Source organism: Acidovorax sp. SRI_002 (genome assembly GCF_057586455.1).
The window spans coordinates 55051-111163 of record NZ_JBYCZW010000002.1 but is presented as its reverse complement, the minus strand read 5'-3'; the positions used below and the strand labels follow the sequence as shown (position 1 = coordinate 111163).

General features: G+C 64.6%; 52 protein-coding genes and 1 riboswitch (1 of these 53 cut by a window edge). Of the genes, 19 read left to right on the top strand and 33 right to left on the bottom strand.

Annotated elements, in window-relative coordinates; genetic code table 11:
- The first annotated feature begins 1153 nt into the window (after positions 1-1153).
- Complete coding sequence (locus AC2YJX_RS05345; protein WP_487255486.1) at positions 1154-1651, top strand: type II secretion system protein GspG; 498 nt, start codon at positions 1154-1156, stop codon at positions 1649-1651.
- 242 nt (positions 1652-1893) lie between these two features.
- Here the strand turns inward: AC2YJX_RS05345 and AC2YJX_RS05340 are convergent, their stop codons facing one another.
- Positions 1894-2355 (bottom strand): helix-turn-helix domain-containing protein, encoded by a 462-nt coding sequence (locus AC2YJX_RS05340; protein ID WP_182121147.1) that lies wholly within the window; start codon positions 2353-2355, stop codon positions 1894-1896.
- 73 nt (positions 2356-2428) lie between these two features.
- Here AC2YJX_RS05340 and AC2YJX_RS05335 point away from each other — a divergent pair, with 73 nt between their 5' ends.
- Positions 2429-2695 (top strand): hypothetical protein, encoded by a 267-nt coding sequence (locus AC2YJX_RS05335; RefSeq protein WP_182121148.1) that lies wholly within the window; start codon positions 2429-2431, stop codon positions 2693-2695.
- A 116-nt stretch (positions 2696-2811) separates the two neighbouring features.
- Here the strand turns inward: AC2YJX_RS05335 and AC2YJX_RS05330 are convergent, their stop codons facing one another.
- Both AC2YJX_RS05330 and AC2YJX_RS05325 read right to left on the bottom strand, forming a co-directional pair.
- The gene (locus AC2YJX_RS05330; protein WP_182121149.1) at positions 2812-3123 is read right to left on the bottom strand and encodes an HU family DNA-binding protein; all 312 of its coding nucleotides are present in this window, start codon (positions 3121-3123) and stop codon (positions 2812-2814) included.
- A 70-nt stretch (positions 3124-3193) separates the two neighbouring features.
- Positions 3194-3997, bottom strand: coding sequence for a DNA/RNA non-specific endonuclease (locus AC2YJX_RS05325; protein ID WP_487255751.1), 804 nt, complete (start codon positions 3995-3997; stop codon positions 3194-3196).
- 649 nt (positions 3998-4646) lie between these two features.
- Here AC2YJX_RS05325 and AC2YJX_RS05320 point away from each other — a divergent pair.
- Together AC2YJX_RS05320 and AC2YJX_RS05315 are read left to right on the top strand one after the other, a co-directional pair.
- On the top strand, positions 4647-5018 hold the full coding sequence (locus AC2YJX_RS05320; protein WP_246331170.1) for a hypothetical protein: 372 nt from the start codon (positions 4647-4649) through the stop codon (positions 5016-5018).
- Between the two features lie 108 nt (positions 5019-5126).
- The gene (locus tag AC2YJX_RS05315; RefSeq protein WP_182121150.1) at positions 5127-5381 is read left to right on the top strand and encodes a helix-turn-helix domain-containing protein; all 255 of its coding nucleotides are present in this window, start codon (positions 5127-5129) and stop codon (positions 5379-5381) included.
- Positions 5382-6714: 1333 nt separating this feature from the next.
- On the opposite strand, the gene glmS is transcribed toward AC2YJX_RS05315, so the two are convergent.
- Positions 6715-8628, bottom strand: coding sequence for a glutamine--fructose-6-phosphate transaminase (isomerizing) (glmS, locus tag AC2YJX_RS05310; protein WP_055394673.1), 1914 nt, complete (start codon positions 8626-8628; stop codon positions 6715-6717).
- A gap of 140 nt (positions 8629-8768) precedes the next feature.
- Between glmS and AC2YJX_RS05305 the strand changes: the two genes are divergently transcribed.
- From AC2YJX_RS05305 to AC2YJX_RS05285, 5 genes are all read left to right on the top strand, one after another.
- Positions 8769-9278, top strand: coding sequence for an Lrp/AsnC family transcriptional regulator (locus AC2YJX_RS05305; protein WP_487255485.1), 510 nt, complete (start codon positions 8769-8771; stop codon positions 9276-9278).
- 104 nt (positions 9279-9382) lie between these two features.
- Entirely contained in the window at positions 9383-10369 is a 987-nt protein-coding gene (locus tag AC2YJX_RS05300; RefSeq protein ID WP_487255484.1) for a DnaJ C-terminal domain-containing protein, read from the top strand.
- Positions 10366-10692: a MerR family transcriptional regulator gene (locus AC2YJX_RS05295; RefSeq protein ID WP_008907221.1), complete on the top strand. Its 327-nt coding sequence runs from the start codon at positions 10366-10368 to the stop codon at positions 10690-10692. The genes AC2YJX_RS05300 and AC2YJX_RS05295 overlap by 4 nt, the downstream gene beginning before the upstream one ends.
- 155 nt (positions 10693-10847) lie before the next feature.
- Positions 10848-11900, top strand: coding sequence for a GGDEF domain-containing protein (locus tag AC2YJX_RS05290; RefSeq protein ID WP_436131771.1), 1053 nt, complete (start codon positions 10848-10850; stop codon positions 11898-11900).
- A gap of 48 nt (positions 11901-11948) precedes the next feature.
- Positions 11949-13079 (top strand): diguanylate cyclase, encoded by a 1131-nt coding sequence (locus tag AC2YJX_RS05285; protein WP_487255483.1) that lies wholly within the window; start codon positions 11949-11951, stop codon positions 13077-13079.
- A gap of 144 nt (positions 13080-13223) precedes the next feature.
- On the opposite strand, the gene AC2YJX_RS05280 is transcribed toward AC2YJX_RS05285, so the two are convergent.
- The 3 genes from AC2YJX_RS05280 to AC2YJX_RS05270 all read right to left on the bottom strand — a co-directional run bounded on the left by AC2YJX_RS05280 (position 13224) and on the right by AC2YJX_RS05270 (position 16368).
- Entirely contained in the window at positions 13224-14018 is a 795-nt protein-coding gene (locus tag AC2YJX_RS05280; protein ID WP_487255482.1) for a sensor histidine kinase, read from the bottom strand.
- The gene (glmU, locus tag AC2YJX_RS05275; protein ID WP_487255481.1) at positions 14015-15445 is read right to left on the bottom strand and encodes a bifunctional UDP-N-acetylglucosamine diphosphorylase/glucosamine-1-phosphate N-acetyltransferase GlmU; all 1431 of its coding nucleotides are present in this window, start codon (positions 15443-15445) and stop codon (positions 14015-14017) included. The genes AC2YJX_RS05280 and glmU overlap by 4 nt, the downstream gene beginning before the upstream one ends.
- Before the next feature lie 167 nt (positions 15446-15612).
- Entirely contained in the window at positions 15613-16368 is a 756-nt protein-coding gene (locus tag AC2YJX_RS05270; RefSeq protein ID WP_055394660.1) for a Crp/Fnr family transcriptional regulator, read from the bottom strand.
- A 126-nt stretch (positions 16369-16494) separates the two neighbouring features.
- Here AC2YJX_RS05270 and AC2YJX_RS05265 point away from each other — a divergent pair, with 126 nt between their 5' ends.
- On the top strand, positions 16495-16893 hold the full coding sequence (locus AC2YJX_RS05265) for a BLUF domain-containing protein (protein WP_055394662.1): 399 nt from the start codon (positions 16495-16497) through the stop codon (positions 16891-16893).
- Between the two features lie 40 nt (positions 16894-16933).
- Here AC2YJX_RS05265 and fabF read toward each other — a convergent pair whose 3' ends face one another.
- On the bottom strand, positions 16934-18208 hold the full coding sequence (gene fabF / locus AC2YJX_RS05260) for a beta-ketoacyl-ACP synthase II (RefSeq protein ID WP_487255480.1): 1275 nt from the start codon (positions 18206-18208) through the stop codon (positions 16934-16936).
- Positions 18209-18438: 230 nt separating this feature from the next.
- Between fabF and AC2YJX_RS05255 the strand changes: the two genes are divergently transcribed.
- Positions 18439-19047: a TetR/AcrR family transcriptional regulator gene (locus AC2YJX_RS05255; protein ID WP_487255479.1), complete on the top strand. Its 609-nt coding sequence runs from the start codon at positions 18439-18441 to the stop codon at positions 19045-19047.
- A gap of 123 nt (positions 19048-19170) precedes the next feature.
- Here the strand turns inward: AC2YJX_RS05255 and AC2YJX_RS05250 are convergent, their stop codons facing one another.
- Both AC2YJX_RS05250 and AC2YJX_RS05245 read right to left on the bottom strand, forming a co-directional pair.
- Positions 19171-19548 carry a DUF2917 domain-containing protein gene (locus AC2YJX_RS05250; RefSeq protein ID WP_121421219.1) on the bottom strand — a complete coding sequence of 126 codons (378 nt, stop codon included), beginning with the start codon at positions 19546-19548 and terminating at the stop codon, positions 19171-19173.
- A gap of 105 nt (positions 19549-19653) precedes the next feature.
- On the bottom strand, positions 19654-20193 hold the full coding sequence (locus tag AC2YJX_RS05245; protein WP_121508508.1) for a DUF2917 domain-containing protein: 540 nt from the start codon (positions 20191-20193) through the stop codon (positions 19654-19656).
- Between the two features lie 132 nt (positions 20194-20325).
- Between AC2YJX_RS05245 and AC2YJX_RS05240 the strand changes: the two genes are divergently transcribed.
- On the top strand, positions 20326-21327 hold the full coding sequence (locus AC2YJX_RS05240) for a LysR substrate-binding domain-containing protein (protein WP_121508507.1): 1002 nt from the start codon (positions 20326-20328) through the stop codon (positions 21325-21327).
- Between the two features lie 95 nt (positions 21328-21422).
- Here the strand turns inward: AC2YJX_RS05240 and tyrS are convergent, their stop codons facing one another.
- Positions 21423-22655 carry a tyrosine--tRNA ligase gene (gene tyrS / locus AC2YJX_RS05235; RefSeq protein ID WP_228896098.1) on the bottom strand — a complete coding sequence of 411 codons (1233 nt, stop codon included), beginning with the start codon at positions 22653-22655 and terminating at the stop codon, positions 21423-21425.
- A gap of 205 nt (positions 22656-22860) precedes the next feature.
- On the opposite strand from tyrS, the gene AC2YJX_RS05230 reads away from it, so the two are divergent.
- Both AC2YJX_RS05230 and AC2YJX_RS05225 read left to right on the top strand, forming a co-directional pair.
- Positions 22861-24222, top strand: a complete 1362-nt coding sequence (locus tag AC2YJX_RS05230) for a peptidoglycan DD-metalloendopeptidase family protein (protein ID WP_487255478.1) — start codon at positions 22861-22863, stop codon at positions 24220-24222.
- A 198-nt stretch (positions 24223-24420) separates the two neighbouring features.
- The gene (locus AC2YJX_RS05225; protein ID WP_487255477.1) at positions 24421-25536 is read left to right on the top strand and encodes an anhydro-N-acetylmuramic acid kinase; all 1116 of its coding nucleotides are present in this window, start codon (positions 24421-24423) and stop codon (positions 25534-25536) included.
- Between the two features lie 88 nt (positions 25537-25624).
- On the opposite strand, the gene erpA is transcribed toward AC2YJX_RS05225, so the two are convergent.
- The 6 genes from erpA to AC2YJX_RS05195 form a co-directional block, all read right to left on the bottom strand.
- Positions 25625-25990: an iron-sulfur cluster insertion protein ErpA gene (gene erpA, locus AC2YJX_RS05220; RefSeq protein WP_008907234.1), complete on the bottom strand. Its 366-nt coding sequence runs from the start codon at positions 25988-25990 to the stop codon at positions 25625-25627.
- Positions 25991-26050: 60 nt separating this feature from the next.
- Complete coding sequence (locus AC2YJX_RS05215; protein WP_055394679.1) at positions 26051-26449, bottom strand: bactofilin family protein; 399 nt, start codon at positions 26447-26449, stop codon at positions 26051-26053.
- 206 nt (positions 26450-26655) lie between these two features.
- Entirely contained in the window at positions 26656-27366 is a 711-nt protein-coding gene (locus tag AC2YJX_RS05210; RefSeq protein ID WP_487255476.1) for a DUF6776 family protein, read from the bottom strand.
- A 164-nt stretch (positions 27367-27530) separates the two neighbouring features.
- On the bottom strand, positions 27531-27923 hold the full coding sequence (gene rpsI, locus AC2YJX_RS05205; protein WP_005798582.1) for a 30S ribosomal protein S9: 393 nt from the start codon (positions 27921-27923) through the stop codon (positions 27531-27533).
- 11 nt (positions 27924-27934) lie between these two features.
- Entirely contained in the window at positions 27935-28366 is a 432-nt protein-coding gene (gene rplM / locus AC2YJX_RS05200) for a 50S ribosomal protein L13 (RefSeq protein ID WP_008907237.1), read from the bottom strand.
- A gap of 194 nt (positions 28367-28560) precedes the next feature.
- On the bottom strand, positions 28561-30510 hold the full coding sequence (locus AC2YJX_RS05195) for a serine/threonine protein kinase (RefSeq protein ID WP_487255475.1): 1950 nt from the start codon (positions 30508-30510) through the stop codon (positions 28561-28563).
- A gap of 311 nt (positions 30511-30821) precedes the next feature.
- On the opposite strand from AC2YJX_RS05195, the gene AC2YJX_RS05190 reads away from it, so the two are divergent.
- A complete protein-coding gene (locus AC2YJX_RS05190) occupies positions 30822-31709 on the top strand; it encodes a 23S rRNA (adenine(2030)-N(6))-methyltransferase RlmJ (protein ID WP_121508503.1) in 888 nt (295 codons plus the stop codon).
- A gap of 48 nt (positions 31710-31757) precedes the next feature.
- On the opposite strand, the gene AC2YJX_RS05185 is transcribed toward AC2YJX_RS05190, so the two are convergent.
- The 5 genes from AC2YJX_RS05185 to ahcY form a co-directional block, all read right to left on the bottom strand.
- Positions 31758-32333 (bottom strand): septal ring lytic transglycosylase RlpA family protein, encoded by a 576-nt coding sequence (locus tag AC2YJX_RS05185; protein WP_228896090.1) that lies wholly within the window; start codon positions 32331-32333, stop codon positions 31758-31760.
- A complete protein-coding gene (locus AC2YJX_RS05180; protein WP_487255474.1) occupies positions 32299-32862 on the bottom strand; it encodes a hypothetical protein in 564 nt (187 codons plus the stop codon). Before AC2YJX_RS05180 ends, AC2YJX_RS05185 begins: the two co-directional genes overlap by 35 nt.
- Positions 32863-32972: 110 nt before the next feature.
- Positions 32973-33824, bottom strand: a complete 852-nt coding sequence (gene metF / locus AC2YJX_RS05175) for a methylenetetrahydrofolate reductase [NAD(P)H] (protein ID WP_121421226.1) — start codon at positions 33822-33824, stop codon at positions 32973-32975.
- Complete coding sequence (locus AC2YJX_RS05170) at positions 33821-34819, bottom strand: TlyA family RNA methyltransferase (protein ID WP_436131459.1); 999 nt, start codon at positions 34817-34819, stop codon at positions 33821-33823. Before AC2YJX_RS05170 ends, metF begins: the two co-directional genes overlap by 4 nt.
- 148 nt (positions 34820-34967) lie before the next feature.
- Complete coding sequence (ahcY, locus tag AC2YJX_RS05165; protein WP_121422878.1) at positions 34968-36401, bottom strand: adenosylhomocysteinase; 1434 nt, start codon at positions 36399-36401, stop codon at positions 34968-34970.
- 70 nt (positions 36402-36471) lie between these two features.
- A riboswitch (S-adenosyl-L-homocysteine riboswitch) is annotated at positions 36472-36551 on the bottom strand.
- 667 nt (positions 36552-37218) lie between these two features.
- Here ahcY and AC2YJX_RS05160 point away from each other — a divergent pair.
- The 3 genes from AC2YJX_RS05160 (at position 37219) to AC2YJX_RS05150 (ending at position 41585) form a co-directional block, all read left to right on the top strand.
- Complete coding sequence (locus tag AC2YJX_RS05160; protein ID WP_055393087.1) at positions 37219-38844, top strand: peptide chain release factor 3; 1626 nt, start codon at positions 37219-37221, stop codon at positions 38842-38844.
- A gap of 366 nt (positions 38845-39210) precedes the next feature.
- Positions 39211-40674, top strand: coding sequence for a hypothetical protein (locus AC2YJX_RS05155; protein WP_487255473.1), 1464 nt, complete (start codon positions 39211-39213; stop codon positions 40672-40674).
- 107 nt (positions 40675-40781) lie between these two features.
- Positions 40782-41585, top strand: coding sequence for an HAD-IIB family hydrolase (locus AC2YJX_RS05150; RefSeq protein WP_487255750.1), 804 nt, complete (start codon positions 40782-40784; stop codon positions 41583-41585).
- 112 nt (positions 41586-41697) lie between these two features.
- Here the strand turns inward: AC2YJX_RS05150 and AC2YJX_RS05145 are convergent, their stop codons facing one another.
- The 5 genes from AC2YJX_RS05145 to AC2YJX_RS05125 all read right to left on the bottom strand — a co-directional run bounded on the left by AC2YJX_RS05145 (position 41698) and on the right by AC2YJX_RS05125 (position 46363).
- Positions 41698-42939, bottom strand: coding sequence for an ROK family transcriptional regulator (locus AC2YJX_RS05145; protein ID WP_487255472.1), 1242 nt, complete (start codon positions 42937-42939; stop codon positions 41698-41700).
- A 13-nt stretch (positions 42940-42952) separates the two neighbouring features.
- Positions 42953-43405, bottom strand: coding sequence for an RbsD/FucU family protein (locus AC2YJX_RS05140; protein ID WP_487255471.1), 453 nt, complete (start codon positions 43403-43405; stop codon positions 42953-42955).
- Positions 43406-43415: 10 nt separating this feature from the next.
- The gene (locus AC2YJX_RS05135; RefSeq protein ID WP_487255470.1) at positions 43416-44222 is read right to left on the bottom strand and encodes an ATP-binding cassette domain-containing protein; all 807 of its coding nucleotides are present in this window, start codon (positions 44220-44222) and stop codon (positions 43416-43418) included.
- Positions 44223-44224: 2 nt separating this feature from the next.
- Positions 44225-45184, bottom strand: coding sequence for an ABC transporter permease (locus tag AC2YJX_RS05130; protein WP_055393070.1), 960 nt, complete (start codon positions 45182-45184; stop codon positions 44225-44227).
- Between the two features lie 165 nt (positions 45185-45349).
- On the bottom strand, positions 45350-46363 hold the full coding sequence (locus AC2YJX_RS05125) for a substrate-binding domain-containing protein (RefSeq protein WP_487255469.1): 1014 nt from the start codon (positions 46361-46363) through the stop codon (positions 45350-45352).
- Between the two features lie 136 nt (positions 46364-46499).
- On the opposite strand from AC2YJX_RS05125, the gene AC2YJX_RS05120 reads away from it, so the two are divergent.
- Positions 46500-47537 carry a PfkB family carbohydrate kinase gene (locus AC2YJX_RS05120; RefSeq protein ID WP_487255468.1) on the top strand — a complete coding sequence of 346 codons (1038 nt, stop codon included), beginning with the start codon at positions 46500-46502 and terminating at the stop codon, positions 47535-47537.
- A 24-nt stretch (positions 47538-47561) separates the two neighbouring features.
- Here the strand turns inward: AC2YJX_RS05120 and AC2YJX_RS05115 are convergent, their stop codons facing one another.
- The 6 genes from AC2YJX_RS05115 to uvrA form a co-directional block, all read right to left on the bottom strand.
- A complete protein-coding gene (locus AC2YJX_RS05115; RefSeq protein ID WP_487255467.1) occupies positions 47562-49043 on the bottom strand; it encodes an NYN domain-containing protein in 1482 nt (493 codons plus the stop codon).
- A gap of 72 nt (positions 49044-49115) precedes the next feature.
- Positions 49116-50078: a Bug family tripartite tricarboxylate transporter substrate binding protein gene (locus AC2YJX_RS05110; RefSeq protein ID WP_487255466.1), complete on the bottom strand. Its 963-nt coding sequence runs from the start codon at positions 50076-50078 to the stop codon at positions 49116-49118.
- Positions 50079-50243: 165 nt separating this feature from the next.
- Positions 50244-50675: an Lrp/AsnC family transcriptional regulator gene (locus tag AC2YJX_RS05105; protein ID WP_055393104.1), complete on the bottom strand. Its 432-nt coding sequence runs from the start codon at positions 50673-50675 to the stop codon at positions 50244-50246.
- A 178-nt stretch (positions 50676-50853) separates the two neighbouring features.
- The gene (locus tag AC2YJX_RS05100) at positions 50854-51210 is read right to left on the bottom strand and encodes a hypothetical protein (protein ID WP_487255465.1); all 357 of its coding nucleotides are present in this window, start codon (positions 51208-51210) and stop codon (positions 50854-50856) included.
- Positions 51211-51411: 201 nt separating this feature from the next.
- On the bottom strand, positions 51412-51918 hold the full coding sequence (locus AC2YJX_RS05095; RefSeq protein ID WP_055393055.1) for a hypothetical protein: 507 nt from the start codon (positions 51916-51918) through the stop codon (positions 51412-51414).
- A gap of 194 nt (positions 51919-52112) precedes the next feature.
- Positions 52113-56113, bottom strand: the 3' portion of a protein-coding gene (gene uvrA, locus AC2YJX_RS05090) for an excinuclease ABC subunit UvrA (protein ID WP_487255464.1). It continues 1873 nt past the right edge of the window; the window shows 4001 of its 5874 coding nt (coding positions 1874-5874); the start codon falls outside the window, past its right edge; its stop codon occupies positions 52113-52115.

The window sequence follows — 56113 nt, the reverse complement described above, 5'->3', positions numbered from 1 at the left end:
TCCCCCTTGGACCCGCGTCACGATCTCGTGCGTATGGCCGCACCCAGCGCAAAAACTGAGTTTGGCGCATTCTCACGCGGAAGTTGCCGTTTAGGCGGAGCAAGCCGTTTTGGTGTTGGCGCCGCCCCAGGTGGTTCCTCCACGGCACATCCAGTAGCGAGATGACGCTCCACCAAGTCAGCCAGAGTAACGGACCGCAAATAGTCTTCCACCGTTTGATGGAATGCTCTCCACAACTCATGTGTCATGGCCCCTGTTGGGCGCTCATGGCGTCGTGGCCACGAGGGAAGCGTTCCGATTTTCCCTGCTCAGTGGCCCGAGATAAGTCCGCGACGGGAATTCCTGGGCCAGTATTCGGACTGTGCTCGGTCAGCGTCTGCTCTTGAGACAGCGTGAATGTCTGATTCAGGCTGGTTGCAGTCATACGCTGGCCGCAAACGAATGAGTACTATCGGCCAGGAGCAGCCGGTCGCAGCATATGAAAGCGGACGTTCAATATTGATATTCAGCGGATCAATCAGCGTAGCTGGCGCAGGTCCGCAGCAATAATGGGTCGGACCTCAAGAGCGCCCCCGCAACTCCGCAGGCTCTACCCAGAGTGATTGATATTTCTCTGGGGAAGTGCGAAGACCTTTGGTAGCTATGCGCGTTACTTCCAAAGACCCGACTAGGCAAGAGCCCTCCAATACTTGCAATGTCCGGCCTTCCCAGAGGGAATGTGGATAAACCTCGGGCGAAATCAGATGCACTTCGACCATCGCTGTCTCCCCAGGGCGAACGAGGCCGTGCGCTGGATACATGTGCATCCCGCTAGTCTGATAGTTTTCGTAAAGGGCGTGCTGAGGTCGATAGCCCGAGGTCACTGGCCGGTGCGACGCGAAGAGAGTAAACAAACCTTCAAAGTCGAATGGTCGATTCATGTGAATGATGCTGCCGATCAATTCGTCTTGAGTCAATGACCGCTTCGGGGAACAAGGCCAATCGGCTGCTCAGGGCCCTGAGCCGACGTTGGGTATCCCTTCCCAAAAGCAGCCGTTGATTCAGATTGATCGGCTCCAAACTGCACAGAAGGCAGGCTAGGGTCAGCCTAGTGGCACGCTATAGTTTGCAGACTCAGCGTTTGTCCGCTCACTTTCTCGTTAGATTGCACGCCATGCTTCGAGTCGCCCACTGCACCTTGGCATTACTAGTCGCTTTAGGCGCGTTCGTTGCGGCCGAGATTGCGGAGCCTCTTCGTTTCAAGCATCCCAAGATCAACTACGCGCTGATCCAGCTTGATGAAGCTCGAATGGCGATCACTCTGTACCAGAAAGAAGTCGGCTCGTTACCCGCTTCCTTAGAAGCCCTTTCCGCTGCCGGTTACATCCGAAATTTTGGTCGCGACCCCTGGGACCAAGCCTACGTCTATCGAGTACGAGGCAGCGAATTCTCCGTCTACTCTGTTGGCGTCGATGGAAAAGACGATCTGGGAGCCCGAGATGATGTCACGTTTAGGGAGAAGCACTACTCCTGCGAGGAGTACGCCGTCCACTGTCCCCCTTCAGCTGCCGAGGCTACAAAACTGGCGTCCCTGCTGTTGGCATTGTTGAGCTTGGCATGCCTTGCAGTCGTCGTCACCAGAGGCTTGCGGAGGCCGAGAGGGGCAATCTAATAACACCGACGCCTTTCGGCGTCCGCTCGCAAGGCGCCGGTCATACGCACGTGGAACGTCCACTTACTTACGCGGTGACTGGCCGCTCTTGGCCGATAGCACCTATTCGCGACCGAGATGCGAATGGCAGCAACCGCTGCGTAGCGGTCGCCCAGCGTGCATTGTTTAAATCGTTGCCACGACGGCTCCCCTGCCAAACAGCAAAGCCAAGCCCTCATACGCAGGCCCAGCTCTACGGTTGCTCAGGCCTTCGCGGCCCGGCGAATTTTCTCCCCGGCTTTTACCAACCCCATCCTGGCGATTTCTTCAATCTTCGCGAGCTGCTTGGTACGAGGTTGGGTCTGGCCCTTCTCCCACCGCGAGTACGACAGAGGAGACACCGTCAGCAGCGATGCCATTTCGATTTGGGTCGCTCCAAGTGCCTTTCGCATCTGGCCCAGAATCTCCGGCGCAAATACGAACTCCTCTTGCGCGGTGCGCTTCGAAACTTTGGGTTGGTCTGAGGACCGCGCCGCCCCCACTGTCTTCGATTGGCGTTGGGCCGCCTTCAGCTGCGAGGTGAGACCCTTAACTTCACGCTTCAGAGCGGCGATTTCAGACCGGTGGCTAATGATCGCTTTGCGCATGCCCTGCAACTCAGGCTTGAGCTCCTTGCGCGCCATGCGAACGACTTCAGCGCGAAAGGCATTAGAAAATGTATTCATAGTCTGGATGGTACGAGATGCTCTTCCGGACCGAAGGATCAAACGACATTCAGCCCGGTAAGATTCTCGCGCCATGGCAATCAAACCCACCTTGGCACGGGAAGCCTTGGAACAAACCCCCTGGGCGCAAGCGTTCAAGAAAGAAGCGCCGGTCAGCTATGCCACAGCCATCCGCTACGCCCTGGAGGACAAGCTGGAGGTCTTTTTCGCGCACACAACAGAGACCGGTGAGCCGCAATGGGTGATCTGCGTGCTGGAGGATCCCTCATTCTGGATGGACGCCGTTCCCCCAAGGCTGTGGCTGTGCAGCTCAGCAGAGAGATGGGTTGGAAGGTCGTGAGATAACCTGCCCAGGGATCGGCTGACATCCATCGCAGGGGCCTGAACCATCGTTCAGAAAGTCAAACCGCCAGAGGTCAGTACTTGCGGTTTGTTCAGCTCTCCTCAGCGTTGGGCTTACTTCCCTGCCTTCTCCGCCTTGCGCTTGGCAGCCTTGGGGTCGACCACGGCCTTGAACTTGGCACCCGCCACAAACTTCGGCACCGTGGTCGCGGGAATCTTCAAGGCTGCACCGGTCGACGGGTTCTTGCCTGTACGGGCTGCACGCTTGGCAGATTTAAAGGTACCAAAGCCCACCAGCTGTACGGCATCACCTTTCTTTACAGCCGTCTGGATGGTGTCGATCAGCGTTTCCAAAACAGCATTGGCTGTCGTCTTGGACAGATCATTCTTGGAAGCCAGAATTTCAACGAGTTCTGCGCGGTTCATAGATGCTCAATGTGTAAAAAATGGAGAGGCCGATTTATACCGCCGCCGCTGACACGGCCCTTGCTGCTACTCAATGCTGCGGTGCAATTTTTGGCAAAAACTCCACTCCCGTGCGTTTGATTAACTCCTGATAGCTGATCGGCCGGCTCACCGTCTCTCCCTCGCGGTTCTCCTGCCAATGCGCCCAGGCTCTTTGCGTGGAAGCGTCATAGACCAGCTTGTACAGATAGGTCGGCACCTTTACCCCATTGGAACCAATGCGCGGCCCGTTGTCAGTGAAGACTGGTCCCGTGATCACAAACACATCCCCCTTGGCTCGGCGTGCGTAGTGCCGTGTGTCCTGCTCGATCTTGTTCCATGCGCCCCCGTTGTGCTGTGCATTCTGCGGAACCATGTTGGCCAAGCTGAAGCTCTGGGCCATGGCCGTCGGGGTGGGCATATCTCCCGCAGGCGCCATGTGACCTCTGCTGTAACCAGAGTTCTTGTAGTCCTCCAGTTCTGCCCGCTCACGGCTTGGAAGTCGCGCGTCCGAAAAGAAACGCTTGGCACGCTTCTCATCGGCATCTTCGATGAGCTGCCGGTTCAAGCGCTGGGCCACATATACAGGGGTCTTGGTGGTACTCGAGTGCAGCACCGCAAACGCCTCATAGCAAAGCTCCCGCAACGGCGGCCGGGGTGTGACGGCCGGGGGCGTGCCGTTCGCAAAGAACTGCGGGCACTGCGCGAAGCTGGTGGGCTCGGGCGTGAGCAGGGCCGCACTATCGAATTGCGGAAATCTTGCCCAGGAAGAATTTGGGAGAGCTGTGCCAGCAAGGGTCAGCGCCAGCACGGCAGCCAGGCGAAACCCACCCGATCGAAAGAACAAACGATTCACAAAAAGAGCTTCCAGCGAACAGAAATTGAATAAGCCCAATTGGAGCATCCTTCACCGCCGAACCTCTCCCCGAATGCCCGCACGCCACAGGCGTTTACGCTGCTCTGAGATCGCCATCTACGCACAAAACTGTGCTCTCATGCGAGCCTTGTTGTCCTAGACCGGCCTGCAGATTGATCGCAGAGAGCTTCCGCAGTCCCGGACAATAGGCCTAAATCTGGTCGGACAAGATCTCTGGACTAGACGGGCGCATTGCGTTGACGGGAGTTCAGACAGCCACACCATCATCCAGGGATGCGGGGAGGGGGTCGTACGCTCAACGGCGACATCCTCATGTACTGTGGACCAGGTCCTGTCCGAGTCGAGAGGGAATTCTGAGTATGAACACACCTTTCAGCTGCCTAACTTTGAGGCGCACTCCACCGTGCTGCATTGAAGAGGTGTTTCCTAGAGAGACCCTATTGCCTGTGTAGCCGGCTGCCCGTGCCGTTACGCAGCAGTTGAGGTTAGGGGAGTGACTGGCAAGCCTTCGGGCGAGGTACTCTAGACGGGCGTAGCCCTGTAGAGGTGTTGGCGTGCCCGCGGCATTTAAGGCGGTTGAGAGTGCACGATACACGTTGTATGGTGAAGCTGATTTCCTGGAGCCGACATGTCGATTGACCGCGCGAACTATCCCGGTGTGCCTGAAGACTTTCCAGTATCTTCGGTTCTTTCTGCCATTGGAGGTGCCAGGCCCAAGTTGAACCTGGTGGAGGAGGACGGGAAGTACTACTCCCCGGGCACTTCGCCATCGGAGGTCACCGCTGCCTTCGAGATGTGTGACGATCTCGTCACGCAGATGATCGCGTATTGCCGGCGCAAACTTGCGACCTATGAAGGCAACGCGGAAACAACAGTGAAGGCCGCGTTGAGAGGTCTGCTGAGCAAAGGATGGTGCACGGATGCGCAATGCGTTTGGATCATGCGCAGAGTTGTAGACGAGTTGCAGTGGGCTGTGAGCGAGAGCGTTTGGAGCGTCTGACGTATTCGACACTTCGCGCAGGCAAGCCTTGACGGGAGTTCATGGTGCGCCAACACAACGTGTTGCTGGACCTGTGCTTTGGGTTATGCAGACACTAAGGATTTAGAGATGGCAGACGCTATTGAAGTTGGAAGCACCAATGTCTATGCCGACCTTGGGTACTCAGACGCTGAAGAGATGAAGCGAAAGGCTTCATTGGCGGAACATATTGTCCGAACGATTAGGGCTCGACATCTGACCCAAGAGGCAGTTGCAGAGTTGCTTGGGATGGATCAAGCAGACATCGCGAAGATTACTCGTGGACAGTTCCGCGGCACGAGCGAAGCCACGATACTTGAATGGATTGCGAAGCTCGGCCACTAAGTGACGGGACAGGCCGTTGGCTTCGCCGAAGGTGCGAGATTCTGCAACTATCGTTGAGCCCAGCCGGACCACGCGTCGCCGCGTTTCTGGCTTTTCCGACTTGTTGTCCGACCAATGCTGTGCAGTTTCGATTCGGACGTACGAGACAGTCATTGTGGCTGCTAAGCCGAGCGTTGCCAAGGACGGCTCTGCAGCGATTGCTGGCTTTCGCTCGTGCGTGTCAGCTGACGGCTCAATAGCCGATTCCTGCCCTTGGGCCCAGCTCAAACGATGAGTGATGTATTTCTTTCAATGATCGGTTTGGTGAGTGGAGAAGTCACGTAGCAGTTTCACTGCGGCAACCTAATAAGATCTCATCGCAATGACGTCGCGCCCCGACCCAATGATCACAACGCAAATGCCCGTGACTGCCGGAAAACTTGCGCGCCAACTACAGACAGCCGGTCGCGGAGAACTCGAAATCGAGATCCCCTCCGGAGCACAGCTCGATCTCTCCACCACTCCCGGTGCGTCGGTCGATGGCGGCAAGTTGCGTTTCGCTCGCATTGAGTACCGGAACTCGGCAGCAGCTTGGGATGTTTTGGCTGAGTTGGGCGATCCTCCTTTAACGAGCAGGTGGTGTGGGCCGCAGCCTATGACCAGTGGCGCCGCGAGATTGGCAACACCGACATGGCTAGCGGAAGGCTTCTAGTGGCCATCCACCCATGGGTCAGCGTCCTGCGCCTGGCGACGACACTATCGAGTACCGGTTGAGCCTTGGACTTGTGACAGAAAGCAGTCCAATTTTTTATCCGCTCCCCACCATTCCATCGAAACAATCGATGATCGGTGACAGGTAGATCTTGCCAGCCGGGATCTGGAACTACATCGAAAGGAGGCGTCTATATTCCGCGTCTAGATATGCATCCACGGCCTCATCATCTAGCGTGCCCTCTCCGTACCAAGCTTTCAGTTCCTTCAAAGCCAATGTGCCGAATCGAGCCCACGCCAGAAGATTGCTACGCAGCATGAATTGAATGATCTCGCCTCCAGACCGCAGTGCCGCATCAGCCCCGTCTACAAGACACAAGCTGTTGATTTCCACGCAGAAGTGACCCACTAACCCCCGGGTCAGCTTTGCGTGGAAATCAACAATCAACCCATCAGTACTGGTGCGCGGCACCCTTGGGGCTTTATCTACAGGCTGCAGAGCTATCTTTACGACCCACAGTGCATGAGTCAAATTTGTAGAAAATTCCCACAATCGAAAAATAATTGTTGAAATCTAATTTTTATACATGAAAAAGTCCATAACTTTAGTCAATTAAGGATAAAAATCCCCTTACCCTGCGCGTCACTCCACCGTGACACTCTTCGCCAGATTTCTGGGCTTGTCCACATCCGTCCCCCGCGCACACGCGGTGTGGTACGCCAGCAGCTGCAGCGGCACCACGTGCAGCAGCGGGCTCAAGGGGCCGTAGTGCTCGGGCATGCGGATGACATGGATGCCGTCGCTGCTTTCAATGCGGGTGTCGGCGTCGGCCAGCACGTAGAGCACGCCAGCGCGCGCGCGCACCTCCTGCATGTTGCTCTTGAGTTTTTCGAGCAAGGTGTCATTCGGCGCCACGGTGACTACGGGCATGGCACTGGTCACCAGGGCCAGGGGACCGTGCTTGAGTTCACCGGCCGGGTAGGCCTCGGCGTGGATGTAGCTGATTTCCTTGAGCTTCAAGGCGCCTTCCAGCGCAATGGGGTAGTGCAGGCCTCGGCCCAAAAAGAGAGCGTTTTCCATCCGGGCAAAGTCTTCGGCCCAACTGATGATTTGTGGCTCCAGCGCCAGCACAGCCTGCAAGGCCACGGGCAGGTGGCGCATGGTTTTGAGGTGGGCGGCTTCTTGCTCGTCGCTCAAACGGCCTTTGGATTGGGCCAGCGCCAGCGTCAGTAAAAACAAGCCTGCCAGCTGGGTGGTGAAGGCCTTGGTGCTGGCCACACCGATCTCGACACCGGCGCGCGTGATGTACGCCAGCTTGCATTCGCGCACCATGGCGCTGGTGGCCACGTTGCAGATGGTCAGCGTGTGCTGCATGCCCAGGCTCTGCGCGTGGCGCAACGCGGCCAGGGTGTCAGCGGTCTCGCCAGACTGGCTGATGGTGACAACCAGGGTACGTGGGTTGGGCACGCTGGTGCGGTAGCGGTATTCGCTGGCCACTTCGACTTGCGTGGGGATGCCCGCGATGTCTTCGAGCCAGTATTTGGCGGTGCAGCCGCTGTAGTAGCTGGTGCCGCAGGCCAGGATCAACACGCTGTCGATTTCCTTGAACACGCGCCAGGCGGCGGCGCCAGGTTCGCCATGCTGGCCCGCGCCGTCGAACAGCTCGGGCACGATGCCAGCCAGACCTTCGAGCGTGTCGGCGATGGCACGCGGTTGCTCGAAGATTTCCTTTTGCATGTAGTGGCGGTAGGGGCCCAGCTCGGCCGCGCCGCTGTGGGCCAGCACGGTGCGCACGGGGCGCTGTTCGGACGTGAGTGCGGCACCGTCCTTGCGCACGATCCAGTAGCGGCCCAGCTGCAGGTCCACCAGGTCACCCTCTTCCAGATAAACGATCTGGTCAGTGACGCCCGCCAGGGCCATGGCATCGCTGGCCAGAAAGTGCTCTGCGCCCCCGTTTCCAACCCCCAGGATCAGCGGCGAACCGGCGCGTGCACCCACCACGCGGTGCGGTTCGTCCTTGTGCATCACGGCGATGGCGTAGGCGCCATGCAGCTCGGCCACGGTGGCCTGCACGGCGTCGAACAGGTCGCCGCTGTAGTGGCTGTCCACCAGGTGGGCGATGACTTCGGTGTCGGTCTGGCTCACAAACACATAGCCGCGTGCCTGCAGCGCCTTGCGCAGTTCTTCGTGGTTTTCAATGATGCCGTTGTGCACCAAGGCTACTCGGCCTGCGCTTTGGGCCTGCGCGTCTGCGCCAGTGCCGTGGCTGAAGTGCGGGTGGGCGTTGTGCACGGCGGGCGCGCCATGGGTGGCCCAGCGGGTGTGGGCAATGCCGGTGGCACCGTCGATGTGTTCGGTGGTCACCTGCTCCAGCAACTCAGCCACGCGGGCGGTGCTGCGGGCGCGCTGCAGGCCCGCCGGGCGCGCTGCATCGAGGCTGGAGGCATGTACCGCCACGCCGCAGGAGTCATAGCCCCGGTATTCAAGCCGCTGCAGGCCCTGGACGAGGATGGGAACGATGTTGCGCGTAGAGACCGCGCCGACGATGCCGCACATGGTGTTTGCCCTTGGGTTGGATTCGATGGGGCGGATCGTAAGCAGCATTGAGAAAAATTATCGATTGATATTTCAATGAAATTGAACTTAAATTTCACAAAACACAATTCATGAAATTTTTATTCAATTTGTAGAAGATCATGGAATCCATATCACTCGACAGCACAGACTTGCAGCTGCTCAACCTGCTGCAAACCGACGCGGCGCAGAGCAACCAATCCCTGGCCGAACAGGTGCATGTCTCCCCGCCCACCTGTCTGCGCCGCGTCAAGCGCCTGCACGATGCCGGTCTGATCGAGCGCCAGGTAGCCATCCTGCAGCCCGACCGGCTTGCGGCCATTCAGGGCCACGGGCTGGCCTGCATCGTCGAGGTGTCGCTGGACCGCCAAGGCGCCGAACAGCTTGACGCGTTCGAAGCCCGCGCCGTGGCCGACGACGCCGTGCAGCAATGCTGGCGCGTATCGCCCGGGCCGGACTTTGTGCTGGTGGTGCACACACGGGACATGCCGGGATACCTGGCGCTGTCGCAGCGCCTGTTCACGGGCGATGCCAATGTGCGCAACGTGAAGGCCTTCTTTGCAACCCGCAGGGCGAAATTTGGCACAAAAGTGCCTCTAGCGCTTGATCAGAAAGCGCAAGTAGCTATTTAATTCATAGCAAATGGTTGACAGCCCCTTTGCATGCCGTTGTCCCAGTCCTCTTGCCTTCCCGCCGCATCGGCATAGAGTGGTTGGACACACAGGAGCCACGCCGCATGGAGTTCAAGGACTACTACCAGACGCTGGGGGTCAGCCCCACCGCCACGGCCGACGAGATCAAGAAGGCCTACCGCAAGCTGGCGCGCAAATACCACCCCGACGTGAGCAAGGAGCCCGACGCCGTGGCGCGCATGACGGCGGTGAACGAGGCCAACGCCGTGCTCTCCGACCCGGAAAAACGCGCCGCCTACGACCGCCTTGCGCAAGAACCGCGCATGCAGCCGAGGCAGGACTTCCGCCCGCCCCCGCACTGGGATGCGGGGTTCGAGTTTTCGGACGGCGCGGGTGGTCCGGGTGGCGCTCCGGGCGACTACAGCGACTTCTTTGAACAGCTGTTTGGCCGTGCCGCCCGGGCGCGTGGCGCCGGGCGCAGCGAACACACCAGCGGAAGACCACCCCCCACCCAGCGCGGCGCAGACCACCACGCCCGCATCGAGCTGGACCTGGCCGACGCCTACCAGGGCGCCGAACGCACCCTCACGCTGCAAAGCGCGCACCAGGCCGATGACGGATCGCTGGTGCGCGACGAGCGCCATCTGGCCGTCAAGATCCCGCAGGGCGTGCGCGAAGGCCAGCTCATTCGCCTGGCTGGCCAGGGCAGCCCGGGCTGGGGTGGCGCACCGGCGGGCGATTTGTTTCTGGAGGTGCTGTTCAAGCCCGACCCGCGCTGGCGCGCGGAGGGCCGCGATGTCTACCAGCCGCTGGTGGTGGCCCCCTGGGAGGCAGCCCTGGGCGCCTCGGTCGAGGTGGGCACGCCGGGCGGCTCGGTCATCGAGGTGGCGGTGCCCGCAGGCTGGAAGGCGGGGCGCAAGCTGCGCCTCAAGGGCCGGGGCATCCCGGGCACACCACCGGGTGACCTCTATCTGGAACTGCATATGGCCCTGCCGCCGGCCACCACCGATGCCGAACGCGCTGCGTACGCCGCGCTGGCCCAGGCGTTTCCCCACTACAACCCGCGCGCTGCGCAAGGAGCCCAGCCATGAGCGCTCACTCCCCCACGCCCCCCGCAGAACTGCTCGACGATGGCAGCGCCGCCCTCACGCTGGACGCCCTGGCCCGCGCCTGCCGCATGGATGCCGACTGGGTGGCCGCGCGGCTGCAGGAGGGGCTGCTGCAGGCTGGCACCGAAGGCGAAGGCGACCGCTCGGCCTGGCGCTTCAGCGGGGCCACCGTAGTGCGCGCCCGGCGCATTGCCCACCTGGAACTCACCTTCGACGCCGACCCGCACCTGGCCGCGCTCACGGCCGACCTGATTGAGGAAGTCACCGCCCTGCGCCAGCAACTGCGGCACCTGAAAGGCCGTTGAACGCAGCAGAGCACGACGGAACACTGGGGGGCCACGCCGCAGCACCTGGTCATTTCATGCTGGCATCGCCCCACAGGGGCATGTAAGCTCCCCCCAGCCCCTTCGCGAGCCCGCCCCCCCAGAGCGCAGCACGAGCGGCATCACCCTATCCATCCATGCCCACACCCCGCCGCCAGATGCCCCGCCGCATCTACCCCCTGCGCATTCTGGGCATGGGGCTCGGTGGCATGGTGGTGGGCGTGGTGCTGTGGGAGCGCCACGCCAGCGTCTCCGCCTGGCTGGTCATGGTGCTGCCTGCTTTTGTGTGGCCCCATGTGGCCTACCTGATCACACGGCACAGCGCCGACCCCTACCGCGCTGAAACCCGCAACCTGCTCATTGACTCCGCCCTGGCCGCCAGCTTTGTGCCGTTGATGCACTTCAACCTGCTGCCCAGCGTGTTGCTGCTGACACTGACCATGGTGGACAAGATCACCACCGGCATCCGGGGGCTGTGGGCGCGTGCGCTGCCAGCCATGCTGGTCGGGGGGCTGGCGGGCGCGGCGCTGGCCGGCCTGCACTGGGCGCCGGAAACCTCCATGCGGGTCATGGTTGCCTGCCTGCCGGTGATGGCGCTGCACACGCTGTCGGTCAGCATGGTCAGCTACCAGCTCATCCGCCAGTCGGCACGGCACAACCAGATGCTGGACGAACTGCGGCGCGTGGATGCGCTCACGGGTCTGTTCGGGCGCGGCCACTGGCAAGAGCAGGCCGAGGCGGCGCTGCGCCGCCACCACGCCAGCAACGAACCCGCCTGCATGCTGATGCTGGACATTGACCATTTCAAGGAAATCAACGACGCCCATGGCCACACCGTGGGTGACGAGGTGATCCGCGCGCTGGCCCATGTGGTGCGCGGCAACGTGCGCGCGGGCGACTGCGCGGGGCGCTACGGCGGCGATGAATTTGCCATCGTGCTGCCGGGCATGCTCGCCAAGGACGCGCTGGCCATTGCCCACCGCATCCGCGAGCAAACCGAAGGCGTGCGCCTGCGCAGCCTGCCCGGCGTGCGCATCACCAGCAGCATTGGCGTAGCCCCCGCCGACCACCGCCACAGCAACCTGCGCGCCTGGATCGACGCCGCCGACGCCGCGTTGTATGCCGCCAAAAACGGGGGGCGCAACCGCGTGGCGGGGTGCATGGAGCCAGCGCTGGCGCCTGCGGTGTAGCAGCCCAGAACCGGTTCCAGCACACCACATTCGCCGCCCCGTGCCAGCATGACCCCCGCGAACGATCCACAGCCTGCTTCTTACCGCCGCCACGGCGGCATAGGCCCCGCGTCGGAGCGGCTGACCTACCGCCGCATCTACCCGTTGCGCATGCTGGGCATGGGCCTGGGTGCCGTGTTGCTGGGCAGTGTTCTGCATGACAACCAGTCTCCGGCGTGGATGTGGTGGTTGCTGGGGGTCACCGCGCTGGTCTGGCCCCAGCTGGCCTACCTGCTGGCCCGGCACAGCGCCGATCCCTACCGGGCCGAAGTGCGCAATCTGCTGATCGACTCGGCCATCGCTGGCATGTGGGTGCCGCTGCTGCACTTCAACCTGCTGCCCTGCGTGGTGATGGCCCTCATCACCACCTACGACAAGTTCAGCACCGGCATCAAACGCCTGTGGCTGCACTCCCTGCCCGGCATGGCGGGCATGTGCCTGCTGATGACCTTGCTGCTGCGGCCCGAGCCGCGCCTGGAAAGCTCACTGCTGGTGGTGGTGTGCACCCTGCCCCTGCTCATCGTGCATGGGTTGGCGGTCAGCACGTCCAGCTACCGGCTGATCCGCACGGTGGCGCGGCAAAACCGCGAGCTGGAGAGCCTGCGCCGCACCGACGCCCAGACCGGCCTGGTGGCCCGCAGCCACTGGCAGGACCAGGCCAAGCTCAGCCTGGAGCGGTTTCACGCCAGCGGCAGCCCCGCCTGCCTGCTGATGATCGACATCGACCACTTCAAGTCCATCAACGACCTGCACGGCCACACCGTGGGGGACGAAGTGATCCACGCCGTGGGCCAGGTGATCCTGGACTGCGTGCGCGCACACGACCACGCAGGCCGCTACGGCGGGGACGAATTTGCAGTGGTGCTCAGCGGCACCCGCGCAGCCGATGCGCTGGCCATCGCCGAGCGCATTCGCAGCCGCATCGCGGCCCTGCACCTGCGCGACCAGCCTGATTTGCACCTCACCAGCAGCATCGGCCTGGCACAAGCCGCGCCCCACCAGGCGGGCCTGCGCGAGTGGATCAACGACGCCGACGCCGCCCTGTACCGCGCCAAAAACGCCGGGCGCAACCAGGTGGCAGACCATGAAGCGCAGACATCCCACGCGGCACCACCGGCGCCGGTGGTGCAGACCCATTGAACCCGGAGGGGGTTTGCTGCACCTGCTGAGCCCGGGGCGCTGACAACGCCGCGGGACCCAGGAATCAGCATAAAAATTGCCGCCAGCGCTTATCCATCAAGCGCAAAAAGCTATATTTTTAATAGCAAATTGTCAAATCCTTACTCACCCCGGCCAGCACACGCGCACCGTGCAGCCACCCCCCGGCACCGCCGTGGCACTGATCTGCGCGCCATGGCGCTGCGCCACCGCGCGGCACAGCGCCAGCCCCGCGCCCACGCCGTCAAACTCTGTCTCGCGGTGCAGGCGCTGGAACACGCCGAACAAGCTGCCCGCGCGCGCGGGGTCGAAGCCCACGCCGTTGTCTTGCACCGTAAAAGCCACCTGGCCTGCGGGTGCAGCATCCGCCGACACCGTGATGCACGCGTGCGCCACGGCGCGGGTGAACTTCAGGGCATTGCCCAACACTTGCACCAGCAGCTCCTGCAGCAGCGTGGGGTCGGCCTGCAGAGTGGGCAAATCCGACGCAATGCGCCACTCCACCGCCCGCCCGGCCTCGGCAGCGGCCAGCGCGGCGCGCGCCTGGGCGATGGCACCGCCCAGCGGCACCGGCTGCAGGCGCAGCGGCGCGCGGCTGGCGCGCACCAGGGTTTGCAGGCCGTCGATCATCAGCCCCATGCGCCGGGCAGACTGGTCCATCGTGGCCAGAAAACCCAGCGCCTCCTGCACCTCGGCACCCTGCGCCACCTCGGGCGACAGGTCGCCCAGCACCTCGCGCACCAGCGTGCCGTACGACGTCACGTGCCGCAGCGGCGCGCGCAGGTCGTGCGACACGGCGCGCAAGAACTCCTCTTGCGCAGCGGCCATGTCGGCCACCTGCTGCTGGCTGCGGGCCAGTTCGGCGCGCAATCCCTGCAATTGCTGCAGCTCGTCCCCGGCGCTGGCGTCTGGTGCGTTCATGGCTTGGGTTGTTTGGCGGGCCTCGCCCAGTTGGCAATGCTCACCTGCTTGCCCCGCGCCACGCTCAGCGCCCCCGGCGCCGTGCTCTTGGTGATGGTGCTGCCACCACCCACCGTGCCGCCCGCACCAATGGTCACGGGCGCCACCAGCACGCAGTTGCTGCCCACATGCACATCGGCCTCGATCACCGTGCGGTGCTTGTTGGCGCCGTCGTAATTGGCGGTGATGCTGCCCGCACCGTAGTTCACGCGTTCACCCACCGTGGCGTCGCCCAGGTAGGCCAGGTGGTTGGCCTTGGCGCCGTCGGCCAGGGTGCTGTTCTTCACCTCTACAAAGTTGCCGATGTGCACCTCGCGGCCCAGTTGTGCGCCGGGGCGCAGGCGTGCAAAGGGGCCGATCAAGGCGCCCTCGCCCACAGTGGCTCCGGCCTTTTCGCCGTCGATGTGGGTGTAGGGGTGGATCACCGCGCCTGCTGCGATGCGTGCGTTGGCAATGCAGCAGTTCGCGCCAATGCTCACGCCCTCGCCCAGCTCCACACGGCCGGTGAAGACGCAGTTCACGTCGATCTCCACGTCCTGCCCGCAGACCAGCTCGCCACGCACGTCGGTGCGGGTGTCGTCGCGCAGGTCAAAGCGGGCGGGGTCGGCCAGGCGCACGCCTTGCTCCATCAAGGCTCGGGCCTGGCGCAGCTGGTGGGCACGCTCCAGCTCGGCCAGTTGCAGCGGGCTGTTGACGCCCGCCACCTGCAGCGCATCGGTGATGCGGTGGGCCACCACGGGCACACCATCGGCCACGGCCATGGCAACGATGTCGGTGAGGTAGTACTCGCCCTGGGCATTGTCATTGGTGAGCCGCGCCAGCCAGGGCGTGAGCAGCCGCGCGGGCACGGCCATGATGCCGCTGTAGATCTCGGTGATGGCGCGCTGGGCGTCGCTCGCGTCCTTGTGTTCGACGATGCCTTGCACGGCATCGGACGCATTGCGCACGATGCGGCCATAACCGGTGGGGTCGGGCAGGGTCACCGTCAGCAGGGCCAGCTTGCCGCCTTCGCTGGCAGCCACCAGGGCGCGCAGGGTGTCGGCGTGTGTCAGGGGCACATCGCCCGAGAGCACCACCACCGTGCCGTCATCGCGCAGGTGCGGCACGGCCTGCAACACGGCGTGGCCGGTGCCCAGCTGGGGTTCCTGCCGCACGAATTTGAGGTCAAAAGAGGCGCCAGCGCCTGCTGCACCTGCGGTAGATGCTTCTACTTCTGTAGCGCCGTGGCCGGTGATGACGATGGCGCTGCGGGCCTGCAGGTGCGCGGCCTGGTCCAGCACATGGTGCAACAAGGGGCGGCCAGCAAGGCGCTGCAGCACTTTGGGCAGGCGGCTTTTCATGCGCGTGCCTTTGCCGGCCGCCATGATGAGGATGTCGAGTGAGGTCATGAAAGGGGAGATGGGTGGGCGCTGCAAAAGCCCGGCGCGCGGGCATGGCGTGGATTATCGGCTGCAGCCAGCTGGGCGCAAAAAGCTATTAAAGCAATAGCTATTCGCGCTTATCTATCAAGCGCTAGAGGCCATTTCTCTCAGATTTCTGCCGCAGCGGACAGCGTTTACAGCAGCGGCATCAGCCGGGGCGGCGTGTCGTAGTACTCGGCGATGCGCGCAAGAGCCCGGGTGTTGAGCAGGCGCAGGCGGCCGTTCTTCAGCTCGTGCAGGCCCAGCAGCGACAGGCGCCGCAGCGTCTTGTTGGTGTGCACCAGCGACAGCCCCAGGGCGTCGGCAATGTGCTGCTGGTTGAGCGGGAACGCCACTGTGCCGTCCTCCACCAGCCCGATGCGGTCAAGCCGTCGGTACAGGTGCATGAGCAGCATGGCCACGCGCTCGGTGGCGTTGCGGCGGCCGGCGGTAAGCAGGTTGTCGTCCACATGGCCTTCTTCGTGAGCCGACAGCCAGGTGATGTCGTAGCCCAGGCGCGGGTGCTCGCGAAACAGCGCCCACAGGCTGTCGTTCTGGAACACACACAGCGAACAATCGGTCAGCGCCTCGATGCCATGGGTGGAGACATCGCCAAACTCCTGCTGCAGGCCCACCAGGTCGCCAGGCAGCAAAAAATTGAGGATCTGGCGGCGCCCGTCGCTCATGGTCTTGTAGCGAAAGGCCCAGCCCGAATACAGCGTGAACAGCTTGGCGTTGGTCTGGTTTTCGCGCACCAGCGCGCCGCCTGCTTCCACGGCCAGGCTGTCGGTGCGAAAGCCTTCAATGAAGTCCAGCACCTCGGGCTTCACGGCGGTGAAGGCGCCGGTCTTGCGCAATCTGCAATTGTGGCACGTTGGAGGGCAGACATGGGCGGGCAGGGTGGCGTTCATGGTGGCGCAATTCTCATCGATTCACATTTGGCGACAGCACCACAACGCGCCGGGTGGCGCAGCAGTTACATCTATGTCTTTTGACATTGTGCAACCGCCGTGTGCCCCCTACATTGGGCCTCACTTATGAACGTATCCCCCGCCCTTTACGAGGTCCTCTACGTGAGCACCCTCGCCCCCGAGCAACCGCTGAGCGTGGTGGCCGAGATTGCCGGGCGAGCGCGCCAGGTCAACGCGGAGCTGGACGTGACGGGATTGCTGATTTTTGACGGCCAGCGTTTTTGCCAGCAGCTCGAAGGTCCGCAGAAGGCGGTGCTCAAACTCATCGAACGCATCCGCAACGACCCCCGCCATGTCAACGTCGAGGTGCTGCACCACGGCCCGCTGGCGGGCCGGCGTTTTCAACACTTCAGTCTGGCATTCAGCACCGTGGAAGACGAGGATGCACTCGCCCGCATGGAGAAATTGGATGGGGATGCAGCCCTGGCCGCCTTCGAAGCCGTGCGGGGCGAACTCGTCCACTGAGACCGCCCCCCCCCCCACAGCACGGGGCAGACACCAGACGTCAAGCGGCTACCGGCCAGCGCCGCAGGACCAGCGTGGCGTTCACGCCGCCAAAACCAAACCCGTTGAGCATGGCGTGGGAGAGCGCCATGGGCCGGGGCCGCAGCGCCACCAAGTCCAGCCCCTCGGCCAACGCATCGGGCGTGTGCAGGTTCAGCGTGCCCGGCACCACCTGGTCGCGCAGCGCCAGCGTCGTGAAGATGGCGGCCACCGCGCCCGCCGCCCCCAGCAGATGGCCCGTGGCCGACTTGGTGGAGCTGATGGCCACCTGTGACCCCGCGCCAAACACACGGCGAATGGCGGCCAGCTCGCCCCGGTCGCCCACCCCGGTGGACGTGGCGTGGGCGTTCAGATGCTGCACGTCCTGCGCCGTGAGGCCTGCCTGCGCCAGCGCTGCCAGCATGCTGCGCGCTGCGCCGTCACCGTCTTCGGGGCCGGAGGTGATGTGGTACGCGTCGGCCGACGTGCCGTAGCCCACCAGCTCGGCCAGCGGCGTGGCTCCGCGCGCGAGGGCATGGTCCAGCGCCTCGATCACCAGCATGCCCGCGCCCTCGCCCATCACAAAGCCGTCGCGCTGCGCATCGAAGGGGCGCGATGCCTGCTCGGGGGTGTCATTGAACGCCGTGCCGAGCGCCTTGGCCGCTGCAAAGCCGCCCAGGCTCACGCGGTCAATGGCCGCCTCGCTACCGCCGCACAGGGCCACATCGGCCTCGCCGCTGCGGATCAGGCGCGCGGCATCGCCAATCGCCTGCACGCTGGCGGCGCAGGCGGTGACCGGCGCCCCCAGCGGCCCCTTGAGGCCATGGCGAATCGACACCTGCCCTGCGGCCAGATTGACGAGGAAGGAGGGCACCGTGAACGGCGACAGGCGCTGCGGGCCGCGCGTGTCGGTGGTGCGCACCGCCTCGGCAATCGCGCCAAAGCCGCCAATGCCCGAAGCGATCACCGTGGCCGTGCGCTCGCGCGCACGCTCATCGGCAGGCGGCCAGCAGGCCTGCGCCAGCGCCTGCTGCGCCGCGCCCAGCGCAAAGGGAATGAAGCGGTCCATCTTGCGCTGGTCCTTGGACGAGACGACAGCGTCCACATCCCAGCCGCCTTCGGGGTCTTGCGCCACATCCGGCACCTGCCCCGCCACCTTGGCGGCAATGCCGTCCGCGACCGCTTCCGGCAGGCGTGACAGGCCCGAGCGCCCGGCCAGCAGGCGCTGCCAGACCAGTTCCACGCCGCAGCCCAGCGGCGACACCAGGCCCATGCCCGTGACCACAACGCGCCGCATCAGGCCACCGCCTTGTCGCAGCACAAACCACTCCACACCTGGGCACCACGGCCGCCAGGGATCATTTTTTTCATGCATTCACCTCGTCAGACAAATTGGGCGCAGCACCAAGAACCGGTTCTGGGACGCTGCATCGACGCGCGGAAAGGGCCCGCGCCTTTATGATTGCAGCCATCATCATAAAGGCACAACCGCTTTTTGCGTACGCTCGCAATCAATAAGAGGCTCCCATGAAGGTTTCCAAAGCACAGGCCGCAGAGAACCGGCAGGGCATCCTGGACGCAGCCTCCCGCCTGTACCGCGAGCGGGGGCTGACCGGCGTGGGCGTGGCCGACATCACGCGCAACGCCGGGCTCACCCATGGCGGGCTGTACCGGCATTTCGCCTCCAAGGACGCGCTGGTGCAGGAGGCGTGTGCGCGGGCGTTTGACTGGTCGATGACCCCGCTGGAAGGCGCCACACCCCACACCACCGTGGGCGAGCGCATCCAGCGCTACCTCTCGCCCCAGCACCGCGACGCGCCGGGCACCGGCTGCCCCGTCGCCGCGCTGGCGGTGGACGCCGCGCGGGCGGGCGGTGGGCTGTCGGAAGTGTTTGCCGAGGGCATCGAGCGCAACATCCAGCGGTTTGCCCAGTTGTTGGTCGACAGCAGGGCCGAGGCAGGCAGCGCAACCGTGCGGTCACAAGACCGGGAGCGCGCGATACAAGTGCTGGCCACCATGGTCGGCGGGCTGGTGCTGGCCCGAGCCACCGCTGCGGCGCAGCCCGCGTTGTCGGATGAACTGCTGACAACGCTGCAGACCCAGCTGATCGGGCTGTTGGGCGAAGAGCCGCGCTGACGGCCTGGTGCTTGCCCCGTTCGCTATTAAAAAAGAGCTACTACCGCTTGATGGACAAGCGCTAGCAGCTCTTTTGACTCTAACCCCACACCCAACCGAGGCGACCGAGCGCCTCAGATCAGGTCAGGCGCAGCAGGCATCGCCCCAGGCGGGAGCACCGTTGCCAACGGACGCACGGCGCCACCAGGATGCGGGGCGGGCGCTGGCGGCATCGCCATCCACCCAGCGGTACTGCAGACGGCGGCCGTTCAGCGGCTCGACCACCACAGACTGGCCTGCGGCCACGGGCAGCGACTGCCCAGCGCACAGGAACACGTCGCTGCTGTCGCCCAGGCCCTTGCCCAGCGTGACCCAGGCCTGGCCTTCGGCAATGCGCAAAGTCATTGCAACCTTGGGTGCCAGCGTGACAGCAGCGCCCGCTGCCACGTTGCCAGTGCTACCAGCGACCGCGCCCAGCGCGCGGGAAGATGCAAACAGATGAAGAGCGTGAGAGGTTGTCATGGTGTTCTCCGGGTAAACCCTAATAAGACCGTATGGTGCGCGGCTTGCAGAACAACGTCCAATGAAAAGCACGGCACCTATTGATGCTTTTCCTGCATATACGCTTCAAGCGGGCTTGCGCTGTAGCGGTGCTGCTATGCGATGCAGAGCAAACCGGGCCAGACCGGCGGCGAACCGGCCGCCTGCACCCGTCACATCGGCCAGCGCCGCACCCAGGGCGCGCCCGCCTTGCCCCAGTGCCTGCACCAGGTCGCGCAGCGGCTGCACCACGCCACATTCCCAGTCGCGGGCGGCCAGGCTTGTGGGCTGCGCCGTGGCGGGTGCCACCACGCTGTCCCAACGGAAAGCCACGGCCTCAGCGTTGCCCCGGGGGTTCCAGGCTTCCATCACTACATGCTGGCCCGGCGCAATGGTCAATTGCTCCCCGGCCCGCAGCACATGATCGGCCGCCGCACCCGGCAAATCCGCCAAAGACCCGCTCAGGGTGAGCCAGACCTGCCCCTGCGCAATCTGCAATACACCATGGGTGTGCGGCCGCAGCGACAAGGCCCGGCCTGTGGCCAGTTTCCAGCAACCGGCCGCACGACGGCCAGCCAGGGCGGCGTGGACGGATTGTTGCGATTCCAGAACGTTGCGGGGGGACATGACAGGCTCCTTGGCTTCAGTAAAACGTGTTGAGGAGCCTGAATGGTGCGCCTTCCACCGTACACAGTCCAATGAAAACGCGGTACGCTATTCATTCCGTCAACGCATGAATCGCCCTCCAGGACACCTGCCATGGTCTCTGCCGAATATTCCCCCGCCGTCCTTCGCACCCGCCCCGTGGCCACCGGGCACTGGCGCGCCTTTCTGGCCGTGGCCAAACACCTCAACTTCCGCGCCGCCGCCGACGAACTGGCGCTCACCCAGTCGGCCGTAAGCCGCCAGATCCAGGCGCTGGAGGAAGAAGTGGGCGTGCCCCTGTTTCTGCGCCACACCCGCGCGGTAGAGCTGACCAGCGCGGGCGCGCAGCTGCAGCGTGCCGTGGGCCCGGCGCTGGAGCGCATGGACGCCGCCGTGCGCCTGGTGCGTCAGACGGCCGGGCGACGCAGTGTGGCCATCACCACCTGGGCCAGCTTTGCATCGATGTGGCTGATCCCGCGCATGGAGGAGTTTCAGCGCGACAACCCGGGCATCGACATCCGCATTGATGCGAGCGACGTGCAGGTCGATCTGGAAACTTCGGACGTGGACCTGGCCCTGCGCTACGCCATGCCCGCCGGCGCCACGCAAGGCGGCATCCGCCTGTTTGGCGAGCAACTGGCCGTGGTGGCCAGCCCGTGGCTGCTCAAGAGCGGCAAACCGCTGCGCACACCGGCCGACGTGGCGCAGTTCACCCTGATCGAGGCAGGCGACGCCCACCGCACGCACTACCTGGAGTACCTGAGCTGGCGCCGCTGGTTCGACACGCGCGACCTGACCAAGCTGCAACCCCAGCGTTGGCTGTACTTCAACTACGCCCACCAGATCGTGCAGGCCGCGCTGGCCGGCCAGGGCCTGGCACTGGCGCGCATGCCGCTGATTGCCGATGCCCTGGCCGCTGGCGACCTGGTGGAGGTGCTGCCCGGCCACCGCATCGACTCGCCGCTGGCCTATTGGCTCATGGTGGGGCCACGCAGCGCGCAGCGGCCGGAGATCAAGGCCTTCTGCGCCTGGCTGCAGGTGCAGGCCGAGGCCACCCGCCAGGCAATTGGCGATGTGCCCGACCCGGATTTGAACGACAACCTGGACGGGGCCTGATGAAGAAAGCGCTGGGCCTTGCGGCTTCAGCGCTTTTATTTTGATAGCTGCCAGCGCTTATTCAACAAGCGCTTGCAGCCCATTTGACCTAAAAATCAGGACAAAGTCACTCTTGCGAACTTGCGCTTGCCCACCTGCACCACGTAGGTGCCCGCAGCCAGCTTCAAGCCCTTGTCGCTGACCACGCTGCCATCCACACGCACGCCGCCGCCGTCGATCAGGCGGTTGGCCTCGCTGCCCGAGGGCGCCAGGTTGGCCTGCTTGAGCAGCGCTCCAATGCCCAGCGGTGCGCCGGACAGGCTAAGTTCGGGGATGTCATCCGGCACGCCGCCCTTGCTGCGGTTGATGAAATCCTGCTCGGCCGCATCGGCCGCTGCCGCGCTGTGGAAGCGCGTGGTGATCTCCTTGGCGAGCATCACCTTGGCGTCCTTGGGGTTGCGCCCGCCCTCCACCTCAGCCTTGAGCGCGGCGATCTCGGCCAGGCTCTTGAACGACAGCAGCGTGTACCAGTCCCACATCAGGGTGTCGCTGATGGACAGCACCTTGGCGAACATGGTGTTCGCCTCTTCGGTGATGCCGATGTAGTTGTTTTTGGACTTGGACATCTTGTCCACGCCATCGAGCCCCACCAGCAGCGGCATGGTGAGCACACACTGCGGCTCCTGGCCATATTCCTGCTGCAGGTGGCGACCCATGAGCAGGTTGAACTTCTGGTCCGTGCCGCCCAGCTCCAGGTCGCTCTTGAGCGCCACCGAGTCGTAGCCCTGCATCAGCGGGTACAGGAACTCGTGCACCGCAATGGACTGGCCGGTGGTGAAGCGCTTGTGGAAGTCGTCGCGCTCCATCATGCGCGCCACGGTGTAGCGCGAGGCGAGCTGGATCATGCCGCTCGCGCCCAGGGGTTCGCTCCACTCGCTGTTGTAGCGAATCTCGGTCTTGGCCGGATCCAGCACCATGCTGGCCTGCTTGTAATAGGTCTCGGCGTTCACCTTGATCTGCTCGGGCGTGAGCGGCGGGCGCGTGCTGTTGCGGCCCGAGGGGTCGCCAATCAGGCTGGTGAAGTCCCCGATCAGGAAAATCACCTGGTGGCCCAGATCTTGCAATTGCCGCATCTTGTTCAGCACCACCGTGTGGCCGATGTGGATGTCGGGAGCCGTGGGATCGAGCCCGAGTTTGATGCGCAGCGGCTGGCCTGTGGCCTCCGAGCGCGCCAGCTTCTTGACCCATTCGTCCTGCGGCAGCAGCTCTTGCACGCCACGCAGGGAGATTTCGAGGGCCTGTCTTACACCATCAGAGACCGGGGTTGTTGTAACAGCAGATTGATTCATAAGGGTTTTTTGGGATGTCTAGACAGCATGCACCGCTATACTTCAGCCCACATTGCTTGAGGCGGATTCTAGTGGGACCGCTGTTTCGACCTGTTTTTGACCATTCTGTCGAACGGCTGCAGCCTGACAGTCTGTGCTCCATGCCTTGCCCCGCGCCAGCGTCGGGGAAGTGTCACGGATTCACTCTCACCCTGGGGATAGACCATTGATTCACGGCTTGACCACCGCCAGCTCGGCTTTGCTTGACCGGCTGTCCCGCACGATCCAACAACATCCCAAACGCATCACCGCCGCCGTCGCAGCCATCCTGCTGACGGGTGGTGGCGGCGCATTCGCTGTGGCGTCCTTTGCGCCGGACCCGGCCGAGCTGCCGGTGCGCATGGTGAGCTACCCCGTTGAATCGCTGGCAGAAAACCTCGTGCTGGGCGAGCTGGAAGCTCCGGGCTTTTCGCTGTTCCGCTCCGAACAGGTGCGCAGCAGCGACACCCCCGAGTCGCTGCTGCAGCGCATGGGCGTGGCCGACCCGGCAGCCGCTGCATTCATGCGTGGTGACACTCCTGTGCGACAAAATGTGCTGGGCCGCACAGGCCGGATCGTGTCGGCAGAAACCACGGACGACCACCGCCTGATTCGCCTGACGGTGCGCTGGGTGCCGGACGACAGTGGCAACTTCCGCCGCCTGATCGTCGAGCGCACGGGCGACAACAAGTTTGCGACGCGCATCGAAACCGCCAAGTTGACGACCAACAGTCGGCTGGCGGGCGGCATCATCCACAGCTCGCTGTTTGCCGCCACCGATGCGTCCAACATCCCCGACGCCGTGGCCGTGCAGATGGCCGAGCTGTTCTCGGGCAACATCGACTTTCGCCGTTCGCTTCGCAAGGGCGACCGCTTCTCTGTGGTGTACGAAACGCTGGAAGCCGATGGCGAGCCCCTGTCCAGTGGCCGCGTTCTGAGCGCCGAGTTCGTGAATAACGGCAAGACCCATGAGGCCGTCTGGTTCCAGGAACCCGGTGCCGCCAAGGGCGCCTACTACACGCTGGACGGCGAAAGCATGCGCCGCGCGTACCTCACATCCCCGGTGGAGTTCTCGCGCGTGACCAGCGGCTTCAAGATGCGCCTGCACCCCATCCTGAAGACCTGGCGCGCCCACCTGGGCACCGACTTCGCCGCGCCCACCGGCACCGCAGTGCGCACCGTGGGCGATGGCGTGGTGGAGTTTGCAGGCGTGCAGAACGGTTTTGGCAATGTGGTCTTCGTCAAGCACCGTAACCAGCACGTCACCGTGTATGCCCACCTGAGCCGCATCGACGTGCGCCAGGGACAGTCGGTCGAACAAGGCCAGACCCTGGGCGCCGTGGGCGCCACAGGCTGGGCCACCGGCCCGCACCTGCACTTTGAGTTCCGCGTCAACGGCGTACACCAGGATCCGCAGACCATCGTGGCCCAGAGCGAGGCCGCAGCGCCAGTCTCAGCGGCTTCGCGCCCTGCGTTTGACCGCCTGGCTGCCAACATGCGCATCCAGCTGTCGGCCGCTGCACGGATCGAACAAGCCAGCGCAGAGTGAAGTGAAGCCCCCCCTGAGTCGCTTCACGCCTTCCCCCCACGGGGGGACGCCGCCAGCGCACGCAAGCGAAGCGCCGCCTACGCGGCGCGGCGGCCCTTGCGCGGCAGCCACAGGCCTTGGCCACGCCGCTTGCCTGGGCTTTGAGGCCCCTGGACCTGAGGCTCTTCCGTCCACGCCTTCACAGTCCACACGGCTCCTGTGAGCGCATCCGAGCTGTACATCGGCCTGATGTCGGGCACCTCGCTCGATGGCATCGACGGGGTGCTGGCCCATTTTTCCGGCTCGCACTGCGTGGTCACCCACCATGCCAGCGCGCCCTTCGCGCCCGAACTGCGGGCCGAACTGATGGCCCTCAACACCTCGGGCATTGACGAACTGCACCGCGCCGCGCTGGCGGGCAACGCCTTGTCACAGGCGTATGCGCAGGTGGTGCAGACGCTGCTCGAACAGAGCGGCCTGGCTGGCTCTTCCATCCGCGCCATCGGCGCCCACGGGCAGACGGTGCGCCACCGCCCCCAGGAATTTGATGGCAAGGGCTACACCCTGCAGCTGGGCAACCCAGCCCTGCTGGCGGAGCGCACCGGCATCACCGTGGTGGCCGATTTCCGCAGCCGTGACGTGGCGGCAGGTGGACAGGGTGCACCCCTGGTGCCAGCGTTTCACCAGGGGGTTTTTGGCCGCGCGGGTGAAACCGTGCTGGTGCTCAACATCGGCGGCATCTCCAACCTCAGCGTGCTGGGCGCCGACGGCAGTGTGCTGGGCTTTGACTGCGGCCCCGGCAACGCGCTGATGGACTTCTGGTGCCAACGGCACACCGGCCAGGCTTTCGACGCAGGAGGCGCGTGGGCCGCCAGCGGAAAGGTGCTGCCGGAGTTGCTGGCATCGTTGCTGGACGAACCCTTTTTGCACAAGCCCCCCCCCAAGAGCACGGGACGCGATCTGTTCAACCCCGCATGGCTCGCCCACCACCTGGCGCCGTTCGCACAGGCAAACCCTGCCGACGTACAAGCGACCCTGACCGAATACACCGCCCGCGCATGTGCAATAAGCGCAAACAGCTACAAAAGAAATAGCCAAACGATGGCAGTTTGCGGCGGCGGCGCACTCAATGCCCATTTGATGGCACGGCTGCAGGCAGCCTGCCCTGGCGTGCAGGTCACCGCCACCGATACCCTGGGCCTGCCCGCATTGCAGGTGGAGGCTGCGGCCTTTGCCTGGCTGGCACGGCAGGCGCTGCACGGACGGCCCGGGAACCTGGCCAGTGTGACCGGCGCTGCGGGAGCCCGTGTGCTGGGCGCTGTTTACCCAGCGTGAAAAAACAAAAGCCGCCCATGCGGGCGGCTACGTGGTCAGAGGTCAGGTACAGAGCGGTGTGCACCACCTGACCCCTACCCTCTCCGTGTCAGGCAGAGAAGCTGGAGCCACAGCCGCAGGTGGTTGTGGCATTGGGGTTCTTGATAACGAACTGAGCCCCTTGCAGGTCTTCCTTGTAGTCGATCTCGGCGCCGACAAGGTATTGGTAGCTCATGGCATCGATCAACAGCGACACACCGTTCTTCGTCATGGTGGTGTCGTCTTCATTGGTGATTTCATCAAAGGTGAAGCCATACTGAAAACCCGAGCAACCGCCACCTTGCACAAAAACGCGCAGTTTCAGGTCAGGGTTGCCCTCTTCGGCAATCAGGTCCGCCACCTTGGCCGCCGCGCTGTCCGTAAACAGGATGGGGGCAGGCATTTCGGTCTGGATGTTTTCGGCAACAGCGCTCATGGGGTACTCCGGGTTCAAAGTTTGCGGTGAATAGTACTGCAGTCTTCTCGGGAATTCAGTTCACTGCCCGTTTGACGCTAACTTCAGTGGGGGCTTTTCCTCCACCAGCACAGCCACCGGGCACATCTGCCCGGCAATCACGGCGCCCTGGTGCATCTCCAGCGCCTTGTAGTGCACATTGCCGGTGATCTTCGCCTTGGGCTGCAATTCCAGCAGTTCGGCAGCGTGCACAGGCCCCACCACCTGGCCATTGACGATCACATGGTCGGCATGCACCGCCCCCTCCACGCGCGCCGTCTCGGAAATCACCAGGATGCTGGGCTGCTCCGAACCCGCACGGATGTCCCCCACCACCTCGCCATCAATGCGCATGCCTTCGGCAAAGTGCACATCTCCCTCGATCCGGGTGCCCTGGGCAATCAGGCTTTTGATCGGCGGCTGCTTCTTGCGGGAAAACATGGGTGAAAACTCCTCAATGCGCATGCTCCAACCCGGAGCATACAAACGGAAAACGACGGGCCAGAAAGCCCACGGAAAACGGCTACGGCGCGAAGCCCCGCACACATCACCCCTGCCTGCTACAACGACCGGCGCAGGGCTGTATGGGGCCTTGCAGCAGGCTGGATGAGGTTCCCCGGAGGGGCCTTCCCAACCCTGCCGCCGGACTAGTCGATGGTCATCGCCTGCACGGCGCGAACCGCAGTGCCCTCCAGCACGCGCGCGGTCACGGTTTTTACCACGGCGCTGGGGGGCAGATCGAGCACACCCTCAATGCGCCGGTACTGCTTGACCTGCAGCGGCTGTCCCTGGGCGGGCTGGGTCTGGGTCCAGGGCTTGCCATCCTGGGTGCCCGTCAGCACCAGTTCCAGCCGGCCATTGAATTCGGGGGCGTTGCGCGTCGCCTGGATCACCAGGACCTGCCAGCGCAGCTGCATTCCCCCCAGCACCTCGGCCTGCAAGCTGCGGATTGCGAGCCCTTCGGTCTTTGCCGCAGGAATCAGCTTTTCAAAAAACCCCAGGTCTTCGCGCAGCGTGCGGTTGTCGGCCTCCAGCTGGCGGACCTGCGCCATCAAACTCTCCTTGGCAGACCGCTCGGCGACCAGCAAGCTCTCGGCCGTGTGGGCCACTGTCTGTTGCTCCTGCCCCTCGGCGCGCAGGCGGTCCACCTCGGCCCGCAGCTGAAGCAATTCGTCCCGGGAGACGGTATCCAGACCTGCAATGGACTTTCCAAACTCGAAGGCCCAAAGGGCTACTGCCGCACAGAAACCAAAAACCACGGCCAGGGCCAGCCAGCGAAGGGGCCAGGGCAAGGCACTGCGGATGGCCACCCTCGGGGCGCTGATCGTCAGTCGGCGGCGCAGAAGGCGAAGGCGCATGGTGAGAAGGGGTGAAACATCAGGATGGCTCGGAGAAAAGAGCGCACCTTAAACGAAAAAACCGCCCGAAGGCGGTTTTTTGTTCTGTAAAGCAGTCCGAGGAAAGCTTCGCAGGAAGAAGGATGCCAGCCCAAAAGCCGCCATCCCTCCAGAGCCCAACCAGCTTAACGCTTGGAGAACTGCTTGGCGCGGCGTGCGGAATGCAGACCGACCTTCTTACGCTCGACTTCACGGGCATCACGCGTCACGAAGCCAGCTTGGCTCAGGACGGGCTTGAGGGATGCGTCGTAGTCGATCAAAGCACGGGTGATACCGTGGCGGGCAGCGCCAGCCTGGCCGGATTCACCACCACCGTGCACGTTGATCTGGATGTCGAAGGTTTCGACATGGTTGGTCAACGCCAGGGGTTGCTTGGCAATCATGATCGAGGTTTCGCGGCCGAAGTAGGACTGGATGTCCTTGCCGTTCACCGTGATCTTGCCGGAGCCTTTTTTCAGAAACACGCGGGCGACGCTGGACTTGCGACGGCCGGTGCCATTGTTCCATTCACCAATCATCTCAAGGCTCCTTAGATTTCCAGCACTTTGGGCTGCTGGGCGGTGTGGGGATGCTCAGCACCACCGTACACCTTGAGTTTCTTGATCATCGCGTAGCCAAGGGGGCCCTTGGGCAGCATGCCCTTGACAGCCTTTTCCAGCGCGCGGCCGGGGTGCTTGGCTTGCATGTCGCGGAAGTTCGTGGCCGTGATACCGCCGGGGTAACCCGAGTGGCGGTAGTACACCTTGTCCAGGGACTTGGTGCCGGTGACCTTGAGCTGGGCGGCGTTGATGATGACGATGAAGTCACCGGTATCGACGTGAGGCGTGTAAATGGCCTTGTGTTTGCCGCGCAAACGGAGAGCAACTTCGCTGGCTACTCGTCCGAGGACCTTGTCGGTCGCGTCAATCACAAACCACTCGTGCACAACCTCAGCGGGCTTGGCGCTGAAAGTAGTAGTCATGAGTTTTCTCTTCAAAAGAGGGTTTGGCGGGTCCTTTTCCACGGTCGGTGCTTCTCTGAAGGAAGCCTCTTAGGTGGCGTAAAGTCTTCGCCGCGGGACCACAAAAGCGCTGCGAAGCCCGCGATTATACGAATTTGCAGGCCTGTGGCGCAAGCCCGTAGCCGGAAAGCAGCCCACGGTCCCCTCGCCCACGGCTAATTGGGGGTCTGCCGGCGGCGCTGCTCGTCGGCTTCGTAGCGGCGGCGGTTCTCCACGCAGATGGGCTGGTTGGACTGGGACGGCTTCTGGCATTCCTGGTGGATGCACATGGGGCGTGCGAGGAAATTGGCATCTGCACAGGCCTCTTGCGGGCTGGGCACACGCGGTGGTGGCGGGCGGGGCTTGGGCTCGGCCACCACGGGGGGCGGTGGCGGGGGCGGCTCCTCATGCACCACGATCGGGGTCGGAGCCGGCTCAGGGGCGGCCCGTCGCGCACGAGTGGGGGCGCGCGGAGCAGAAGCAGGGACAAGTGCTGGTGCAGGCATGGATGCAGCAGCCACCGTATCGCTCGCAGCGCCGTCCACAGCAGCAGAGGCCGCTGCGGCCGGGTCCTGCAGCGCCGTCTCCATCACTGCAGGCGGCGGCGCTGCGGGCGGCTCTGCCATCTCGGTGATGATGTCGTCCTGCGGCGCCTTGCTGCTCTGGGCCCAGCGCAGGCCGGCGGCAGAAACCACCACGGCCACCACAGCCACCCCGAGCCACACCAGAACCGGCGAGCGCCGCGTGGTTTTCACCGCCTTGCCGTGGGGGCGGGCGATCTCCCGCTCCAATGGCTGTGGCCGATGGTCGGACGCATGGCGGGTGGCGTTCCCCGGCTTGTGGCCGCCCGCGGGATCGTCGTAGCGGGAGTCATCAACCACCACCGTGTCTCCTGCGTCGATGAAGACCGTATCACCCGCATCGGCAGCCACAGTGTCCGGGCCGCCCAGCATCACGGTGTCTCCGCCAACATTCGCTTCGCCCGCGGGAGTGGCACGCCCTCCGGCATCGTGGGCCACTCCGTTCCCGGTGGCGCGTTGCGCCTGGGCGTGCATCTCTGCCACGATGCTGGGTGCTGAGGTCACATCCACCGTAGGCGTTACCAAGCCCGGGCCCGGCTGATCGGCAGGCTCCACCCAGATATCCCCCAGGTCGTTCCGGAAGTCGAAGTGCTCGCTCCCCTCCGGCGCGGACGTCATCTCCATGAGCTGCAGGAATGCGTCGATGCTCTGCGGCCGGTCCTCCGGCTTGAGCGCCAGCGACTGCGCGATCGCCGCCACGAAAGGCGCGGAATACTCCACGCCAAACTGGCGCTTGACGGTTCTGGCCACGCGGGAGAACGACACCATGCGATCACGGATGGAGCGCAACGTGGCAGGCAGCGGCGTGTCGTTGCACAAGCAGCCATGCACCACCGCAGCCAGGGAATACAGGTCGCTCCACGGGCCCTGGCGCAAATCCTCGTCGCCATCGGAATATTGCTCTATGGGCGCGTAGTTGACCTTGAGGACGGCGGTGTGTTTGCGGTCCTGGTCGTTGATCGCGTGCCGGGCAGCGCCCAGGTCGAGCAGCACTGGGGGGCCGATGTCCTGCAGAAAAATGTTGTCGGGCGAAATATCCCGATGCAGGGTCTTACCGTCATGGAGCACCCGCAGGGCACCCAGCACTGACCACAGCACCTTGCGCAGCCAGATCTCGGGCGGCGGGGTGCGCATCTGGGCACGGGCCTGCTTGAAGGTCATACCGCTGTAGAGGGGCATGACCATGTAGGCGGTGTTGTTCGCCTCCCAGAAGCGGAACACCTTGACCAGCGAAGGGTGGTCAAACTGCGCCAGCAGGCGCGCCTCACCCACAAAAGAGGCCAGCCCGGCCTGGAACGTTTGCTGGTCCGACGAGGATCTCACCCAGAGCGACTGGCCCTGCGCACGCCCCGCCAGCGCCGAAGGCATGTATTCCTTGATCGCCACGGCCCGGTGCAGGGAGTGGTCAAAGGCTTTGTAGACCATGCCAAACCCGCCAACCCCCAGGAGCGCAAGGATCTCGAACTCAGCGAGGCGGGTGCCTGGCGGCAGCGCATCCACATGGCTGACACCGCTGGCTGGGGCTTGGCTGGAACTTGCGATCATGGTGGAAAGGGTGTGGCGTGCGGGCTTGTTTCGACAGAGATTGTGGGTGAACGGGTGCCAACACCGCTCCAAACGCAATCATGAAGCATGCCAGCACGCGCTACAGAAACAAAAGGCTTCCCGACTGCCAAAAAAGTTACACACCCTGGTCAGAGATACACCGATTGTGCCGCGCCATGGTTCATTGCCGCCCCCGGCCCATGACAAATTCGCATGGAACCATGAACCGGCGTCTGGTGCCCGCCACCCAGTGCAGCCACCCCTCGACCCGGCCCAGGAAGGCGACAGGGCGCACTCGTTACCATAGAGCCATGTTCAGTTATCGCCACGCCTTCCACGCAGGCAACCATGCCGATGTGCTCAAGCACACGGTCTTGATCGCCGCCTTGCAACACCTTACCGAGAAAGACGCGGCCCTCACCGTGCTGGACACGCATGCGGGCGCGGGCCTCTACCGGCTCGATGGCGACTACGCCAGCACCAGCGGCGAAGCTGCAGACGGCATCGTCCGCCTGTTTGCCCCCACGGCCCCAACCCTCACGCCGGCCCTGCAGGCCTATGTGGACATGGTCCGTGCCTTCAACCAGGGCAACACGCTGCGGGTTTACCCAGGCTCCCCGTTCATCACCCAGCGCCTGTTGCGCGACCACGACAAGCTCAAGCTCTTTGAGCTGCATCCCACCGACCTGCGCGCCCTGGCGGGCAACGTGGCCCAGCTCGAAGCAGGCCGCCAAGTGGCCGTGCTGCACGAAGACGGGTTCGAAGGGATCAAGAAATTCCTGCCTCCACCGGCCCGCCGCGCTTTGGTACTGTGCGATCCCAGCTATGAAATCAAGAGCGACTATGCCAAGGTGCTCGATATGGCGGCGGATTCGCTCAAGCGCTTTGCCACCGGCACGTACGCCTTTTGGTACCCCATCATCCCGCGCCCCGAGGCGCACGACCTGCCTCGCCGTCTCAAGACCCTGGCCACCAAGGCAGGCAAAAGCTGGCTGCATGCCACGCTGACCGTCAAGAACAGCAAGCTCACCGAAAACGCTGCTGGCGACGTCAAGCGCCCAGGCTTGCCAGCCAGTGGCATGTTTCTGATCAACCCGCCCTTCACCCTGAAAGCCGCGCTCAAAACCGCACTGCCACAAATGGTGGAATTGCTGGCCCAGGACAAACACGCCACGCACACCCTGGAATCAGGCGGCTGATGCGTCCAAGTGGCGGGTCGTTCTTACGGCCCATCCGCCCCCACGTCCTCACTCTTCAGGGCAGGTCGATTCTCCATTGGCCACAGGAAACACTTCCACCGGCTTGAGCCCCAGACCGTGCAGCCCCAGGGCAATGGCTGCAGCGCGGCTCAAGTCCACGATCCGGCCCCGCGCATGGGGCCCCCGGTCATTCACGCGCACCACAACCCCTCGGCCCGTGATCTGGCTGCGCACACAGATGAAGGTGCCAAACGCCAGGGTGGGGTGCGCAGCGGTCATTGCATGCATGTCAAACCGCTCGCCACTGGCCGTCTTGCGCCGGTGAAACCCAGGCCCGTACCAGGACGCGAGTCCGGTCTCTGGCGCCACCTCGTACCGGCCAGACTCCCCCGAAGGCGCAGCCCATGGAGCGTCAATGGGCTCACCAAGAGGTTGCACCTCCTCATCCAGCAGCCCCGCCTCGGCCAACGCGGCATCCACGGCATTCGGGGTGGAGGGCTCTGCCGTGTTACCGGCCCCCTCTGCCTGCGCAGCAGGCAACCACGCACAGTAGGCCGCAACCAGCAGGGGCAGCAGCCGCAGGTGGGCGCTAGCGCTTGCAGCGCTCCAGAAATGCTTCCTCAAACCGTCGCAGATCGTTTTTCTCTCCATCCGTCAAATCCGTTCTGGCGCGTTTGTTGGTAAGAATGCGGCGAGACTCGGCGCATTGCTGGGCGTGCCGCTCCTGCTGCTCCCTGGAAGCCTGTGCTGCGACCTGGGCAGACTTTTCGTCTTCCCGGCGCTGCTTGTCGCGGTGGCGGCGCTCCGCCGAAAGCCGTGAGTACGCATCCTGCTCCTCCTCCCGGCAATCGCGCCGGTATTCGCGCCGCATTCCTTCCACCACATCGGCCTTGATGCCCCGGCCATACGCTCCCCGGATGTTTTCATCCAGGGCCCGGCAGCGCGCGCTCAGATACTGATGGTGGTCCGGGGTTTCGGGCGATGACCGCACCGGCGAATAGCTGTCATAACGTGGCGATGAATATGGCGCCGGGGCAGGCCCCGCCACAGCGGCTGTGGTGCGGGCACCCTCAGGACACGGCCGCGACAGGACAAAAGTGTTCCCATTTCCGTCCCGGCAGTGGTAGCGGGTCTGCGCCTGAACGCCCGACATGCCCAACACCCACACACACAGCGCACACCATACCGCCACCCCAGCTCGTTCCATGACCACCATCCCCCTGCAAATGTTGCAAAGTGCTAATGGTAGCCAAGCCGTGGCCGTCAGATCCCCAGGCGGCGGCAGATTTCCAGAGTGGCCGCACTCTGGTTCATGGTGTAGAAATGCAGTGCGGGCACGCCCGCGCTGCGCAGCTGGTCACACAGATCGGTCACCACATCCAGCCCAAAGGCCTTGATGCTGGCTGTGTCGTCGCCAAACGCCTGCAGGCGCAGCCGGATCCAGCGGGGAATCTCGGCACCGCAGGCGTCCGAGAAACGCATCAGCTGCGTGGAGCTTCCGATGGGCATGATGCCCGGCACCACAGGCACGTTGGCGCCCAGGCGCTGTGTGTCTTCCACAAAGCGGAAATACGCATCGCTGTTGTAGAAATACTGGGTGATGGCCGAGTCCGCACCCGCCTGCACCTTGGCGATGTAGGCGTTCAGGTCTGCCTCGGGCGACTTGGCCTGGGGATGCACCTCGGGGTAGGCGGCCACTTCGATGTGGAAATCCCGGCCCGTCTCCGCGCGGATGAAGGCCACCAGGTCACTGGCGTACTGAAACTCCCCGCCCGCGCCGTAGCCGCTGGGCAAATCGCCACGCAGCGCCACCAGGCGCTTGACGCCCATGGCCTTGAGCGTGGCGAGCTGCTCGCGCACGGACTGGCGTGTGGCACCAATGCACGAGAAGTGCGAGGCGGCGCTCACACCTTCGGCCAGGATTTCACGCACCGTGCCAAAAGTGCCCTCCTGCGTGGAGCCACCGGCGCCGTAGGTCACCGAGCAGAAATCCGGGTGCAGCGCATACAGCTGCTGGCGCGCGGCCCGCAGCTTGTCCGCACCTTCGGGCGTCTTGGGCGGAAAAAATTCGAAACTCACCGGGAAACCGGTGCCCTGGGCATTGGCAGCAATCATGGTGCCCTCCTCGCATAAACAAAAAATTCATGGTTGCCGTCGCCACCCTGGATGGGGCTGTCGAGCCAGGCCTGCACGGCCAGACCCAGTTCGGCGCAGCAGTCGCGGATGCGTTTTTCCACCACGGCATACAGGGCGGCATCCCGCACCACACCGCCCTTGCCCACCTGGCCGGGCTGCAGTTCAAACTGCGGCTTGACCAGCATGAGCAGGTGGCCGTCAGGGCGCAGGAACGCGGCGATGGCGGGCAGCACCAGGGTCAGCGAGATGAAGGACAGATCCCCCGTCACCAGGTCGAACGCCGGTGTCGTGTCCACCCCCGCGCATTCGGCGCGGCGTCGGCGCTGGACGGGCAGTGTGCCCTGCGCGCGGGCTTCGGCGCGCTGGGCGCGCTCGGACTTGAAGGCTTCGATGTCCTGGTCCTTGGCGTCGCCGCTATCGTCGTAGGCTTCGTCCACCAGGCCGCCGTTGCGCATCCAGCTGTAGGGCGCCTCGGGCTGGGTTTCGTTGTCTTCGTCGGCTTCGACGACTTCAGAGAGCGCCAGCTCGCAGGCTTCCTGCAGCGCCTGGGCGGTCAGCGAGCGCGCGTTCACGCCCTCCACGCAGACCACACGCAGATCGCTGCGCAGCCGCTCGTGCAGCTGGCCATGGCCCACGTCCACACCGATGACCTGCGCTGCGCCCTGCTGCAGCAGGCAATCGGTAAAGCCGCCGGTGCTCTGCCCCACATCCAGGCAGCGCAGCCCGGCCACGGACAGCCCCGTGGCCAACAAGGCGCCTTCCAGCTTGAGGCCACCGCGCGAGATGTACTTGGCCTCGGCATCGTCCAGCAGCTTCACCTCGGCCACGGACGGGATGTCATCGCCGTTCTTGGCCACCTTCTGCCAGGGCGCCAGGGGAGACAGACGCCACTCCACGCCCGCAGCAATCAGCCGCTGCGCTTGCGAGCGCGTGGCCGCATGGCCCGCTTCCACCAAAAATACATCTGCACGCATGGCGCTCATCCTTTAAGAGTCAAATCAGCCTCCAGCGCTTATCCATCAAGCGCAAGCAGCTATCACAATAGTAGCAACCACGATGCAGTGATCCACCAGCGCACCGGCGGCATGCCGCCAAGGCGCGCAATGCGCCTGGGGCGCGGGATCAATAGCGGTAGGTATCCGGCTTGTACGGGCCTTGCTTGGGCACGCCAATGTAGGCGGCCTGCTCGTCGGTCAGCTCCGTCAGCATGGCGCCCACCTTCTTGAGGTGCAGACGGGCCACCTTTTCGTCCAGGTGCTTGGGCAACACGTAGACCTTGCCGTTTTCGTAGTAGTCGCTGTGGGTGAACAGCTCGATCTGGGCAATGGTCTGGTTGGCAAAGCTCGACGACATCACAAAGCTCGGGTGGCCCGTGCCGCAGCCCAGGTTCACCAGGCGGCCCTTGGCCAGCAGGATGATGCGCTTGCCGTCCGGGAAGATCACGTGGTCCACCTGGGGCTTGATCTCTTCCCACTCGTACTGCTCCAGCGACGCCACCTGGATCTCGTTGTCGAAGTGGCCGATGTTGCAGACGATGGCCTGATCCTTCATGGCCAGCATGTGCTCGTGGCGGATCACGTCCTTGTTGCCGGTGGTGGTCACGAAGATATCGGCCTTGTCGGCAGCGTATTCCATCGTCACGACCTTGTAGCCTTCCATCGCGGCCTGCAGGGCGTTGATGGGGTCGATCTCGGTCACCCACACCTGGGCGCTCAGTGCACGCAGGGCCTGGGCGCTGCCCTTGCCCACGTCGCCATAGCCGGCCACCACGGCCACCTTGCCAGCGATCATCACGTCGGTGGCGCGCTTGATGCCGTCCACCAGCGATTCACGGCAGCCATACAGGTTGTCGAACTTGCTCTTGGTTACCGAGTCGTTCACGTTGATGGCGCGGAACATCAGCGAGCCCTTGGCCGACATTTCCTTCAAGCGGTGCACGCCGGTGGTGGTTTCTTCGGTCACGCCGATGATCTGGGCGCTCTTGCGGCTGTACCAGGTCGGGTCCTCAGCCAGCTTGGCCTTGATGGATGCAAACAGGCAGGTCTCTTCTTCGCTGGTGGGGTTGGCGATCAGCGATGCGTCCTTTTCGGCGCGCTTGCCCAGGTGCATCAGCAGAGTGGCATCGCCGCCGTCGTCCAGGATCAGGTTGGGGCCTTCGCCTTCGGTGCCGGCGGGGCCAAAGTCAAAAATGCGGTGGGTGTAGTCCCAGTACTCGGCCAGGGTCTCGCCCTTGATGGCAAACACAGGCGTACCGGCGGCAGCAATGGCGGCGGCGGCGTGGTCTTGCGTGGAGAAGATGTTGCAAGAAGCCCAGCGCACCTCAGCGCCCAGGGCCTGCAGCGTCTCGATCAGCACGGCGGTCTGGATCGTCATGTGCAGCGAGCCCGTGATGCGGGCGCCCTTGAGCGACTGCTTGGGCGCGAACTCCTCGCGGATGGCCATCAGGCCGGGCATCTCGGTTTCGGCGATGCGGATTTCTTTGCGGCCCCATGCGGCCAGGCCGATGTCGGCAATGATGCAGTCGGTGTTGACCGGGGCGTTGACGCGTGCGTTCATGATGGTTTCTTGCTCCAAAGCATGTTGAAAAACCACTGGTCGCGGGAGTGAAAAAGCTCACCACACGAGAAGTGGATGAGCGTCGTTGCTAGATGACTCCGAGCCTCACGCCCCGCCTGTGCTGGGGACGCTGCAACGCTCCTCGGATCGGCGGATTATAAACAGTCAGTGCGATTGCGCTCAGGCAAACTAGCGCCCCACCACTTTGTCGTCCTTCGATGAAAGCACCAACGCGCTGGCTCCTATTTACATCGGCTCTGCTAGTGCTGATCGCCTATCCGGTGCTTTTCAGCCACTGGACCGAAGCGCGCTTTCGCTGGGCCATCGCCTACGCCGCCGACGACAACGCGGTGGACTGTGGCCAAACCTCCACCAGGAAAGACCCACGGGATGTCGTGGAATGCGCACAAGCGGCAATTGCCGGCCGACACGCGTTCAAAGCGTCGTTTCGGCAACCGGCCCTAGATGCTCCGGGAGCTACGGGGCTGGCCAGCCCCGCCTCGGGGCAAGTCCGCAGAATTGTTTACCAGGGCAATCCTGGCGGCTTTTGCCTCTACTTTTGCGACCACACCATTCAAACCCAGCCCTGCCCTGAGCCGTCGATCCATGTAACGTCCTACGTCCCAGAGGCTCAGTTTTGGACCATCTCTGTGCGATGCGCCACCGACGCCTCCAGCCACCCACCCGGCGGCACGCAAAATCCCTGAAGCAACCACGCCGGTAAAATTCAGCCCCCTCAGCGTCAAACCCTGGTTTGCTACAGCCCCTTCGGGTTCATGCAACAGTCGCTACTTCAACTACTCGCCCCGGAACCTCTGTGTCTTACGCCCCCGAAACCCGGCGCCGCCGTACCTTTGCCATCATTTCCCACCCCGACGCCGGTAAGACGACGCTGACGGAAAAGCTGCTGCTGTTCTCGGGCGCAATCCAGATCGCGGGCGCCGTCAAGGGTCGCAAGGCCAGCCGCCACGCCACCTCCGACTGGATGGAAATCGAAAAGCAGCGCGGCATCTCGGTGGCCAGCTCGGTGATGCAGATGCTGTACCGCGAGCACGTGATCAACCTGCTCGACACGCCCGGTCACAAGGACTTCTCGGAAGACACCTACCGCGTGCTCACCGCCGTGGACTCGGCGCTGATGGTGATCGACGCCGCCAACGGTGTGGAAGCACAGACCCGCCGCCTGATCGAGGTTTGCCGCCAGCGCGATACGCCCATCATCACCTTCGTGAACAAGATGGACCGCGAAGTGCGCGACCCACTGGACATCATGGACGAGGTGGAGCGCGAGCTGGGCATGCCCTGCTGCCCCATGACCTGGCCCGTGGGCCAGGGCAAGAGCTTTGGCGGCATCATCAACCTGCGCACCAAGACCATGACGGTGTTCGAGTCCGGCAGCGAACGCCGCCCGCAGGACTTTGAAGCCATCCCCTTGTCGGACGAGGCGACTCTGCGCGCACGCTTTGGCGCCGAGTTCGACGCCGCGCTGGAGAGCATGGAACTGGCCGTGGGCGCATCGCCCGCGTGGGACCATGAAGCCTTCCTGGCTGGCAAGCTCACCCCCGTGTTCTTCGGCTCCGGCGTGAACAACTTCGGGGTGATGGAAGTGCTCGATGCCCTGGTGGACATGGCCCCTCCCCCCGGCCCGCGCGTGAGCACGCTTGAAGTGAACAAGCAACCCGTGGTGAAGACCATCCAGCCCGAAGACGAAGGCTTTGCCGGGGTGGTGTTCAAGGTGCAGGCCAACATGGATGCCAACCACCGCGACCGCATCGCCTTTGTGCGTGTGGCCTCGGGCAAATACACGCCGGGCATGAAGCTCAAGGTGCAGCGCACCTCCAAGGAGCTGCGCCCCACCAGCGTGGTGACCTTCATGTCGCAACGCCGCGAGGCCGTCGAAGAAGCCTACGCAGGCGACATCATTGGCTTTACCACCCACGGCGGCGTGCAGCTGGGCGACACCATCACCGATGGTGCCAACCTGCAGTTCACCGGCCTGCCCTTCTTCGCGCCAGAAATGTTCATGACCGTGGTGCTCAAGAACCCCTTGCGTACCAAGCAGCTCCAGCAGGGCCTTGCCCAGCTGGGCGAGGAAGGCGCGATCCAGGTCTTCAAGCCCGACGCAGGCGGCAACATGCTGCTGGGCGCCGTGGGCCAGCTGCAGTTTGAAGTGGTGCAGCACCGCCTCAAGGCCGAGTACGACGCCGACGTGCGCCTGGAAGGCTGCCAGTACACCGGCGCGCGCTGGATCACCGCCGACAACGCGGCCGACCTGCGCGCGTTCACCGACGCCTACCCGCTGCGGCTGGCGCACGACGCGGCCGACACGCTGGCCTACCTGTGCACCAGCCCGTATGACGTGCGCCTGGCGCAAGAGCGGTTTCCGAAGATCCATTTCCACCCGCTGCGCGAGCATGCGGGGTTGGCGCTGCAGGGCGCATAGCCCGCACAAGAGGGGGAAATTCTTGCGCAGTCAGCCGATCAATTTCTCCATGGCGCCGCTTTGCACCAGGACTGGCATCGGCTCCACCATTTCCGCACTGGCCCTGGTCGGTGCGGACTTGCTGCTGAAGACTTGGACCCGAGGGCGTGATGTGCCTAGGAGTGTGTGCAGCAGAAGGCATCGAAGCGAAACGTACGAAAACCGAGGATCGCGTGGTGCTACCGACAAGCCCAGGGTGGGCCCCTGGGCGCAGGAGGTGGTACCACGCGAGACCGGTTTATTGCGCGTTGCAGCCGATGCTCCTTCTGCCGCCCACACTCCTAGCCACTACATGCCTGCAGCGCTCAACTTCCTGCGTCATTGGCAATGGACGCTCCAGCATTGAAAGCCGCGCGCCACGCGCTGCGCGAGCACATCGACCGCCATCCCTGGATCGAGTGTCTCAGCGCCACACTGCTTCTGTCTTTGCTCACCCTGCTGGTGCATGGCGCATCACTCCAGGGATCTTGGCGCTGGGATGACGGCGCTCACCTGAGCTACGCCGCCCAATACACACCCTGGCAATATTTCTTGGAGCCCCACATTGCCCAGGGGCACTCCAGCGCCAATGTCGCTCCATGGAACCTGCTGTTCTACGACATCAACCTGAGCTTGTTCGGCATGGCCGCCACTGGCCACTACGCGCACTTGCTGCTGCTCGTGGGGCTGGGAGCCGCGTTGTTCTATGCCGTGTTGCGAGAGTGGGTGGAGCCCCTGCCCGCGCTGATCGGCGCCGTTGCGCTGTTGCTTGGCAAGCCCACTGCCCACATCGCGGCGGGCCTGATGCATGGGCACTATGCGACCGGCTTCGTGTTCGCCATGCTGTCGATACTGGGCTGGACCCGGTATCTCAAAGGCGGGCGCGGATACTGGCTGGGGCTGTCGGCCCTGGCCTACCTGCTGGCGACTACCTGCAAGGAAGTCTATGTACCCCTGGTCGTCCTCTTGCCCTTCCTGCCCGTGGGCACGTGGCCGCAACGGGTGCGCGCACTGATACCGTTTGTGCTGATTGCACTGGTCTACATAGGGTGGCGCTACCTGCTACTGGGGCGCCTCGTGGGCGGCTACAGCCAGGGAGTTTTCGATGCCAGCGAGGCCCTGCGCCAGTTGCTCCGGGTTCCCAAATTGCTCCTCGGCTCCAAACCGCCCGGCAACATCCTTGCCGTTGTATTTCTCGGCCTTCTGTGCCTTGCGGCTGTGAAGCGCCGCCTCCATGCGCCTGTGTTCTTCGTGTCCTTGGGCATCGTCCTGCTGCCGCTGATACCGCTGACGGCCTTTCCGGGAATTCACAGTCCGGACCGCTACCTGTTCGTGCCGTGGGTGGCGTTTTCAGCCTGCCTGGCGGTCATCTGGCCGCGAGAGACGCGCCCGGTTTTTGCCCTTGTCGGAGGCGCAGCGCTTGTTGCGGCCCTGGCAGGTGTGCACGCGCAGGAGAAACAGGCGCTCAGGCCCAACCTGGCGTATTGGGACACGCTGTACCGCTTTGCCCTGTCGCTCGACAAAGAGCGGCAGGCCATATTCGTAGTCCCAGAGTTCGGAGGCACCGATGATGGATACAAACGCTCTGTACTGACCCGCGCCAGAAACACCGCCGACCTGTTTGCGCCAAAGCCGCAGCCAGGCGATTTGCACGTCGTGGACGAAATGGGCCGTGGCCTGGAACAGGTCCCTTTGGCCACCCTGCAGCTATTCGAGTTCCGTGGCGGGGACATGATGCCCATGCCCCCCGAAAGGGTCGCAGAAAAACTCCCGAGCCTGGCGCGTGGGCAACCTGCCCAAAGTGTCCGTTAGAAGCAGCCATCTCTTCGTCCACAGAAAAAGGTGCAAGCCCGAGCGACAGCCCTCCGCGACTTTCACCAACGCCCCCTCTCGCCATCCCCATGCCTTCTCGTTCCCCCATGCTTCCGTTGAGTACCTGGAATCCTCCCGCCCGCCTCGTCGGCCTGCTCACCGACATCGACGACACGCTGACCACGGAGGGGGTTGTGCCTGCGCACGTGGTGCAGGCGATGGAGTCGCTCAAGGCCCGGGGACTGGCCGTGATCCCCATCACGGGTCGCCCCGTAGGCTGGAGCGAGCCCTTTGCGGCCGCCTGGCCTGTGGATGCCATCGTGGCCGAGAATGGTGCTGTGGCCCTGCAGCGCTCTCTGGACAAGCGCGATGCGCTATTAAAACGATATCAACAGGATGCAGCCACGCGCGCAGCCCATTTCGCCCGCATGCAGCAAGTGCTGGCTGACATCGAAGCCAGGGTGCCCGGCGCCCGCCGCGCGACCGACTCGCCCGGACGCGAAACGGACATCGCCATCGACCACAGCGAGTTCACACACCTGCCCCAAGAGCGGATCGACCAATGCGTGGCGATCCTGCGCGCCGTAGGCATGAACGCCACGGTGAGCAGCATCCACATCAACGGCTGGTTCGGGGCGCACAACAAGCTGGAGGGCGCGCGCTGGATCGTGCGCGAGTTGCTGGGACGCGACCTCGACGCGGAGATCGACCGCTGGGTGTATGTGGGCGACTCGACCAACGACCAGCTCATGTTCGAGCACTTCCCCCACAGCGTGGGGGTGGCCAACATCGCGCGCTTTGTGCCACAACTGCAGCACCTGCCGCGTTATGTGACCCAAGGCGAACGTGGCGCGGGGTTTGCCGAAGTGGCGCAGGCGATCCTGGCGGGTCTGGATCGCGGCGGGAGCTGAGCCTGAAGCAGCCTTGGCCGAGAAATTTGAATAAAAATACGGCCTAGCGCTTGATGGATAAGCGCAAATAGCTATATTTCTAATAGCAAAACTTCGCAGTCCCATGCCTTTCTCAGGCCTTGAGGAAGATGTCCGTATCTGGCGCAAAGCAGGCGTGCAAGGGCAGCAGCGCCCCGCCCAGCGCGCGGGCGTCCGAGCCCATGGTGCCCAGCTCCAGCCGGGGCGGCTGGTGCAGGCCTTCCCAGTTGTAGTCGGCCAGCGCGTGGCGGGCACTCTCGCACAGGGCCTGCAGCAGCTCGGGGGCTGCGGCGCCATCGACCACCACGGCATCCAGGTCCAAAAACGCGGTGGCCGAGACGATGCAATGCGCCAGGCCCGCCGCAGCGCGCGCAATCCAGCCCCGGCTGTGTTCCAGCCACGGGGCCTGCAGCACACGCTTGTCGTAGGCGGCCATGGGGTCGAGGCCGTGTTCGCGAAAGCGCTGCTCCAGCTCCCACAGCGAGGCCTGGCTGATGAGCTGCGCAGGCGCCTGGCCCGGCTGGGCGGGTGACAGCGGCAGCGAGGCCACCGCGCCCGCATTGCCATGCAGGCCCCGGTGCAGGTGCGAGTTGATGACCAACCCGCCGCCCACAAAGGTGTCCATGAACAGGTACAGAAAACTCGGGATGTCGCGCCCGCGCCCCTGCAGCAGCTCGGCGACGCAGGCAGCGGAGGTGTCTTTGGCAAAGCTCACGGGCAGCTCGGTCATCTGCTGCACCTGCTCAGCCAGGTCGATGTTGTTCCAGGCTTCGGACTGCGCCTCGGTGAGCCCCAGCATGCGGTGCCAGCCACCGAGCTGGAACGGCGCGGCCACGCCCACCCCTACCACGCGCGAGCGCAGCGGACCCAGGCCGTCGAGCAGCTGGTTGAGGTGCGTGCGGATGGCGGGCAGCAGCACGTCGATGTCGGGGAAGGCGTAGTCGAGCACGATGCGCTCGCGCACATGGCCGGTGAAGTCCACCAGCAGCCAGTCGGCGCTGCGGCGGCCAATCTTGATGCCGATGGCAAACGCGCCATCAGGGTTCAGGCCAATGGGCACGGAGGGCTGCCCGACACGACCGCGCACCGGGGCCTCGCGGCGCAGCAGCTGGTCTTCGTCGAGCCGCGCGGTGATCAGGCCGATGGTCTGGGCCGTGAGGCCGGTGACCCGCGCCATCTCGGCCTTGGCCAGGCTGCCGTGGGTGCGCAAGGCCTGCAGCACCACGCGCTCGTTGAACTGGCGCAGCCCCACATGGTTGGATCCGCGCTGGCGCAGCAGCGCAGGGCTGGCGGCGGCGTTGTCAACGGCGGGTGGAGATGCGTCGGTGTCCAGCATGGTGATGAATCGGTCAGGCGTTGAGAGTGTCGCCGATGACGCCCTTGCGCAGCAGGAAGTTGCCCCAGGGCTGCAGCTCGCCAGTGACGACGATGGCATAGGCCTTTTTGACGCGCTCGTAGAACGCAAAGCGCTCCACGCCTTCAGCCTGCGCGCTGGCCACGCCCTCGCGCGCCAGCACGTCCATGGTTTCACGCTGCAAGGCCGATCGGTACGGCACCTCGGTACCGCCCACCTGCATGTAGGCCACGGGGTGCGGCACGTCCTGCGCCAGCGGCAGCACGCTGGCCACGGCCTGCACAGCGCGCACCATGCCAATGCCGGGCAGGCGCAGCACGGGCTTGCCCGCGCCCAGGCTCATGGCGGTGAAGTTGGCGTCGGCCAAAACGATGGCGTCGTCGTGGCCCATCTCGGCCAGCACCTTGAGCAGCTCGGGGGTCAGCAGAGGGTCAATGTTCTTGAGCATGGCGTTGTCTTCAGGCAAGGCATTCGGCGGGCAGGTCGGTGGCCGCCATGGCGCCCGTCATCACGGCCACGGTATCGCTCATGCTGATCTTCTTGGGGTTGACGACGGCGGCGCGCTTGCCCAGGCGGGCGATGTGGATGCGGTCGGCAATCTCGAACACATGGGGCATGTTGTGGCTGATGAGGATGACGGGCAGGCCCTTGTCGCGCACGCGGCGGATCAGCTCCAGCACCATGTTGCCCTCCTTCACGCCGAGGGCGGCGGTGGGTTCATCCATGATGACAACATGGCGCGCAAACGCTGCCGCGCGCGCCACAGCCACGCACTGGCGCTGGCCGCCCGAGAGCGTCTCGACCGCCTGCGTCATGGAGCGGATGCCGACCTTCAGCTCGGCCATGCGGGCCACGCTTTCTTCGAGCATCTTTTTCTTGTCGAGCATGCGCAGCGCGCTGCCCAGCAGTCCGGGGCGGCGCAGCTCGCGGCCGAGGAACAGGTTTTCGGCAATCGTCATGGCCGGGGCCACGGCCAAGTCCTGGTACACGGTTTCGATGCCCGCGCGGCGTGCGTCGATGGGGCTCTTGAACTGGATGCGCTGGCCGTCGAGCAGGATCTCGCCTTCGTCGGGCACGGTGGCGCCCGACAGCGCCTTGATGAGACTCGACTTGCCCGCGCCGTTGTCGCCGATCACGGCCAGGATTTCACCGGCGCGCAGTTCAAAGTCGGCGCCGTCGAGTGCAGTAACTTGGCCGTAGCGCTTGACCAGGCCCTTGGCCTGCATGACCAGCGGCGCGTTCGTGGTGTGTGGGGAGTTGGTCATGATCAACGCACTCCTTTGCGCGAGAGTTGGTCGGTGGCCACGGCCAGGATCACGAGGATGCCGGTGACGAGGATCTGGTAGACCGACGACACGCCCATCAGCGTGAGTCCATTGCGGAACACGCCCACGATGAGCGCCCCCACCAGCGTGCCCAAAATCATGCCGCGCCCGCCAAACAGACTGGTGCCGCCCAGCACCACGGCGCTGATGGCGTCGAGGTTTTCGGTCTGGCCCGCGTTCGGGTCACCCGCGCCAGTGCGGGCCACCGACAGCACCGACGCGATGCCGTAGAACAGGCCGGCCAGCACATACACGCCCAGCAGCACCTTGTCGGTGGCAATGCCAGTGAGGCGCGTGGCCTCGGGGCTGTTGCCCACGGCGTACACATGGCGGCCCGGCGCAGTCTCGCGCAGCGCAAACCAGGTGACGAGGTACAGCACCAGCATGAGCACCGCGCCCCAGACGATGGCGGTCTGCCCCAGCTGGAAGGTGTTGCCCAGTGCGGTCATGCCAGCGGGGATGTCGGTGATGGTCTGCGCGCCCGAGTACAACTGCGTGGCGGCAAACGCGATGTTGAGCGTGCCCAGCGTCACGATGAAGGGAGGCAGCTTGATCTTCGTGACCAAGAGGCCGTTGATCAGGCCGAACAGCATGGTCACCGCCATGCCGCACGCAATCGCCACGGGGGCCGAGAGGCCGTAGTCCGCCGCCATCTTGGTCATCACGATGCCGCCCAGCGCCATCACCATGCCACACGACAGATCAATGCCCGCCGTGAGGATGACCAGCGTCTGGCCAATGGCGATTACGGCCACGACCATGACCTGCTGCAGGATGAGCGCGAAGTTCTGCGCGGACAGAAAACGTTCGCTCTGCGTGGCAAAAAAGGCGCACGCCAGGATCAGCGCGATGAACGGCCCCAGCGTGGCCAGGGGCGGTAGTTTGGAAGCGGTCGAGGACATGGCGGCTCCGTGCGGGTGGACAAAGGGGGCGCTCAGAAAGCAGTTGACGGTTGGGAGCCGATCGCAAAACTCAGCGAAGCGGTTCTGGCTAGGCGCTGCGTCGCAGGCAGTACGGTAGTACGACAAGACGCAGCAACGACGCCAGAAGAGTTTTGAGAACGGCTCTTACTTGGCGCCCCAGCACAGGTCGGTGCCGGTCTTCACATCCTTGCTATCCACGCCCGCCAGGGGCTTGGCAGCGATCAGCGTCACACCGGTGTCGGTGTAGCCGCTGACCTTCTTGCCGGTCTTGGCGTATTCCACGCCTGCCGCCACGCCCATCGCGGCCATGCGCAGCGGGTACTGCTGGCTGGTGGCGGCGATCACACCCTTGCCCACGTCGGCGATGCCTGCGCAGCCACCGTCCACCGAGACGATGAGCACGTTCTTCTCCTTGCCTGCGGCCTTGAGCGCGTTGTAGGCACCGGCTGCGGCGGGCTCGTTGATGGTGTAGACGATGTTGATGTCAGGGTTCTTCTGCAGGCAGTTTTCCATGCCGGTCTGGCCCTTGGCGCGGTCACCAAAGCTGTCGGCCATGCAGACCACTTCGGCGGGGCGCGACAGCTCATTGCTCTTGGCATCGTTGGCCTGCAGGCCAAAGCCCTTCAGGAAACCGTTGTGCCGCTGCGCGCCCACCGGGTGGCCGGGGAACAGGTCCAGCGTGGCAATCACGGGCTTCTTGCCTCCAGCGGCGGCCTTGGCGTACTGGCCGATCAGCTCGCCCGCCTTGTAGTTGTCGGTGGCAAACAGCGCGTCCGTCGCATCCATGGGCTCGGTGGGACTGTCGAGCGCAATCACCATCACACCGCGCGCCTGCGCCTTCTTGATCGCGGGCACGATGGCCTTGGCGTCGCTGGGGGTGATGAGGATGGTCTTGGCACCGGCGGCGATCAGGTTCTCCATGGCCGTGACCTGGCCCGCGTTGTCGCCATCGGTCTTGCCTGCGGCCGACACCAGCTTGGCACCCAGCTTCTTGGCCTCGGCCGTGGCGCCCTCTTTCATCTTCACAAAGAAGGGGTTGGTCTCGGTCTTGGTGATGAGGCCGATGACGGGCTCGGACGTCTGCGCCTGGGCCAGGCCGCAGGCCAGGGCGCCGGTGAGGGCAAGGGCAGAAAGCGCGAAGGCGGGGGTGCGTTGCATGGTGTTGTCTCCGGGTGTTGGGATGGCAGATTCCTGTCGGCCCCGTACTGCGCGGCTGGCAGGTGAACCACTCTTGTCGGGTGGATGGGATCGAACTATAGTGGCCGACGAGTTAATAAATCAAGTGGATTTACTTATGGTTTTCCCTATCCAGTCCGCCGACTCCAGCCCCGCCCACACCACACCGCCGCTGCGGGTGGCCACGGCGGGCGAGGCCTTGTTTGACCTGATCGAAGAGCCCGATGGCCGCCTCAAGCCCTGCGCGGGCGGCGCGGTGTACAACCTCACGCGTGCGCTGGGCCTGCAGGGCGTGGGCACGCTGTACCTCAACCCGCTGTCGGGCGACATGCTGGGGCGACAACTGGCGCGCGGCCTGCACGATGCTGGCGTGGCCCTGGCAGCGCCCACGCCGGTGCGTGCGCCCAGCGCGCTGGCACTGGCCGCACTGGATGCCGAGGGCAAGGCCAGCTACAGCTTCTACCGCGACGGCGTGGCCGACCGCCAGGTGACGGCCGCCGCGCTGACGGCTGCTTGCGCCGCATTGCCTGAGCTGCAGGTGGTGGCCACGGGCTGCCTGGCGCTGGTGGCACAGGACGCAGCCATCTACCAACCCTGGCTGGCGGCGCAGCGCGCAGCGGGCAGCATGGTGGTGGTGGATGCCAACCTGCGCCTGTCGGCCATGGACGATGCCGGTGCCTACCGCGCCAATGTGATGGCCGCGCTGCAGCACGCCCACCTCATCAAGGTGAGCGACGATGACCTGGAAGCGCTGGCTGTTCCGGGCGCCAACGCATTGGAGCGCGCCCGCTATCTGCAGCAGCAAACACAGGCCCAATGGCTCGCGCTCACGCTGGGGCCGGAAGGTGCCTGGCTGCTGCAGCGCGACGGCCTGGCCGTGCATGCGCGCGAAGAAGCGCCGATCACGGTGGTGGACACCGTGGGCGCAGGCGACTGTTTTCTGGCGGGTTTGATCACCGCCTGGCTGGCAGGGCCTGAGCGTGGGGAGGAAGCGCGGGCCCGTGGTGCGGAGGGCTTGACGGCTCCGGTCACCGAAGCCCGGTTGCGCGCCATGCTGCTCCACGCGCTGGCCAGTGCCGGCCACTGCGTGGAGCGCGCGGGCTGCACGCCGCCGCGTTACGAGGAAGTGCGCGAAAGGCTGGCGTTGCGGCGCTGAGCGACCGCAGCGGGCCGATATCCCTTACTCAGCCGGCTTGGCTGCCGGTTTACGGGCTCGGCTGCGAGGACGGGCAGCGGGTGCCTTGGCGGGTGTGGCGCCTTCTGCCTCGGCGGCGGAGGCCTCGGGAGCGGCAGTAGAGGACTCGGCACTTACCTCCCTCCCTCCAGCACGCGCGCTGCGCGCAAGGGGCGTGGCGGCCTTGCGGGGGCTGGCGCCGGGCTTTGCGCCGTCTCCACTGCGCGCGCGGCTGCGGCGAGGGGTGGCGGCTTCGGGGCCATCGTCCTCGGTGGATGCACCGCCTTCCGGCGTGTCCGCACCCTCTTCCACTTCGGAGCGCATTTCTTGCAGCGGGGTGGAGTCGATCACCGGCTCTGGCGGCGCAGCCTCGGGGGCAACGGACTGGCTGAAGTAGCGGCTGGCCGGACGCTCTACAGGGGTATCGGCCTGTTCGGCCTCAAGGTGTTCGTGGCGCTGCGGGGAGCGCGTGTCTGCCCGGTCCGGGCCCTCACCACGACGCCCTCGGCTGCGGCCCGATGGGCCCTGCTCTTCGCCGCCGTCCGAACGCAGGTCAGGCGCCGTCGCCACCGCATGGAAGTCGTGCCGTGTGGCGCCGCCCTGGCTGGCGCGCTCGCCCGCGCCCTCTGACCTGGCGGGCGCCGCTGTTGCGCTGGGCTGACCATGGCTGCGGAACACATACGCACCCGATTTTTCATCGCGCCCAAACTCCAGCAGCCCACGCGCCTGCGCTTCCTCCAGCAGGTTGCCAAAGGTGCGAAAGCCGTAGCGGCCTTCGCTGAAATCGGGCTTGCGGCGCTTGATGGCCTCCTTGAGCACCGAGGCCCAGATCTTGCCGGTGTCGCCGCGCTCGGACAGCAGGGCTTCAAACGTTTCGGCCGCCAGCTCCACGCCCTGGGTGCGGCGCGCGTCCTGGCTTTCCTTGCGGCTGCGCTCCTCCTCGGGGCTGCGGCGGGGTGCTGGTGGCGGGTTGCTGCCAGGGCTCTGGCGGCGGGCCTGGGCGCGCTGGTTTTCGCGCACCAGGTCGTCGTAGAAGATGAATTCGTCGCAGTTGGCAATCAGCAGATCGGACGTGGACTGCTTCACGCCCACGCCGATCACCTGCTTGTTGTTCTCGCGCAGCTTGGACACCAGCGGCGAAAAGTCCGAGTCGCCGCTGATGATGACGAAGGTGTTGACGTGCGACTTGGTGTAGCAGAGGTCCAGCGCGTCCACCACCAGGCGGATGTCGGCCGAATTTTTGCCGGACTGGCGCACATGGGGGATCTCGATCAGCTCGAAATTCGCCTCGTGCATGGTGGCCTTGAAGCCCTTGTAGCGCTCCCAGTCGCAATAGGCCTTCTTGACCACGATGGATCCCTTGAGCAGCAGGCGCTCCAGGATGGGCTTGATGTCGAACTTTTCGTACTGCGCATCGCGCACGCCCAGGGCGACGTTTTCAAAGTCGCAGAACAGGGCCATGCTGATGCTGTCGGAGGGGGATGCCATATCGTGTGTGAGTTCCGTTCAATGCTGCGGATCATCACACGGAACGCATAGCCCCCTCCAAAGGGAGTGGCCTCAGGTGGGTTTGGCCAAGCCCAGTTTCTCGACCAGCGCCTTCTCGCGGGTGAAGGTGTCCTGCGCAAACTTCTTGTACGCCGCCGTGCTCATGTACATCGGCACCATGTCATAGCGCGCCAGGGCCGTGCGATAGCTCTCCTGCTCCATGGCCTGCTTGAAGGCATCGTGCAGGCGCTTGACCACCGCATCGGGTGTGCCCTTGGGCGCGCCAATGCCAAAGGGAGAGTTCTGCACCAGGTTCAGGCCCAGCTCCTTGAGCGTGGGCGCATCGGGGAACTTGGCCAGGCGCTCGGCGCCCCAGGTGTTGAGCACGCGCAGCTTGCCGGCCTCAACCTGCTGCGCAAAGCCGGTGGAGTCGGCAGCCGCCATGATCTGCCCGCCCAGGATGGACTGCATGAGGTCGGCGCTGCCCTTGTAGGGCACATGCAGCAGCTCGATGCCCAGTTGCTGCGCAATCAGCTCCATGGTCAGGTGCGGGCTGGTCATGGTGCCGGTGGAGCCGTAGCTGAGCTTGCCGGGGTTGGCCTTGGCCCAGGCCACGAAGTGCGTCCAGGTCTTGAGCGGCGAGTCGGCGGGCACCACCAGTCCAAACGCGTAGCCGGTGACGTTGAGCACGTAGCTGATGTCCTTGACCGGATCCCAGTTGATCTTGGTGGTGTAGGGCAGGCGGAACACGCCCAGCGGAATCTGCGCCACCGTGTAGCCGTCGGCAGGCACGGTTTGCAGCGCCTGCGCAGGCAAGGTGCCGCCCGCGCCGGGCTTGTTTTCGACAATCACGGTCTGCCCGAGGATCTTGCTGGCGTTGTCAGCCAACGCGCGCATGGTGATGTCGGTGGGGCCGCCCGCCGGGAAGGCGATGATCAGCTTGATGGGTTTGTTGGGAAAGCTCTGGGCCTGCGCCAGGAATGCGGGGGCGGCGAGACTGGCGGCTCCCCATTGGATGATCTGGCGACGTTGCATGGCGAGGCTCCTCAAAACGAAAGACAAAAGATTCGCTCATTGGACTGCAGCCCCTCGCGCGGGGCATGCAGGAAACCCCCTAGCCTCTGTCACCAAGGCGGCAGCGCGGCTGGGGCAGGATGGTTCCCGCAACGCGCCGGTAGCGCGCAACACCGCAGGCGTTTGTCACACTTTGTACGTGGACAGCAGCAGGCTGGTTTCCGTGTTGGCAATGCCCGGCGTGAGGCGGATGCGGCCCAGCGCCGCATCGAATGCCTCCAGGCTTTCGGCGCGCACCTCGGCCACGATGTCCCAGCGGCCGTTGGTGGTGTGCAGGGTGCCCACCGTGGGCTCACCGCGCAGCGCATGGATGACAGCGGGCGCCGCATTGCCCTCGACCGCGATGCTCATCCACGCACGGATGCGCTGGGGCTCCGAATCGGGCCGCAGCCGCACGGTATAGCCGACGATGACACCGCCCTCCTCCATCTTGTGCAAGCGGTTCTGAACGGTGCCGCGCGATACACGCAGCTTCTGCGCCAGCGTGGCCACGGGGGTGCGTGCGTCGGCGCGCAGGATGCTGAGGATTTCGCGGTCGGTGTCGTCCAGTTTGGTCATGGCAGGCTCTATAGCTGGCAGTTCGGCAATTTTCTGTGCATTGTGGCCCTGCAAGCTGGCACGGGCATTTCTTCCGCCCGGCGCAACGCGGACGACTTCTCACGCTGACTCTGGATCAGGAAGGCCGGCAGCGCCCGTCTAGAAAGCATCAAACGCTATCAAAACCATAGCTCCTGCATCACAACGAATCCGTGGGACGCGGGGCCTGCGCATCCAGCCGCGCATCGCAACCCACGCCCGATGCGATCCAGCGCCGGGCCAGCGCAGACAGTGCGCGCACAGCCCAGGGATGGGACAGGCCGGTGACACCACCGGGGTCGGCCACCATGCCACACCAATAGCGCTGGTCAGCATCGCTCCAGCGCAGGGCCGTGCAGGCCCCCTTGCGGCGCCGTGACACCAGCATCCCCAGCGGGCAGGGCTCCGCCAGGCAGCACAGCCCACAGCCATTGCAGGGTGCGCCTTCTGCGGGCTTGGCGGGTGCTGCGGGATGCAACCACACCACGGTGGGGTGAGCAGGCAGTTGTTCGGGCATGGGGGTGCAAAGGGAACATGCGCGAGCGGCAAATGCCCCCGCGCTCCACGGTGCATTGTGCGGCCCCATTACCGCCGCGCGACTGGCTGCACGACCGCAGGCCCCAACAAAAAAGCCCCCGCTGCGATCACAGCGGGGGCCAAACCGGTCGAAGGGACCGGGGAGGGAGACAAGTAAAGAGGGAATGAAACTGCCGCCGGATCAGCAGCCCAGCGGCCGGTTCGGGCGCATGGGCACGATGCCGGTGACGCGCAAGGTGGCGTTCGAGCCATCCGTGGCTGTCAGCGTTTTTCCGCTGAAGCGCACCTGGTCGCTCTCGCGTACCACCGCCGTGTCAGTCGGCTCGCCGCTGGCGTATTCCTTGCCATCAAAGGTCAGGAAGACCTGGTGCAGGCCCGTCGCATCGGGGCGATAACGGATGTCGCCAAAGGCGGTGGCCGAAGAACCCACCTTGTTGGCCCCGTCAAAGCGGAAAGCACACAACTCGGGCACCGAGCCGATGGGGTTTTCCTTGTCCACGCCGGTGAGGTTCAACGTGCCGTTGCCGTACACACCGTTAAGACCGTCCACCGTAGCGCTGGTCACGGTCAGCACACCGGGTTCGTTGCTGGGTGTTGGGTCATCGTCATTGCCGCCGCCGCAGGCGACCAGCAGCACAGAAGCAGCCGCAAGGGCAGTACAGGTCTTGAGGAAATGAAAAGCGTTCATGGTGATGGGCGTCCGTAGATGTGGATGGAAGGTGGGGAGCCGATCCCCTGCAACCCATCGTAGGAAGCCCACCCCCCGCAGCGCGTGCGCCATATTCCGCGTTGTGCGTAGGACATGGGCCGACAGGGGTGTGCGCCAACCAAATGGCTGGCATGGAGCCACCCCGCCTCTGCCGCCCGCCCCGCTCACATGTCTCAGCGCGCCAGCACCGCCGCCAGCGCCTTTCCAGTATGTGTGCCCGCCGCCACCACATCCTCGGGCGTCGCGGCTGCCACGATGCGCCCGCCTGCGTTGCCACCTTCAGGGCCCAGGTCCAGGATCCAGTCAGCCTCGGCGATCACATCCAGGTCGTGCTCGATCACGATCACGCTGTGGCCGCCGTCGACCAGGCGGTGCAGCACGCGGATGAGCTTGTCCACATCAGCCATGTGCAGGCCCACGGTGGGCTCGTCCAGCACATACAGCGTGTGCGGCGCCTTCTGGCCTCGGCGGCCCACCTCGTCGCGCACCTTGGTGAGTTCGGTGACGAGCTTGATGCGCTGCGCCTCGCCACCGCTCAAGGTCGGCGACGGTTGGCCCAGCGTGAGGTAGCCCAGGCCCACGTCCTGCAAGAGCTGCAGCGGGTGCGCAATGCTGGGCATGGTGGCGAAGAAGCCCACGGCCTCGTCCACCTCCATCTGCAGTACGTCGCCAATGCTCTTGCCGCGCCAGGTCACGGCCAGCGTTTCGGGGTTGAAGCGCGCGCCGTGGCAGGTCTCGCAGGGCACCTTCACATCGGGCAAGAAGCTCATCTCAATGGTGCGCACGCCCGCGCCTTCGCAGCCGGGGCAGCGACCTTCGCCGGTGTTAAAGGAAAAGCGCCCGGCGGCGTAGCCGCGGGCCTTGGCCTCCAGCGTTTCGGCAAACAGCTTGCGGATGGTGTCCCAGAAGCCGATGTAGGTGGCGGGGCACGAACGCGGCGTTTTGCCGATGGGTGTCTGGTCCACTTCGAGCACGCGGTCGATGCTCTCGAAGCCCGACAGGCCCGTGCAACCGACCAGTGGCGGCGCCTTGCCCGCGTCCATGGCATCGCGCCCGGCCTTGGTACTGCGCTGCTGCACCCAGGCCTGCACATTGGCCAGCAGCACATCGCGCGCCAGGGTCGACTTGCCCGAACCGCTCACGCCCGTCACGGCCACCAGGCGGTGCAGTGGCACGGTGGCCGTCACGTTCTGCAGGTTGTGCAACTGCGCGCCATGCACCGTAAGCCAGCGCATGGCGGCACGTTCCTTGGCCTCGGTCAGCGCGTCTGCGGCCAGCGATGCGGCCTGGGCCGCGCGCTTCTTGACGGCAGCGCTCTGTCGGCCGGTAGGCGCCGCAGCTTCGGCACGGGCAAAGGCGGCCGTGGCCTCGGCACTGACCTCGCTGGCCGACATGCTGCGGCGCAGCTGCAGCGGATGCTTCATGGCGTGCAGCAGGTAGCGGCCGGTTTGCGAATCTTCGGCGCCCGTGATGTCGGCCACGCTGCCCTGCGCCACCAGGCGCCCGCCACGTTTGCCCGCGCTGGGGCCAATGTCGATGATGTGGTCGGCGCGGCGGATGGTGTCTTCGTCGTGCTCCACCACCACCAGCGTGTTGCCCTTGTCGCCCAGTTTGTGCAGGGCGTTGAGCAGGATCTGGTTGTCGCGTGCATGCAGGCCAATGGTGGGCTCGTCGAGCACGTAGCAAACCCCCTGCAGGTTGCTGCCCAGCTGCGCGGCCAGGCGGATGCGCTGCGCCTCGCCACCGCTGAGCGTGGGCGCGCCCCGGTCGAGCGTGAGGTAGCCCAGGCCCACTTCTTCGAGGAATTCGAGGCGGCTCTGGATCTCGGGCACCAGATCGCGGGCGATGTCGCCTTCACGCTGGGTCATGCCGCCTTCGATGCGCAGGGTCTCGATCCATCGGCGCACATCGGTGACTGACAAAGCTGCGATGTCGGTAATGCCCACTCCCGCAAACTTCACCGCGCGGGCCGTGGCGTTCAGACGCGTGCCGTGGCATGTGGGGCAAGCTGTGTCCTGCAAATCTTCCACCTCGGGCTCGGCAAAGGTCTGCTCGCGGCCCTTTTCCTTGTCGTCTTGTACCGAGTCGTCGAACACCTTGCGCTGGTCTTTGGTGAGCTTGACGCCCGTGCCCACGCAGTCGGGGCACCAGCCATGCTTGCTGTTGTACGAGAACAGGCGCGGGTCCAGCTCGGCATAGCTGGTGGCGCACACCGGGCAGGCACGCTTGGTCGAAAAGGCTTGCAGATGGCCAATACCGGCCGTGGGCAAGCCGCCCTCCATGGCCGCAGCCAGCGTGTCGATGCTGCTCAGCACATGCACCACGCCCTTGCCGTGCGTGAGCGTGTCGGCCAGCGCCTTGCGGAGCTGGGCTTCGTTCTCGGGCGACACATCCAGGCTGGCAACAGGCAGCTCAATGGTGTGCTCCTTGAAGCGGTCGATGCGCGGGAAGTTGGTGGTGGGCAAGAAGTTGCCATCCACGCGCAGGTGCGTGTGGCCGCGCGGGCGCGCCCAGTCCGCCAGCTCGGTGTAGACGCCCTTGCGGTTCATCACCAGCGGCGCAAGCAGTCCGATGTGCTGACCGCGAAACTGCGTGAGCAATTGCGCGGCGATGCTCTCGGGCGTTTGCGGCTGCACGGCTGCGCCGTCTTTGGTGCAGTGCTGGGTGCCCAGCTTGACGTACAGCAGACGCAAGAAGTGCCACACCTCGGTGGTGGTGCCCACGGTGGACTTGCGGCCCCCGCGCGACAGGCGCTGCTCGATGGCGACGGTGGGCGGGATGCCGTACACCGCATCCACCTCGGGCCGACCAGCGGGCTGCACGATGGAGCGCGCATAGGCATTGAGTGATTCGAGGTAGCGCCGCTGGCCTTCGTTGAACAGGATGTCGAACGCCAGCGTGGACTTGCCCGAGCCGCTCACGCCCGTCACCACGTTGAACTTGCCACGCGGAATGTCCACGCTCAGGTTCTTGAGGTTGTGCTCCTTGGCGTTGACGATTTGTATGGCGTTTTTGGCCTCTGGCGCTTTATCCATCAGCGCTGCGCGCTCCTGTTTTCGTAGCGCGGTGGCTTTTTCGTGTACCGAGTGGCCTCCGATGCCCAACGTGAGTTCGTACTCGCGCAGTGCCAGGCCGGTGTGGGACGTGGCGTGCTGGCGCACGTCCTCGGGCGTGCCCTCAGCCACAACCAGCCCGCCCGCGTAGCCCCCCTCCGGCCCCAGGTCGATGAGCCAGTCACTGGCGCGGATCACGTCCAGGTTGTGCTCGATGACGATGAGCGAGTGGCCCGCATCGATGAGCTTGCGCAGCGCGCGCATCAGCTTGGCAATGTCGTCGAAATGCAGGCCGGTGGTGGGCTCGTCGAACAAGAACAGTGTGCCTTTGCGTGCCACGGACTGGCGCGATTTGGAGGCGCTGCGCGCCGCCTCGGCTAGAAAGCCCGCAAGCTTGAGGCGCTGCGCCTCGCCGCCACTGAGCGTGGGCACGGGCTGGCCCAGCGCCACGTATTCGAGCCCCACGTCCACGATGGGCTGCAGGGCGCGGATCACGTCGCGGTCGCCCGCAAACAGCTCGGCCGCCTCGGCCACGGTCAGCGCCAACACATCCGCCACGTTCAGCGCACGCCCTCCCCGCTCGATGGTGATTTCCAGAATCTCGGGGCGGTAGCGCTTGCCGTCGCAGTCGGGGCAGCGCAGGTACACGTCCGACAAAAACTGCATCTCCACATGCTCAAAGCCCGAGCCGCCGCAGGTCGGGCAGCGTCCGTCACCGCTGTTGAAGCTGAACTTGCTGGCGGTGTAGCTGCGCTGGCGCGACAGCGGGGCCACTGCAAACAGCTCGCGGATGCTGTCCCACGCGCCCACGTAGCTCACGGGGTTGGAGCGGGCCGTCTTGCCAATCGGCGACTGGTCGACAAACACCACGTCCGACAAATGGTCGGCGCCCAGCATGCGGTCGTGCGCGCCGGGCGTGTCGGTGGCCTTGCCAAAGTGGCGCAGCAGCGCGGGGGCCAGCACGTCCTGGATCAGGCTTGATTTGCCCGAGCCGCTCACGCCCGTCACCGTGACTAGGCGTTGCAAAGGGAATTCGACCGACACGTTCTGAAGGTTGTGCTCGCGCGCGCCTTCCAGGATGAGGCGCGGTGTGGATTCGGTCACCATGCGTTTGAAGCCAA

What these genes read in the sequence shown, in the direction of transcription:
- AC2YJX_RS05345 (WP_487255486.1), top strand. Translation starts at nt 1,154, where the DNA reads ATGCTTCGAGTCGCCCACTGCACCTTGGCATTACTAGTCGCTTTAGGC.
- AC2YJX_RS05340 (WP_182121147.1), bottom strand. Translation starts at nt 2,355, where the DNA reads ATGAATACATTTTCTAATGCCTTTCGCGCTGAAGTCGTTCGCATGGCG.
- AC2YJX_RS05335 (WP_182121148.1), top strand. Translation starts at nt 2,429, where the DNA reads ATGGCAATCAAACCCACCTTGGCACGGGAAGCCTTGGAACAAACCCCC.
- AC2YJX_RS05330 (WP_182121149.1), bottom strand. Translation starts at nt 3,123, where the DNA reads ATGAACCGCGCAGAACTCGTTGAAATTCTGGCTTCCAAGAATGATCTG.
- AC2YJX_RS05320 (WP_246331170.1), top strand. Translation starts at nt 4,647, where the DNA reads ATGTCGATTGACCGCGCGAACTATCCCGGTGTGCCTGAAGACTTTCCA.
- AC2YJX_RS05315 (WP_182121150.1), top strand. Translation starts at nt 5,127, where the DNA reads ATGGCAGACGCTATTGAAGTTGGAAGCACCAATGTCTATGCCGACCTT.
- glmS (WP_055394673.1), bottom strand. Translation starts at nt 8,628, where the DNA reads ATGTGCGGCATCGTCGGCGCGGTCTCTACGCGCAACATCGTTCCCATC.
- AC2YJX_RS05305 (WP_487255485.1), top strand. Translation starts at nt 8,769, where the DNA reads ATGGAATCCATATCACTCGACAGCACAGACTTGCAGCTGCTCAACCTG.
- AC2YJX_RS05300 (WP_487255484.1), top strand. Translation starts at nt 9,383, where the DNA reads ATGGAGTTCAAGGACTACTACCAGACGCTGGGGGTCAGCCCCACCGCC.
- AC2YJX_RS05295 (WP_008907221.1), top strand. Translation starts at nt 10,366, where the DNA reads ATGAGCGCTCACTCCCCCACGCCCCCCGCAGAACTGCTCGACGATGGC.
- AC2YJX_RS05290 (WP_436131771.1), top strand. Translation starts at nt 10,848, where the DNA reads ATGCCCACACCCCGCCGCCAGATGCCCCGCCGCATCTACCCCCTGCGC.
- AC2YJX_RS05285 (WP_487255483.1), top strand. Translation starts at nt 11,949, where the DNA reads ATGACCCCCGCGAACGATCCACAGCCTGCTTCTTACCGCCGCCACGGC.
- AC2YJX_RS05280 (WP_487255482.1), bottom strand. Translation starts at nt 14,018, where the DNA reads ATGAACGCACCAGACGCCAGCGCCGGGGACGAGCTGCAGCAATTGCAG.
- glmU (WP_487255481.1), bottom strand. Translation starts at nt 15,445, where the DNA reads ATGACCTCACTCGACATCCTCATCATGGCGGCCGGCAAAGGCACGCGC.
- AC2YJX_RS05270 (WP_055394660.1), bottom strand. Translation starts at nt 16,368, where the DNA reads ATGAACGCCACCCTGCCCGCCCATGTCTGCCCTCCAACGTGCCACAAT.
- AC2YJX_RS05265 (WP_055394662.1), top strand. Translation starts at nt 16,495, where the DNA reads ATGAACGTATCCCCCGCCCTTTACGAGGTCCTCTACGTGAGCACCCTC.
- fabF (WP_487255480.1), bottom strand. Translation starts at nt 18,208, where the DNA reads ATGCGGCGCGTTGTGGTCACGGGCATGGGCCTGGTGTCGCCGCTGGGC.
- AC2YJX_RS05255 (WP_487255479.1), top strand. Translation starts at nt 18,439, where the DNA reads ATGAAGGTTTCCAAAGCACAGGCCGCAGAGAACCGGCAGGGCATCCTG.
- AC2YJX_RS05250 (WP_121421219.1), bottom strand. Translation starts at nt 19,548, where the DNA reads ATGACAACCTCTCACGCTCTTCATCTGTTTGCATCTTCCCGCGCGCTG.
- AC2YJX_RS05245 (WP_121508508.1), bottom strand. Translation starts at nt 20,193, where the DNA reads ATGTCCCCCCGCAACGTTCTGGAATCGCAACAATCCGTCCACGCCGCC.
- AC2YJX_RS05240 (WP_121508507.1), top strand. Translation starts at nt 20,326, where the DNA reads ATGGTCTCTGCCGAATATTCCCCCGCCGTCCTTCGCACCCGCCCCGTG.
- tyrS (WP_228896098.1), bottom strand. Translation starts at nt 22,655, where the DNA reads ATGAATCAATCTGCTGTTACAACAACCCCGGTCTCTGATGGTGTAAGA.
- erpA (WP_008907234.1), bottom strand. Translation starts at nt 25,990, where the DNA reads ATGAGCGCTGTTGCCGAAAACATCCAGACCGAAATGCCTGCCCCCATC.
- AC2YJX_RS05215 (WP_055394679.1), bottom strand. Translation starts at nt 26,449, where the DNA reads ATGTTTTCCCGCAAGAAGCAGCCGCCGATCAAAAGCCTGATTGCCCAG.
- AC2YJX_RS05210 (WP_487255476.1), bottom strand. Translation starts at nt 27,366, where the DNA reads ATGCGCCTTCGCCTTCTGCGCCGCCGACTGACGATCAGCGCCCCGAGG.
- rpsI (WP_005798582.1), bottom strand. Translation starts at nt 27,923, where the DNA reads ATGATTGGTGAATGGAACAATGGCACCGGCCGTCGCAAGTCCAGCGTC.
- rplM (WP_008907237.1), bottom strand. Translation starts at nt 28,366, where the DNA reads ATGACTACTACTTTCAGCGCCAAGCCCGCTGAGGTTGTGCACGAGTGG.
- AC2YJX_RS05195 (WP_487255475.1), bottom strand. Translation starts at nt 30,510, where the DNA reads ATGATCGCAAGTTCCAGCCAAGCCCCAGCCAGCGGTGTCAGCCATGTG.
- AC2YJX_RS05190 (WP_121508503.1), top strand. Translation starts at nt 30,822, where the DNA reads ATGTTCAGTTATCGCCACGCCTTCCACGCAGGCAACCATGCCGATGTG.
- AC2YJX_RS05180 (WP_487255474.1), bottom strand. Translation starts at nt 32,862, where the DNA reads ATGTCGGGCGTTCAGGCGCAGACCCGCTACCACTGCCGGGACGGAAAT.
- metF (WP_121421226.1), bottom strand. Translation starts at nt 33,824, where the DNA reads ATGATTGCTGCCAATGCCCAGGGCACCGGTTTCCCGGTGAGTTTCGAA.
- AC2YJX_RS05170 (WP_436131459.1), bottom strand. Translation starts at nt 34,819, where the DNA reads ATGCGTGCAGATGTATTTTTGGTGGAAGCGGGCCATGCGGCCACGCGC.
- ahcY (WP_121422878.1), bottom strand. Translation starts at nt 36,401, where the DNA reads ATGAACGCACGCGTCAACGCCCCGGTCAACACCGACTGCATCATTGCC.
- AC2YJX_RS05155 (WP_487255473.1), top strand. Translation starts at nt 39,211, where the DNA reads ATGGACGCTCCAGCATTGAAAGCCGCGCGCCACGCGCTGCGCGAGCAC.
- AC2YJX_RS05150 (WP_487255750.1), top strand. Translation starts at nt 40,782, where the DNA reads ATGCTTCCGTTGAGTACCTGGAATCCTCCCGCCCGCCTCGTCGGCCTG.
- AC2YJX_RS05145 (WP_487255472.1), bottom strand. Translation starts at nt 42,939, where the DNA reads ATGCTGGACACCGACGCATCTCCACCCGCCGTTGACAACGCCGCCGCC.
- AC2YJX_RS05140 (WP_487255471.1), bottom strand. Translation starts at nt 43,405, where the DNA reads ATGCTCAAGAACATTGACCCTCTGCTGACCCCCGAGCTGCTCAAGGTG.
- AC2YJX_RS05135 (WP_487255470.1), bottom strand. Translation starts at nt 44,222, where the DNA reads ATGACCAACTCCCCACACACCACGAACGCGCCGCTGGTCATGCAGGCC.
- AC2YJX_RS05130 (WP_055393070.1), bottom strand. Translation starts at nt 45,184, where the DNA reads ATGTCCTCGACCGCTTCCAAACTACCGCCCCTGGCCACGCTGGGGCCG.
- AC2YJX_RS05125 (WP_487255469.1), bottom strand. Translation starts at nt 46,363, where the DNA reads ATGCAACGCACCCCCGCCTTCGCGCTTTCTGCCCTTGCCCTCACCGGC.
- AC2YJX_RS05120 (WP_487255468.1), top strand. Translation starts at nt 46,500, where the DNA reads ATGGTTTTCCCTATCCAGTCCGCCGACTCCAGCCCCGCCCACACCACA.
- AC2YJX_RS05115 (WP_487255467.1), bottom strand. Translation starts at nt 49,043, where the DNA reads ATGGCATCCCCCTCCGACAGCATCAGCATGGCCCTGTTCTGCGACTTT.
- AC2YJX_RS05110 (WP_487255466.1), bottom strand. Translation starts at nt 50,078, where the DNA reads ATGCAACGTCGCCAGATCATCCAATGGGGAGCCGCCAGTCTCGCCGCC.
- AC2YJX_RS05105 (WP_055393104.1), bottom strand. Translation starts at nt 50,675, where the DNA reads ATGACCAAACTGGACGACACCGACCGCGAAATCCTCAGCATCCTGCGC.
- AC2YJX_RS05100 (WP_487255465.1), bottom strand. Translation starts at nt 51,210, where the DNA reads ATGCCCGAACAACTGCCTGCTCACCCCACCGTGGTGTGGTTGCATCCC.
- AC2YJX_RS05095 (WP_055393055.1), bottom strand. Translation starts at nt 51,918, where the DNA reads ATGAACGCTTTTCATTTCCTCAAGACCTGTACTGCCCTTGCGGCTGCT.